This window comes from Gordonia sp. LMA167 (assembly GCF_058130025.1).
On record NZ_CM176708.1, the window covers coordinates 4,881,536 to 4,938,695 of the forward strand.

The 57,160-nt window shown below is 67.2% G+C and carries 55 protein-coding genes (1 of these 55 only partly in view); 20 read left to right on the top strand and 35 right to left on the bottom strand.

What is annotated here, in order from left to right; translation table 11 throughout:
* The 3 genes from ACVT6V_RS22185 to hrcA form a co-directional block, all read right to left on the bottom strand.
* A protein-coding gene (locus ACVT6V_RS22185) for a 16S rRNA (uracil(1498)-N(3))-methyltransferase (RefSeq protein WP_489896258.1) crosses the window boundary here: on the bottom strand, nt 1-554 show its 5' portion. It extends 199 nt beyond the left edge of the window; 554 of the gene's 753 nt are visible here — the first part of the coding sequence; the start codon lies at nt 552-554; the stop codon falls past the left edge of the window.
* Nucleotides 555-568: 14 nt separating this feature from the next.
* Entirely contained in the window at nt 569-1,732 is a 1,164-nt protein-coding gene (gene dnaJ / locus ACVT6V_RS22190; protein WP_489896259.1) for a molecular chaperone DnaJ, read from the bottom strand.
* A gap of 93 nt (nt 1,733-1,825) precedes the next feature.
* On the bottom strand, nt 1,826-2,860 hold the full coding sequence (gene hrcA, locus ACVT6V_RS22195; protein ID WP_489896260.1) for a heat-inducible transcriptional repressor HrcA: 1,035 nt from the start codon (nt 2,858-2,860) through the stop codon (nt 1,826-1,828).
* Between the two features lie 113 nt (nt 2,861-2,973).
* On the opposite strand from hrcA, the gene ACVT6V_RS22200 reads away from it, so the two are divergent.
* Nucleotides 2,974-3,468: a type II toxin-antitoxin system VapB family antitoxin gene (locus ACVT6V_RS22200; RefSeq protein WP_489896261.1), complete on the top strand. Its 495-nt coding sequence runs from the start codon at nt 2,974-2,976 to the stop codon at nt 3,466-3,468.
* Nucleotides 3,469-3,492: 24 nt separating this feature from the next.
* Here ACVT6V_RS22200 and hemW read toward each other — a convergent pair whose 3' ends face one another.
* Nucleotides 3,493-4,704, bottom strand: coding sequence for a radical SAM family heme chaperone HemW (gene hemW / locus ACVT6V_RS22205; RefSeq protein WP_489896262.1), 1,212 nt, complete (start codon nt 4,702-4,704; stop codon nt 3,493-3,495).
* A 482-nt stretch (nt 4,705-5,186) separates the two neighbouring features.
* Between hemW and ACVT6V_RS22210 the strand changes: the two genes are divergently transcribed.
* Genes ACVT6V_RS22210 through ACVT6V_RS22230 form a run of 5 tightly spaced genes read left to right on the top strand, consistent with a single transcriptional unit; the run spans nt 5,187 to nt 10,785 of the window.
* Nucleotides 5,187-7,004, top strand: coding sequence for a nitrite/sulfite reductase (locus ACVT6V_RS22210; protein WP_489896263.1), 1,818 nt, complete (start codon nt 5,187-5,189; stop codon nt 7,002-7,004).
* Complete coding sequence (locus ACVT6V_RS22215) at nt 7,001-7,750, top strand: phosphoadenylyl-sulfate reductase (RefSeq protein ID WP_489896264.1); 750 nt, start codon at nt 7,001-7,003, stop codon at nt 7,748-7,750. Before ACVT6V_RS22210 ends, ACVT6V_RS22215 begins: the two co-directional genes overlap by 4 nt.
* Nucleotides 7,732-8,685: a sulfate adenylyltransferase subunit CysD gene (cysD, locus tag ACVT6V_RS22220; protein WP_489896265.1), complete on the top strand. Its 954-nt coding sequence runs from the start codon at nt 7,732-7,734 to the stop codon at nt 8,683-8,685. Before ACVT6V_RS22215 ends, cysD begins: the two co-directional genes overlap by 19 nt.
* Complete coding sequence (locus tag ACVT6V_RS22225) at nt 8,685-10,004, top strand: sulfate adenylyltransferase subunit 1 (protein ID WP_489896266.1); 1,320 nt, start codon at nt 8,685-8,687, stop codon at nt 10,002-10,004. Before cysD ends, ACVT6V_RS22225 begins: the two co-directional genes overlap by 1 nt.
* 22 nt (nt 10,005-10,026) lie before the next feature.
* Entirely contained in the window at nt 10,027-10,785 is a 759-nt protein-coding gene (locus ACVT6V_RS22230; protein WP_489896267.1) for a sirohydrochlorin chelatase, read from the top strand.
* Here ACVT6V_RS22230 and ACVT6V_RS22235 read toward each other — a convergent pair.
* The 5 genes from ACVT6V_RS22235 to ACVT6V_RS22255 form a co-directional block, all read right to left on the bottom strand.
* Nucleotides 10,772-11,767, bottom strand: coding sequence for a sulfate/molybdate ABC transporter ATP-binding protein (locus tag ACVT6V_RS22235; RefSeq protein WP_489896268.1), 996 nt, complete (start codon nt 11,765-11,767; stop codon nt 10,772-10,774). The genes ACVT6V_RS22230 and ACVT6V_RS22235 overlap by 14 nt on opposite strands.
* Nucleotide 11,768: 1 nt before the next feature.
* Complete coding sequence (cysW, locus tag ACVT6V_RS22240; RefSeq protein WP_489896269.1) at nt 11,769-12,701, bottom strand: sulfate ABC transporter permease subunit CysW; 933 nt, start codon at nt 12,699-12,701, stop codon at nt 11,769-11,771.
* The gene (cysT, locus tag ACVT6V_RS22245) at nt 12,698-13,549 is read right to left on the bottom strand and encodes a sulfate ABC transporter permease subunit CysT (RefSeq protein ID WP_489896270.1); all 852 of its coding nucleotides are present in this window, start codon (nt 13,547-13,549) and stop codon (nt 12,698-12,700) included. Before cysT ends, cysW begins: the two co-directional genes overlap by 4 nt.
* Nucleotides 13,546-14,607, bottom strand: coding sequence for a sulfate ABC transporter substrate-binding protein (locus ACVT6V_RS22250; protein WP_489900962.1), 1,062 nt, complete (start codon nt 14,605-14,607; stop codon nt 13,546-13,548). The genes cysT and ACVT6V_RS22250 overlap by 4 nt, the downstream gene beginning before the upstream one ends.
* 296 nt (nt 14,608-14,903) lie before the next feature.
* Nucleotides 14,904-15,104, bottom strand: coding sequence for a hypothetical protein (locus tag ACVT6V_RS22255; protein ID WP_489896271.1), 201 nt, complete (start codon nt 15,102-15,104; stop codon nt 14,904-14,906).
* Nucleotides 15,105-15,232: 128 nt separating this feature from the next.
* Here ACVT6V_RS22255 and ACVT6V_RS22260 point away from each other — a divergent pair, with 128 nt between their 5' ends.
* A complete protein-coding gene (locus ACVT6V_RS22260; RefSeq protein ID WP_489896272.1) occupies nt 15,233-17,260 on the top strand; it encodes a glycoside hydrolase family 15 protein in 2,028 nt (675 codons plus the stop codon).
* Between the two features lie 121 nt (nt 17,261-17,381).
* On the opposite strand, the gene ACVT6V_RS22265 is transcribed toward ACVT6V_RS22260, so the two are convergent.
* From ACVT6V_RS22265 to lepA, 3 genes are all read right to left on the bottom strand, one after another.
* Nucleotides 17,382-18,290 (bottom strand): cation diffusion facilitator family transporter, encoded by a 909-nt coding sequence (locus ACVT6V_RS22265; RefSeq protein ID WP_489896273.1) that lies wholly within the window; start codon nt 18,288-18,290, stop codon nt 17,382-17,384.
* 132 nt (nt 18,291-18,422) lie between these two features.
* Nucleotides 18,423-20,459: a M3 family metallopeptidase gene (locus ACVT6V_RS22270; RefSeq protein WP_489896274.1), complete on the bottom strand. Its 2,037-nt coding sequence runs from the start codon at nt 20,457-20,459 to the stop codon at nt 18,423-18,425.
* Between the two features lie 4 nt (nt 20,460-20,463).
* On the bottom strand, nt 20,464-22,323 hold the full coding sequence (lepA, locus tag ACVT6V_RS22275; protein ID WP_489900964.1) for a translation elongation factor 4: 1,860 nt from the start codon (nt 22,321-22,323) through the stop codon (nt 20,464-20,466).
* Between lepA and ACVT6V_RS22280 the strand changes: the two genes are divergently transcribed.
* Genes ACVT6V_RS22280 through ACVT6V_RS22290 form a run of 3 tightly spaced genes read left to right on the top strand, consistent with a single transcriptional unit; the run spans nt 22,262 to nt 23,525 of the window.
* Nucleotides 22,262-22,402: a hypothetical protein gene (locus tag ACVT6V_RS22280; protein ID WP_489901081.1), complete on the top strand. Its 141-nt coding sequence runs from the start codon at nt 22,262-22,264 to the stop codon at nt 22,400-22,402. The two genes, lepA and ACVT6V_RS22280, sit on opposite strands and share 62 nt — an antisense overlap.
* A 41-nt stretch (nt 22,403-22,443) precedes the next feature.
* On the top strand, nt 22,444-23,109 hold the full coding sequence (locus tag ACVT6V_RS22285; RefSeq protein ID WP_489896275.1) for an alpha/beta hydrolase family protein: 666 nt from the start codon (nt 22,444-22,446) through the stop codon (nt 23,107-23,109).
* Nucleotides 23,106-23,525 (top strand): type II toxin-antitoxin system PemK/MazF family toxin, encoded by a 420-nt coding sequence (locus ACVT6V_RS22290; protein WP_489896276.1) that lies wholly within the window; start codon nt 23,106-23,108, stop codon nt 23,523-23,525. The genes ACVT6V_RS22285 and ACVT6V_RS22290 overlap by 4 nt, the downstream gene beginning before the upstream one ends.
* Before the next feature lie 231 nt (nt 23,526-23,756).
* Here ACVT6V_RS22290 and ACVT6V_RS22295 read toward each other — a convergent pair whose 3' ends face one another.
* The 4 genes from ACVT6V_RS22295 to ACVT6V_RS22310 form a co-directional block, all read right to left on the bottom strand.
* Nucleotides 23,757-24,599, bottom strand: a complete 843-nt coding sequence (locus ACVT6V_RS22295) for a transglutaminase family protein (protein WP_489896277.1) — start codon at nt 24,597-24,599, stop codon at nt 23,757-23,759.
* Nucleotides 24,596-25,573, bottom strand: a complete 978-nt coding sequence (locus ACVT6V_RS22300) for an alpha-E domain-containing protein (protein WP_489896278.1) — start codon at nt 25,571-25,573, stop codon at nt 24,596-24,598. Before ACVT6V_RS22300 ends, ACVT6V_RS22295 begins: the two co-directional genes overlap by 4 nt.
* Nucleotides 25,570-27,399 (bottom strand): circularly permuted type 2 ATP-grasp protein, encoded by a 1,830-nt coding sequence (locus tag ACVT6V_RS22305; RefSeq protein WP_489896279.1) that lies wholly within the window; start codon nt 27,397-27,399, stop codon nt 25,570-25,572. The genes ACVT6V_RS22300 and ACVT6V_RS22305 overlap by 4 nt, the downstream gene beginning before the upstream one ends.
* Nucleotides 27,400-27,466: 67 nt before the next feature.
* The gene (locus ACVT6V_RS22310; protein ID WP_489896280.1) at nt 27,467-28,597 is read right to left on the bottom strand and encodes a sulfotransferase family protein; all 1,131 of its coding nucleotides are present in this window, start codon (nt 28,595-28,597) and stop codon (nt 27,467-27,469) included.
* 187 nt (nt 28,598-28,784) lie between these two features.
* On the opposite strand from ACVT6V_RS22310, the gene rpsT reads away from it, so the two are divergent.
* Nucleotides 28,785-29,045, top strand: coding sequence for a 30S ribosomal protein S20 (gene rpsT, locus ACVT6V_RS22315; protein WP_489896281.1), 261 nt, complete (start codon nt 28,785-28,787; stop codon nt 29,043-29,045).
* Nucleotides 29,046-29,215: 170 nt separating this feature from the next.
* Here the strand turns inward: rpsT and holA are convergent, their stop codons facing one another.
* The 11 genes from holA to ACVT6V_RS22370 all read right to left on the bottom strand — a co-directional run bounded on the left by holA (nt 29,216) and on the right by ACVT6V_RS22370 (nt 39,969).
* Entirely contained in the window at nt 29,216-30,193 is a 978-nt protein-coding gene (gene holA, locus ACVT6V_RS22320) for a DNA polymerase III subunit delta (RefSeq protein WP_489896282.1), read from the bottom strand.
* Entirely contained in the window at nt 30,177-31,748 is a 1,572-nt protein-coding gene (locus ACVT6V_RS22325) for a ComEC/Rec2 family competence protein (RefSeq protein WP_489896283.1), read from the bottom strand. The genes holA and ACVT6V_RS22325 overlap by 17 nt, the downstream gene beginning before the upstream one ends.
* The gene (locus ACVT6V_RS22330) at nt 31,745-32,746 is read right to left on the bottom strand and encodes a ComEA family DNA-binding protein (protein WP_489896284.1); all 1,002 of its coding nucleotides are present in this window, start codon (nt 32,744-32,746) and stop codon (nt 31,745-31,747) included. The genes ACVT6V_RS22325 and ACVT6V_RS22330 overlap by 4 nt, the downstream gene beginning before the upstream one ends.
* A 103-nt stretch (nt 32,747-32,849) precedes the next feature.
* Nucleotides 32,850-33,698 carry a DegV family protein gene (locus tag ACVT6V_RS22335; protein ID WP_489896285.1) on the bottom strand — a complete coding sequence of 283 codons (849 nt, stop codon included), beginning with the start codon at nt 33,696-33,698 and terminating at the stop codon, nt 32,850-32,852.
* A gap of 9 nt (nt 33,699-33,707) precedes the next feature.
* Nucleotides 33,708-34,469, bottom strand: a complete 762-nt coding sequence (gene octT, locus ACVT6V_RS22340) for a diglucosylglycerate octanoyltransferase (protein ID WP_489896286.1) — start codon at nt 34,467-34,469, stop codon at nt 33,708-33,710.
* Nucleotides 34,466-35,179: a histidine phosphatase family protein gene (locus ACVT6V_RS22345; protein WP_489896287.1), complete on the bottom strand. Its 714-nt coding sequence runs from the start codon at nt 35,177-35,179 to the stop codon at nt 34,466-34,468. Before ACVT6V_RS22345 ends, octT begins: the two co-directional genes overlap by 4 nt.
* On the bottom strand, nt 35,176-35,538 hold the full coding sequence (gene rsfS / locus ACVT6V_RS22350; RefSeq protein WP_489896288.1) for a ribosome silencing factor: 363 nt from the start codon (nt 35,536-35,538) through the stop codon (nt 35,176-35,178). The genes ACVT6V_RS22345 and rsfS overlap by 4 nt, the downstream gene beginning before the upstream one ends.
* 46 nt (nt 35,539-35,584) lie before the next feature.
* Entirely contained in the window at nt 35,585-36,289 is a 705-nt protein-coding gene (nadD, locus tag ACVT6V_RS22355) for a nicotinate-nucleotide adenylyltransferase (protein WP_489896289.1), read from the bottom strand.
* Nucleotides 36,290-36,338: 49 nt separating this feature from the next.
* Nucleotides 36,339-37,769: a vWA domain-containing protein gene (locus ACVT6V_RS22360; protein WP_489896290.1), complete on the bottom strand. Its 1,431-nt coding sequence runs from the start codon at nt 37,767-37,769 to the stop codon at nt 36,339-36,341.
* Nucleotides 37,769-38,692, bottom strand: coding sequence for an AAA family ATPase (locus ACVT6V_RS22365; protein WP_489896291.1), 924 nt, complete (start codon nt 38,690-38,692; stop codon nt 37,769-37,771). The genes ACVT6V_RS22360 and ACVT6V_RS22365 overlap by 1 nt, the downstream gene beginning before the upstream one ends.
* Nucleotides 38,692-39,969 (bottom strand): glutamate-5-semialdehyde dehydrogenase, encoded by a 1,278-nt coding sequence (locus ACVT6V_RS22370; RefSeq protein WP_489896292.1) that lies wholly within the window; start codon nt 39,967-39,969, stop codon nt 38,692-38,694. The genes ACVT6V_RS22365 and ACVT6V_RS22370 overlap by 1 nt, the downstream gene beginning before the upstream one ends.
* A 112-nt stretch (nt 39,970-40,081) precedes the next feature.
* Here ACVT6V_RS22370 and ACVT6V_RS22375 point away from each other — a divergent pair, with 112 nt between their 5' ends.
* Entirely contained in the window at nt 40,082-41,431 is a 1,350-nt protein-coding gene (locus ACVT6V_RS22375) for an HNH endonuclease (protein ID WP_489896293.1), read from the top strand.
* 9 nt (nt 41,432-41,440) lie between these two features.
* Here the strand turns inward: ACVT6V_RS22375 and ACVT6V_RS22380 are convergent, their stop codons facing one another.
* Nucleotides 41,441-42,148: an HNH endonuclease family protein gene (locus ACVT6V_RS22380; RefSeq protein WP_489896294.1), complete on the bottom strand. Its 708-nt coding sequence runs from the start codon at nt 42,146-42,148 to the stop codon at nt 41,441-41,443.
* An 84-nt stretch (nt 42,149-42,232) separates the two neighbouring features.
* Between ACVT6V_RS22380 and ACVT6V_RS22385 the strand changes: the two genes are divergently transcribed.
* On the top strand, nt 42,233-42,631 hold the full coding sequence (locus tag ACVT6V_RS22385; protein WP_489896295.1) for a VOC family protein: 399 nt from the start codon (nt 42,233-42,235) through the stop codon (nt 42,629-42,631).
* A 13-nt stretch (nt 42,632-42,644) separates the two neighbouring features.
* Here ACVT6V_RS22385 and recG read toward each other — a convergent pair whose 3' ends face one another.
* On the bottom strand, nt 42,645-44,888 hold the full coding sequence (recG, locus tag ACVT6V_RS22390; RefSeq protein WP_489896296.1) for an ATP-dependent DNA helicase RecG: 2,244 nt from the start codon (nt 44,886-44,888) through the stop codon (nt 42,645-42,647).
* A gap of 8 nt (nt 44,889-44,896) precedes the next feature.
* A complete protein-coding gene (locus ACVT6V_RS22395; RefSeq protein WP_489896297.1) occupies nt 44,897-46,564 on the bottom strand; it encodes a DAK2 domain-containing protein in 1,668 nt (555 codons plus the stop codon).
* Nucleotides 46,565-46,850: 286 nt separating this feature from the next.
* Here ACVT6V_RS22395 and rpmB point away from each other — a divergent pair, with 286 nt between their 5' ends.
* Nucleotides 46,851-47,042, top strand: a complete 192-nt coding sequence (gene rpmB / locus ACVT6V_RS22400; protein WP_124706538.1) for a 50S ribosomal protein L28 — start codon at nt 46,851-46,853, stop codon at nt 47,040-47,042.
* 126 nt (nt 47,043-47,168) lie between these two features.
* A complete protein-coding gene (locus ACVT6V_RS22405; RefSeq protein ID WP_489896298.1) occupies nt 47,169-47,981 on the top strand; it encodes an enoyl-CoA hydratase/isomerase family protein in 813 nt (270 codons plus the stop codon).
* 156 nt (nt 47,982-48,137) lie between these two features.
* On the opposite strand, the gene ACVT6V_RS22410 is transcribed toward ACVT6V_RS22405, so the two are convergent.
* Genes ACVT6V_RS22410 through ACVT6V_RS22420 form a run of 3 tightly spaced genes read right to left on the bottom strand, consistent with a single transcriptional unit; the run spans nt 48,138 to nt 50,421 of the window.
* The gene (locus ACVT6V_RS22410; protein WP_489896299.1) at nt 48,138-48,848 is read right to left on the bottom strand and encodes a uracil-DNA glycosylase; all 711 of its coding nucleotides are present in this window, start codon (nt 48,846-48,848) and stop codon (nt 48,138-48,140) included.
* Nucleotides 48,845-49,366, bottom strand: a complete 522-nt coding sequence (locus ACVT6V_RS22415) for a gamma carbonic anhydrase family protein (protein WP_489896300.1) — start codon at nt 49,364-49,366, stop codon at nt 48,845-48,847. Before ACVT6V_RS22415 ends, ACVT6V_RS22410 begins: the two co-directional genes overlap by 4 nt.
* 23 nt (nt 49,367-49,389) lie before the next feature.
* Nucleotides 49,390-50,421, bottom strand: a complete 1,032-nt coding sequence (locus ACVT6V_RS22420; RefSeq protein ID WP_489896301.1) for a thiamine-phosphate kinase — start codon at nt 50,419-50,421, stop codon at nt 49,390-49,392.
* A 97-nt stretch (nt 50,422-50,518) separates the two neighbouring features.
* Here ACVT6V_RS22420 and ACVT6V_RS22425 point away from each other — a divergent pair, with 97 nt between their 5' ends.
* Both ACVT6V_RS22425 and ACVT6V_RS22430 read left to right on the top strand, forming a co-directional pair.
* The gene (locus ACVT6V_RS22425; protein ID WP_489896302.1) at nt 50,519-50,764 is read left to right on the top strand and encodes an Lrp/AsnC ligand binding domain-containing protein; all 246 of its coding nucleotides are present in this window, start codon (nt 50,519-50,521) and stop codon (nt 50,762-50,764) included.
* Between the two features lie 59 nt (nt 50,765-50,823).
* Complete coding sequence (locus ACVT6V_RS22430) at nt 50,824-51,381, top strand: DUF3515 domain-containing protein (RefSeq protein WP_489896303.1); 558 nt, start codon at nt 50,824-50,826, stop codon at nt 51,379-51,381.
* Nucleotides 51,382-51,391: 10 nt separating this feature from the next.
* Here the strand turns inward: ACVT6V_RS22430 and ACVT6V_RS22435 are convergent, their stop codons facing one another.
* Nucleotides 51,392-52,396: an NAD(P)H-dependent glycerol-3-phosphate dehydrogenase gene (locus ACVT6V_RS22435; protein WP_489896304.1), complete on the bottom strand. Its 1,005-nt coding sequence runs from the start codon at nt 52,394-52,396 to the stop codon at nt 51,392-51,394.
* 97 nt (nt 52,397-52,493) lie between these two features.
* On the opposite strand from ACVT6V_RS22435, the gene cofC reads away from it, so the two are divergent.
* Genes cofC through ACVT6V_RS22450 form a run of 3 tightly spaced genes read left to right on the top strand, consistent with a single transcriptional unit; the run spans nt 52,494 to nt 56,443 of the window.
* Nucleotides 52,494-53,294 (top strand): 2-phospho-L-lactate guanylyltransferase, encoded by an 801-nt coding sequence (cofC, locus tag ACVT6V_RS22440; RefSeq protein ID WP_489896305.1) that lies wholly within the window; start codon nt 52,494-52,496, stop codon nt 53,292-53,294.
* Between the two features lie 7 nt (nt 53,295-53,301).
* Entirely contained in the window at nt 53,302-55,485 is a 2,184-nt protein-coding gene (locus tag ACVT6V_RS22445) for an RNA degradosome polyphosphate kinase (protein ID WP_489896306.1), read from the top strand.
* Between the two features lie 37 nt (nt 55,486-55,522).
* Nucleotides 55,523-56,443 (top strand): NUDIX hydrolase, encoded by a 921-nt coding sequence (locus tag ACVT6V_RS22450; protein ID WP_489896307.1) that lies wholly within the window; start codon nt 55,523-55,525, stop codon nt 56,441-56,443.
* A 77-nt stretch (nt 56,444-56,520) separates the two neighbouring features.
* Here ACVT6V_RS22450 and ACVT6V_RS22455 read toward each other — a convergent pair whose 3' ends face one another.
* Nucleotides 56,521-57,120 (bottom strand): HU family DNA-binding protein, encoded by a 600-nt coding sequence (locus ACVT6V_RS22455; protein WP_489896308.1) that lies wholly within the window; start codon nt 57,118-57,120, stop codon nt 56,521-56,523.
* Between the last annotated feature and the right edge of the window lie 40 nt (nt 57,121-57,160).

Consider the following 57,160-nt stretch of genomic DNA (forward strand, 5'->3'; position numbering starts at 1 on the left):
TCCCGAAGCGGGATCGCGCCGTGTTCATGCAGGACGGCGACCACGCCTCCGGCCGCGATGACGTCGGCACAGCGGGCGCGCACATCGGTCGTCGAGGACAGCGGCGCGATCTCCGGAATCCAGGATCGCCGACTCTGCTTGGCCGCGGCCGACGCGGCGGCGGCCCACTTCACTCGGCCCTTGTCTGCCTTACCGGTCCACCGGGCGACGCATCGGGCGGCCTGCCAGGGCACGATCTCGTCGGCACCCGCCTCGGTCGCGAGGTCGACGGCCAACTCGGAGCGCTCCGATTTCGGCAGCGCCTGCACCACCGTGACCCGGGGGCGCGGCGGTTGTGCCTGGGCGCAGGTGTGCGCCCGGGCGATCAGGGTGTCCTTCGCGGTGATCTCACTCACCTCGCACAGTGCGGTGCAACCGCGCCCGTCACCGACGATCAGTTCCTCACCGACGGCGAGTCGGGTGACGGTCACGGCATGTCGTCCCTCGGGACCCGACAGCGTCACGTCGGAACCGGCGCGCGGCACCTCGTCGATCCAGAACAGCGGTGGACTCACGCGGGCGCCCGGTGTCAGCGTCCGGCGAAGGCGTTGCGCAGTCTCGAGAACAGTCCGCCCGTCGCCGCACCTGCCGCCGACGTCACGACCTCCGGCTGATCGTCGGAGGTCTGCCGGAAGGCACGCATGGCCTCGGCCTGCGCCGAATCGAGTTTGGTCGGCACGACCACATCGAGATGGGCATGCAGGTTTCCGCGCACCCCGGTGTTCAGGTGGGGCATCCCCTGCCCCCTCACCCGGACCACCTGGCCGGGCTGTGTGCCCGGCGCGATGGTCACCCGAGCCGTGCCGTCGAGGATCGTGTCGACGTCGATCTCGCTGCCCAGGGCGGCATCCGCGATCGGGACCCGGATGGTGCAGTGCAGGTCGTCCTTGTCGCGGACGAAGACATCGTGGGGGCGCTCGGTGACCTCCACGTACAGGTCACCGGCCGGTCCGCCACCCGGGCCGACCTCACCCTGGCCGGAGAGTCGTACGCGCATGCCGCTCTCGATCCCGGCCGGGATCTTCACGGTCATCGTGCGACGGGACCGTACCCGGCCGTCGCCGCCACACTTGCGGCACGGATCGGGGATGATCTCGCCGACACCGTGACAGGTCGGGCACTCGCGGACGGTCATGACCTGACCGAGGAACGAGCGCTGCACCGCCTGGATCTCGCCCGCACCCTTACAGGTGTCGCAGCTGACCGCCTTGGAATCGCCGTGCGCGCCCGATCCCTTGCACAGATCGCAGAGGATCGCGGTGTCGACGGTGATCTCCTTGTTGACCCCGGCGGCGCATTCCTCGAGATCGAGTTCGACGGCGACGAGAGCCGGCTCACCGGGTTGCACCCGGCTCCGCGGGCCACGGCCGGAACCGAATCCTCCACCGAAGCCGCCGCCCCCGGAACCGAAGAACGCCTCGAACACGTCGCCGAGACCCCCGCCGGCGAAGCCCCCGCCACCGAAACCACCTGCACCGGGGCCCGCGAGCGGGTCGCCGCCGGCATCGACGATGCGGCGCTTCTCGGGATCGGTCAGCACCTCGTATGCGGTGCTGACCTCCTTGAAGCGCTCCTCTTCGCCGGGGTTGACGTCGGGGTGAAGCTCGCGCGCCTTCTTGCGATATGCGCGTTTGATCTCCTGGTCGGTGGCACCTTTCGCCACTCCCAGGATTCCGTAGTAATCACGTGCCACGGTCGTCTCGGTCCTGTCGTCTCACACTTGGTCACACTGGCGCGGGGTGTCGGCGCTTCATCCGGCCCGGGCCGCACGTGGCGGCCGCACGGGTCATCGGTCGGCCAACACCTCGCCGACATACTTGGCAACGGCTGCGACAGACGCAATTGTTCCCGGGTAGTCCATGCGTGTGGGGCCCACCACGCCGACGCCGCCGAACACCGTGCCCGATGCACCGTACCCTGTCGAGACCACGGCGGTGCCACGCAGGTTCTCGGTCTGCGTCTCTTCTCCGATCTGGACTGTGACCCCGCCCATCCGTTGACTCGTGGCGAGCAGCTTGAGGACCACCACCTGTTCTTCGAGTGCGTCCAGCACGGAGTCCATGCCGCCGCCCACCGGCGTGAAGTCGGCAGCCGACCGGGCCAGATTCGACGTGCCGCCCAGGACCAGACGGTCGTCGCCCCGTTGCACGAGTGTCTCGACCAGGACGGTCGCCACGTTTATCGCCGCGTCGCGGATGTCGTGCGGGGCGTCGTTGGCCAATTCGGCCACGGCGGCCGACGCCTCCTCGAGCCGCTTGCCGTGCAGCGCCGCCGAGAACATGTCGCGGAGCCGCACATAGTCGGCCTCGGCCAGATCGTCGGCCAACGCCACCATGCGCTGTTCCACGCGACCGGTGTCGGTGATCACCACGAGCAGCAGGCGCGAGGGCGAGAGGGAGACCACCTCGAGATGGCGGACCGTGGCCGTCGACAGCACCGGGTACTGGATCACCGCGACCTGCCGGGTGAGCTGGGCGAGCAGTTTGACCGACCGCCGCAGCACGTCGTCGAGGTCGACGCCGGAGTCCAGGACGGACAGGATGGCACGACGTTCGGCCGCCGACAGCGGTTTGACCTCGCTGATCCGGTCGACGAACATCCGGTAGCCCTTGTCGGTGGGGACGCGCCCGGAACTGGTGTGTGGTTGCGCGATGTAGCCCTCGGCCTCCAACACCGCCATGTCATTGCGCACGGTGGCGCTGGAGACGCCGAGCTGATGACGGTCCACTATGGCCTTGGAACCGATGGGCTCCTGGGTGGCAACGAAATCCGTGACGATGGCACGCAAGATCTCGAATCGTCGATCGTCCGTGCTCGACATGCGACCCACCTCCCGAACGTGCACTCTGCCATACAGTAGGTGACATCCATCTTACGAACCGCACGACGATTCACGCCGAATCCGGGCGCGTCGGAATCTCAGGAAAGTGCTCGATGATCTTCAAGGGGGTACGGGAGGGCAGGCCCTATCCCGACCATGGCTTGTCCACGAAGGGGTGGGCGAAGATCCCCCCGCGCCAGTTCCGTCTCGACGAACTGATCACGGTGACCACCGTCCTGGCGCTCGACAAGCTGCTGAGCGAGGACTCCACGTTCTACGGCGACCTGTTCTCGCACGTGGTCCGTTGGCGCGGCGACCTGTATCTGGAGGACGGTCTGCACCGTGCGGTGCGCTCCGCGTTTCGCAATCGGCACATCATCCACGCGCGGATGCTCGACCTCGACGCCATGGATCTCGCATCATCGGCGGCCTCGTTGGAGGAACAACTCGACAGCGGTCGCCTGCCGTCGCCGGGTCGCGCCCCGACACCGGGCGCACACCGGGTCGGCAGGAGCACCGGTTGGACCCTGCCGCCGTCGAATCCCACACCACAGAACCCCACACCACCGAACCCCACGCCACCGAACCCCGCGCCACCGAGCTGGTGAGACCGACGGGGTCCTCGTCCCAGCTCACCCCGCGAACAGGATCTCCCGCACCACCCGATCGGCCAACAGCCGACCCGCGTCGGTCAGCACCAGTCGGGCACCCACCGAACCGATGTGCTCGAGCAGCCCGTCGTCGACGAATTGCGCGGCCCGCTGATATTCATCCGGCGTGAGTTCCTCGACGGCGAGCCCCCCGCGGCAGCGCGCGGTCAGCATCACCGACTCGACATGTCGGTCCTCGGCCGTGAGCACCTCGTGGCCACCGATCGGAAGCTGTTCGGCGGCAAGTGCATCCGCGTAACGGGCCGGATGCTTGTGATTCCACCACCGCACTCCGTTGACGTGGGAGTGGGCGCCGGGACCGATGCCCCACCAGTCGTGGCTGTGCCAGTAGGCGACGTTGTGCCGGCACCGTCCGGCATCGGTTCGCGCCCAGTTCGACACCTCATACCAGTCGAATCCGTCGGCCCGCAGCCGGTCGTCGAGGATCTGGTAGCGGTCGGCGAGTACATCGTCGTCGGGCGCGGGTAGCTCACCCCGCCGGATGCGGCGGGCCAGTGCCGTGCCGTCCTCGACGATGAGGGCATAGGCGGAGACGTGATCGACCGGGGTCGAGAGGACCGCATCGACGCTGGTGTGCAGGTCGTCGTCGGTTTCCCCCGGGGTTCCATAGATCAGGTCGAGGTTGATGTGGTCGAAGCCGGCCGCGGCGGCCTCCCGCGCGGCCGCCAGCGCGCGCCCGGGGGTGTGTGTTCGGTCGAGGGTGGCGAGGACGTGAGCAGACGCGGACTGCATTCCCAGCGAGATCCGCGTGAAGCCGGAGCGCCGCAGACCGTCGAAGAACCCGGCGGACGTGGACTCCGGGTTCGATTCGGTGGTCACCTCGGCGTCGGCGGTGAGCTCGAACCGCGACCGCACCGCATCGAGCAGCCTGGCCAGTCCGTCGGTGCCGAGCAGCGACGGCGTCCCACCGCCGACGAAGATCGTCGACACCGGTCGCACGGGATCGAGCAGACGCGCGGCCGCTTCCAGCTCGCGCTCGACCGCCGCCTGCCACGATTCCGGCGACGAGGAACTCCCCAACTCCCCCGCCGTGTAGGTGTTGAAGTCGCAATATCCACACCGCGTTGCGCAGAAAGGCACATGCAGGTACATGCCGAGCGGGGTCGCGGGGTCGACGGCGCCACATGCGACTTCGACGGCGTCGTCGACTGCCGGCTCGCTCTCGACCTTCATATCTCCATCATGCGCGTCTCGTCGACGCGCACAGCACGGGCGTCGCCACACGACAGGTTGCTCGTCGGTCCACCACCGCATCACTCGGCCATCGCACCCCCGCCACCAGACCACGGGGCAACTTCTCGATGGCCGCATCCGGAATAGACGTCCGCCCCGGCGCCTTGAGACAGACAAGCAGACCTCACAATGGGCCTTTGCCTCACCGTGAGGGAAAATAAACCCAAGTAGACGCGGCAAGGGTGATCGTGGCACTATGAACGGCGTGACTTCCCCAGGGGTGTGGCTCGCAGCTCGACGCCACATTGATTTCAAGCGCGTCTGCAGCGCATTCTGTCGTCCTTAGACGACGTGCTCCCCTGTCGTCCCCGGACGACGGTCAGGCCCTGAGAAGTTCCCGCTCTTTCCGCGGGTATGCCGCACGTTTCCAGCCCACCTTTTCGTGACTGCTGACGTGTGCGCGCGTCGGCTCAGGAGACTTCATGACGTCCACCACCGACGATCTTTCCGTGACCACTTCCGACGTGACCACTTCCGACGCGACCACTTCCGACGCGGCGGAGAACGCGCCCGCTGGGTCCGACGGTCACGCCGCCCGAGCGACGCCCGCCACTCCGCGCGGCGAACGCCCGGCCCGCAAGGCGCGTCCGACCAAGCGTCGCGCCGAAGGCCAGTGGAAGCTCGGCTATCGAGAGCCACTGAACCCCAACGAGCAGGTCAAGAAGGACGACAACCCGCTCAACGTGCGGGCCCGGATCGAGAACATCTACTCCAAGCAGGGTTTCGATTCGATCGACAAGCAGGACCTGCGTGGCCGTATGCGCTGGTGGGGGCTCTACACCCAGCGCGCCGAGGGCTACGACGGCACCTGGACCGGCGACGAGAACATCGACATCCTCGAGGACGACCACTTCATGATGCGCATCCGCTGCGATGCGGGCGCACTGAACGTGGAGCAGCTCCGCACCCTCGGCCAGATCTCGACCGAATTCGCCCGGGACACCGCCGACCTCTCCGACCGCGAGAACGTCCAGTACCACTGGATCCGCATCGAGGACGTCCCGACGATCTGGGAGCGGATCGAAGCCGTCGGCCTGAAGACCACCGAGGCCTGCGGCGACTGCCCTCGCGTGGTGCTCGGCTCTCCGCTCGCCGGAGATGCCGTGGACGAGGTGCTCGACCCGACCTCGGCGATCGACGAGATCGTGCGCCGCTACATCGGTGACCCGCAGTACTCGAACCTGCCGCGCAAGTTCAAGACAGCCATCTCCGGACTTCAGGACGTCTCCCACGAGACCAACGACGTCGCGTTCATCGGGGTGAATCATCCCGAGCACGGACCGGGTCTGGACCTCTGGGTCGGCGGCGGCCTGTCCACCAACCCGATGCTCGCGCAGCGGGTCGGCGCATGGATTCCGCTCGACGAGGTGCCCGATGTGTGGGAGGGCGTCGTCGCCATCTTCCGCGACTACGGATACCGCCGGCTGCGGGCCAAGGCACGCCTGAAGTTCCTCATCAAGGACTGGGGCATCGAGAAGTTCCGACAGGTCCTCGAAGACGAGTACCTGGGCCGCAAGCTGATCGACGGCCCGGCCCCCGAACCACTCACCCGTCCCCGCGATCACGTCGGCGTGCAGCGACTGAAGAACGGGCTGAACTCGGTCGGCTTCGCAGCCGTCGCCGGTCGCGTCTCCGGGACGATCCTCACCGCGGTCGCCGACGCCGCCGAGCGTGCCGGCTCCGACCGCATCCGCTTCACGCCGTACCAGAAGCTGGTCGTCCTCGACGTGCCGGACGACAAGGTGGAGCAGATCATCTCCGAGGTCGGTGCGCTCGGCCTGTCCGCCCGGCCGTCGAACTGGCGTCAGAACCTGATGGCCTGCAGCGGCATCGAGTTCTGCAAGCTGTCGTTCACCGAGACGCGCAAGCGTTCACAGCGGCTCGTGCCCGAGCTCGAGGAGCGCCTGGCCGACATCAATTCCGCCCTCGACCTACCGATCACCGTCAACATCAACGGTTGCCCCAACTCCTGCGCCCGGTCGCAGGTCGCCGACATCGGCTTCAAGGGTCAACTCGTCGAGGACGAGAACGGCAACCAGACCGAGGGCTTCCAGGTGCACCTCGGTGGAAGCCTGGGCCAGGACGCCGGATTCGGCCGCAAGCTGCGCCAGCACAAGGTTCTCTCCACCGAGCTCGGCGATTACATCGACCGTGTGGTGCGCAACTTCGTGGAGCAGAAGGAAGACGGAGAGCGGTTCGCACAGTGGGCCGTTCGCGCGGATGAGGAGGCACTGCGATGAGTACGCCGACAGAGACCACCACCGGTCGCCGCTTCAGCGAAGCCGAGCTCCGCGCGATCGCCGAGAAGGGCGCACGCGATCTCGGCGACGACGCGAGCCCGGCGGAGTTGCTGCGCTGGACCGCGGAGACCTTCGGCGACAACTTCGTCGTCGCCTCCAACATGCAGGACGCCGCGCTCGTCGACCTGGCCAGCAAGAACGTCGAAACCGAGTTGCTGAACGGCGAAAAGCTCAAGGTGCTCTTCCTCGACACCGGCTACCACTTCGCCGAGACGATCGGTACCCGCGACGCGGTCGAGCAGGTGTACGGCGTGGACATGGTCAACCTCACCCCGGAGCACAGCGTCGCCGAGCAGGATGCACTGTTGGGGCGCAACCTGTTCGCCAGCGATCCGGGCGAGTGCTGCCGACTGCGCAAGGTGGTTCCGCTCAAGAGCGGCTTGTCGCACTACGACGCCTGGGTCACCGGTATCCGCCGCGTCGAGGCGCCGACTCGCGCGAATGCTCCCCTCATCTCCTTCGACGAGGGCTTCGGGCTGGTGAAGATCAACCCGATCGCAGCATGGTCGGACGAGACCATGCAGGACTACATCGATTCCAACGGTGTGCTGGTCAACCCACTCGTCGACGACGGCTATCCGTCGATCGGCTGCGCGCCGTGCACTGCCAAACCCGAACCCGGATCCGATCCGCGCAGCGGCCGCTGGGCCGGCCGCGCCAAGACAGAATGTGGGCTCCACGCATGACCATCGCCGACACCTCCACCACCCCGTTCGTCGAGACAGCCGACGATTTCACCACTCTCGACGCCCTCGAGTCCGAGGCGATCCACATCTTCCGTGAGGTCGCAGGCGAGTTCGAACGTCCGGTGATCCTGTTCTCCGGCGGCAAGGACTCCACGCTGCTGCTCCATGTGGCGCTCAAGGCGTTCTGGCCGGCCCCGCTGCCCTTCTCGCTGTTGCACGTCGACACCGGGCACAACCTGCCCGAGGTCCTCGAGTTCCGCGACCAGGTGGTCGACCGGTACAACCTGCGGCTGCACGTCGCCAAGGTCGAGGACTATCTGGACGACGGGCGACTGACCGAGCGTCCCGACGGTGTGCGTAATCCGCTGCAGACCATCCCGCTGCTCGACGCGATCACCGAGAACCGCTTCGACGCCGTCTTCGGCGGTGGGCGCCGCGACGAGGAGCGTTCCCGCGCGAAGGAGCGGATCTTCTCCCTGCGCAACGCCTTCGGCCAGTGGGATCCGAAGCGCCAGCGTCCGGAGTTGTGGAACCTGTACAACGGCAAGCATGCTCCGGGCGAGCACGTCCGGGTCTTCCCGTTGTCGAACTGGACCGAGCTCGACGTGTGGCGCTACATCGCCCGTGAGCAGGTGATGCTCCCGCAGATCTACTACGCGCACCAGCGTGACGTGTTCCTGCGCGACGGCATGTGGATGACCCCCGGCCCCTGGGGCGGCCCGCGCGACGGCGAAGAGCTGCAAAACCTCTCGGTCCGCTACCGCACCGTCGGCGACGGTTCCTCCACCGGCGCCGTGCTGTCCGATGCCGCCGACAACGAAGCCGTCCTGGCCGAGGTCGCCGCCTCTCGGCTGACCGAACGTGGCGCGACCCGCGGCGACGACCGCGTCTCCGAGGCCGCCATGGAAGACCGTAAACGCGAAGGATATTTCTGATGACTGACGCTTCGATCGGGCACTCCCCCGACCTCCTGCGCATCGCCACGGCCGGAAGCGTCGACGACGGCAAGTCCACGCTCGTGGGCCGTCTTCTCTACGACACCAAGTCCGTCCTCGCCGACCAGATCGACGCCGTCACCAAGGCATCGGTCGACCGCGGCCTCGAGGGACCGGATCTGTCGCTGCTCGTCGACGGCCTGCGCGCCGAGCGGGAGCAGGGCATCACCATCGATGTGGCCTACCGCTACTTCGCCACGCCCGCACGGTCGTTCGTGCTCGCCGACACACCAGGACACGTCCAGTACACCCGCAACACCGTGTCCGGTGCATCGACGGCGCAGCTGGTGATCCTGCTGGTGGACGCACGCAACGGGGTCGTCGCACAGACGCGCCGCCACGCAGCCGTGATGGCGCTGCTCGGTGTGCCGCAACTCGTGCTCGCGGTCAACAAGATCGACCTCGTCGACGACCCGGCCACCGCGTTCTCGTCCATCTCGGCGGAATTCGCCGAGCTGACCCGGTCACTGGGGTGGTCGGCCGAGCAGGTGATCTCGATCCCGGTGTCGGCACTGCACGGCGACAACATCGCCAGCCGATCAGAGAACACTCCGTACTACGACGGTCCCGCACTCATCGAGCACCTCGAAACCGTGCCGAACGTGACCGACCCCCGCCCCGTCGGACTGCGTTTCCCGGTGCAGTACGTGATCCGCCCCCGCACCCCGGAGTTCCCCGACTATCGCGGATACGCCGGGCAGATCGCGGCCGGCCGTGTCTCGGTCGGCGACGAGGTGGTGATCCTGCCGTCCGGCACGCGCACCACCGTCAGTCAGATCGACACCGCCGACGGACAACTCGCCACCGCGCACACCGGCCGCAGCGTCACCATCCTGCTCGCCGACGACGTCGACGTGTCGCGTGGTGATCTCATCGCGAGCGCGGGCGACGCGCCGGAACCGGTGCAGCAGTTCAGCGCCACGGTCTGCTGGCTCGCCGAGAAGCCGCTGCGTCCCGGGGCCCGGCTGCTCCTCAAGCACGGCACCCGGACCACGCCGGCGATCGTCGGCGGCCTCGAGGTGCTGTTCGACGAGCAGAACCTCGCGCTCCTCGACGCACCGGACACCGTGGAGCTCAACCAGATCGGGCGGATCGCCATCCAGACGGCCGAGCCCATCGCAGCCGACGACTACCAGGTCAACCGCGAATCGGGCAGCTTCCTGCTGATCGATCCGCAGGGCGGCAACACGCTCGGCGCAGGACTCGTGGGCGACGCACTGGAGCACCTGCACCTCTCGTCGACGCCCGAACTCGTCTGACGCGATTCAGGATTCGTTCGAGGTGACCCCGACCCTGCTGCTGGTCGCGCACGGCAGTCGCGACGCGCGTTTCCCGGCGACCGCCGGGCGCGTCCGCGACGCCGTCGCGGACGCGCTGGGCGGTGTCGATGTGCGGCTTGCCTATCTCGATCTCAACGAACCACTCGTGGGTGAGGCGCTCGACGAGATCACCGGCGACTGCATCGTTGTGCCACTGCTGTTCGCCGCCGGCTATCACAGCAACGTCGATCTGCCGGCGATCATCGCCGAGCATGCGCGGCCCGGCAGGACGGTGCTGCAGACCGATGTCGTCGGGACGTTCCCGTTGGCCTCCGCGCTGGCGGAGCGCCTCTCCGAGGCGGGTGCCGACGACCGGTCCGACGATCGCGTCGGCATCATCCTGAGCGCGGTCGGCTCCTCCGACCCCGCTGCCGATCGGCATGTACGGCGACGTGCGATCGAGTTGTCCACGCTGGTCCATCGTCCGGTCGAGGTGGTGTTCGCGACCAAACTCGGCAGCCGATCGCATCGGCTACGTGCCGCGGTGCGCCGGTTGCGCGCGGCCGGCGCGGACCGGATCGCGGTGAGCCCCTACTTCCTGTCGGCGGGCCGACTCACCGATCGGTTCGAAGCGGCCCTCGACGAGCACGCGCCCGGATCACTGGTCGCGGGGCCGCTGGGCGCGCACCGCGACATCGTCGACGCCGTCTGCCATCACTACCGGCTCACGGCGACCGATGCCGAGCGCGCGGCCCGTCCGGGCCTGCTCAGGAGTCGCTGAGCGCGGCCACCTTCGTCGCGCGGGCGAAGATCGATTCGCCCGCCTGCAGATTCAGCGCGTTCGCGTCACCGCGCGTGATCTGCGCCTGGAACTCGCTGCCGGTCGCGACGGCGACCAGTTCCACCCGCGTCTCGAATCCGAGGTGGACCACCCGCTGGACCGTGGCCTTGATGACGCCGGTGTCGAGCGCCGCGTCGGCGGCCGGAAGTGCGAGCTCGGGGTTGCGTCCGATGCGGATGTCGTGCGGCCGCACCAATTCCCCGTTCAGGCGCACCGTGGATCCGAGGAATGACGCGACGAACTCGTTGGCAGGCCGGTCGTAGAGGTCATCCGGTGTGCCGACCTGTTCGATGCGTCCCTTGTTCAGCACCGCGATGCGGTCGCTGACGTCGAGCGCCTCCTGCTGGTCATGCGTCACCAGGACGGTCGTGACGTTGACGTCCTCGTGCAGGCGGCGCAGCCACTTGCGCAGATCCTCCCGGACCTTGGCGTCGAGTGCGCCGAACGGCTCGTCGAGCAGCAGCACCTGGGGATCCACGGCGAGCGCGCGGGCCAGCGCCATCCGCTGCCGCTGGCCGCCCGACAGCTGCGCCGGAAATCGCTTCTGGAACACCGTGAGTCCGACGATCTCGAGCAACTCGTCGACCTTGGCATCGATGTCGGCCTTCGACCGCTTGCGGATCTTGAGACCGAAGGCGATGTTGTCGCGCACGTTGAGATGTTTGAACGCCGCGTAATGCTGGAAGACGAAGCCGATGTCACGTTTCTGTGGCGAGGCGGCCGACACGTCGTTGCCGCTGATGATGACGGTGCCCGAGTCGAGACTGTCCAGACCCGCGATCGCCCGGAGCAGCGTCGACTTGCCCGACCCCGACGGACCCAACAGCGAGGTCAGAGATCCCGCGGGGATGTCGATCGACACGTCGTCGAGGGCCGCGAAGTCGCCGTATCGCTTGTTCGCGCCGATTACCGAGATGGACATGTCACACGCCTTCCTTGTGGTGCACGATCTGCCGGGCATCGATGGATTCGGGCCCGTGGGGTGGGGTCAGATCCGATTCGGTGTCCTGCGATTCGGTACTCACGGCGAGCGTCTCGCTCGCCGCCGCATACCGCCCCTTCGCCCGACGCTCGATCAGTGTCATCGCCACCAGGACACCGATCGCCACCATCATCAGCAACGTCGCCGCGGCGTAGGCTCCGAACTCGTTGTAGTCGTCGGTGTAGCGCGAGTTGACCAACAGTGTGAGGGTCTGGGAGATGCCCGGGAAGTTCGACGAGACCATCGTCACGGCGCCGTACTCACCGAGCGCGCGGGCGACCGTCAGGACGATTCCGTAGGTCAGACCCCATTGGATCGCCGGCAGTGTGATCCGTGAGAACGTCTGCCAGCCACTGGCTCCGAGGGTCGCCGCAGCCTGTTCCTGTTCCGTCCCGATCTCGCGGAGCACCGGTTCCACCTCGCGCACGACGAACGGCAAGGTGACGAACAGGGTGGCCAGCACCAGGCCCGGGAAACCGAAGATGACACGGAATCCCAGACTCTCCACACCGCCGAACCAGCCGCCGTGCCCCCAGAGCAGGATGAGCGCGACACCCGCCACCACCGGCGACACGGCAAAGGGTAGGTCGACGACGGCCTGCAGGAAACCCTTGCCGGGGAAGCGTCCCCGGACCAGGGCGAGGGCGGTTGCCACGCCGAAGATGACGTTGAGCGGCACCACGATCACCACGATCAGCAGGCTGAGCTGCAGGGCGGCGATCGCGGCCGGGGTGGTGATCCATTCCCAGAACTGTCCGATGCCGTGCTCGAACGAACGCCAGAAGATCAGGCCCACCGGCACCACCAGCAGGATGAAGAGGTAGACGAGCGCAACGGTCCGCAGCCCGTAGCGGGTGATCGGTGAGAGTTTCACTGGTCGCGCTCCTCTCGCACCGATTGCCGTCTGCCGACGAACCGCAGGATGAACAGGGCGACGAAGGCGATGAGCAACAACATCACCGAGATGGCCGCCGCGTTGACCGGTTCGTCGACCTCGATCTGCTGTTGGATGTACTGCGACGCCACCTGGGTGTCGCCGGGTATGTTTCCGCCGATCAGCACGACCGAACCGAACTCCCCGATGGCACGCGTGAAGGCCAGTCCGGCGCCGGTGAGGATTGCCGGGAGCAGCGCGGGCAGCACGATCTTCGTCCAGATCAGCCAGTTCCCGGCACCGAGCACGGCGGCGGCCTCCTCGACGTCGGTGTCGAGTTCGATCAGCACCGGCTGCACCTGCCGGACGACGAACGGCAGGGTCACGAACGTCAACGCGATCACCAGGGCCGGCTTGGTCGCGTTGAGCTGAATGTCGATCGGGCTGTTCGGCCCGTACAGCGAGAGCAGCACGAGGCTGGCGACGATCGTCGGCAACGCGAACGGCAGGTCGATGATCGCGTTCACAAAACCCTTGCCGCGGAAATCATCGCGCACCAGTACCCAGGCGATCAGCGTTCCGAACACGACGTTGATGAGTGCGGCGACCACCGACACGAGAACTGTGATCCACAGCGCGTCCAGTGCATTCGGGTCGGTGATCGCGGCCCAGAATCCGCTCCAGCCGTCCGTGAACGACTGCACCGTGATCGCGGCCAGGGGCAGCAGCACGATCACGCTGAGCCACAGCCACGCGACACCGACGCCGAGCGGGGACACACCGGTGAACGTCCGTGACCGGCCGAGGAATCCGCCCGGTGGGGCCGTGTCGGCCACCTGGGTACTCATTGCCGCCCTCCTGCGTTGTAGATCTCGGTGATCGCGCCCTTCGAACCGAAGAGCGCGCTGTCGACCGCCTTCCAGCCCGTCAGATCCTTGCCGTCGTTGTCGGCCGCGGTGCCCTCACCGAGCACCGCGCCCAATTCCTTGATGGTCCAGAGCTTCGCGATGTGGCCCGGGAAGAGATTCGATGTCTCGGCGATCACCTCCGGCACGACCGGCCGAAAACCCTGCTCGGCCCATAGCTTCTGCGCTTCGGGTGTGAAGAGGTACTCGACGAAGGATCGCGCCGCCGCCTTGTCCGTGGAGGTGTTGACCACCGCGACCGGGTTCTCGATCTTGAACGTCTGCGGCGGGATCAGATACTCGACCTGCTGGTCGGCGGGCGAACTCGCGTTGGCCCGATCCAGCATGATCGCCTCGTTCTCGTAGCTGATCAGCACGTCGCCCTGGCCCTGTTCGAAGGCCGTGGTGGCCTCGCGGCCGGATTTTGGCACCACCGTGACGTGGTCGCGCACCAGTTCGCTGACGTAGTCCAATCCCGCCTGCGAGTCGCGGCCACCATTGCTCTTGGCGGCGTAGGGCGCGAGAAGGTTCCATTTCGCGGAGCCGGAACTACCGGGGTTGGGGGTGACCACCTGGACGCCCGGCTTGAGCAGGTCATCCCAGTCATGGATGTGCTTCGGGTTGCCCTTGCGCACCACCAGCGCCACCACAGAACCGAACGGGGTGCTGTTGTCGGGTGCCTGCTTCTTCCAGTCCTCGTCGACCACGCCCTCTTTCACCAGACGGGTGATGTCGGGTTCCACCGAGAAGTTGACGACGTCGGCGGGAACCCGGCGGGCCACCTTGCGCGATTGGTCGCCGGACGCGCCGTAGGACTGTGAGAAGCCGATGTCATGGCCTGCCTCGGTGTCGCGGAACGCAGGGATGACGACGTCGTACCCCGGCTTGGGAACCGCGTAGGCGACCAGATTCAGGTGCCGGCTGCCGCTGGAGATGTCGGCGCCGCCGGGCTCATCGGTCGAGCCGGCACCGCACGCCGTCACACACGTGACCATCATCATGGCGATCGCCGCACCAGCCGCGGCCCGCCACCTGCACCCCATCACGAATCTCGTCACGCATCCTCCCGGCTTCGCACCCATTCCGCCCGGGCCGCGCAGTGGAGTCGTTGCCGATCTTCACTCCGTATTCACCTGGACGCATAAACGCTAGCAACGTGCTCAGGGGGTGCATGCGCACGTCAGAGCACTGATTTGGGCCCGGGCCGTCCGCCGTGCTAGCGCGTGAGCACCCAGGCGAGCAGGACGAGCAGGATCAGTGCGATGAGAGCGAGGGTCACTCTGGATCGGATCATCGGCTACAACCCCGTGCCGTCGTCGTCGGCGAAGCGGCGGCGGTCGACGAGGGCCGACACCGTATCCACCAGCACATTGAGGAGCATGGCCACGAGAACAGCGAACGGGATGACCACGACGAGTGTCACGAGCAGCTGCGGGACGAATGACAGACCCGTCAACCATTCCTCGACGCCATCCCACCAGTTGGCCAGCGATGTCATGTTCACCTCATTCCCACCCTTCACCCGAATCGGACATCGTCTCGGGTTTGACTCAGGATGAATTTAATGTCGGCCGGCCCGCTCACGGCCGAGTGGCGGCAACCGGGGCCGCTCGCAATGATATAGCCATGACTCCTCCGGAAGACGCTGCCGTCACTGCGCTACCCGTCGGCACCGTCGACGAACCCGACATGTCCGACGGGCCGCAGGACGCCACCGACGTCGACCCCGAGGCCAAGGCGTTCTCGCCCGCGACGCCGAGCCACAATGCCTTCCCGCCGATCGGTGACTACGCGTTCCTGTCCGACACCGAGACCAACTGTCTGATCGCCCGCAACGGGTCGGTGGAATGGATGTGTGTGCCGCGGCCCGATTCCCCGAGTGTGTTCGGAGCCATCCTCGACCGCACCGCCGGACACTTCCGACTGGCTCCCTATGGGGTGAACGTGCCGGTCGACCGTCGGTATCTGCCCGGCAGCCTGATGGTGGAGACCACCTGGCAGACCGACACCGGATGGATCGTGGTCCGTGATGCGCTGGTGATGGGTCCGTGGCACGACAACGAGCGACGGTCCACCACGCACCGCCGGACCCCCACCGACTGGGATGCCGAGCACATACTTTTGCGGACGGTGCGGTGTGTCTCCGGCACCGTGGAACTCTCGGTGAGTTGTGAACCTGCTTTCGACTATCACCGTGCGAACACCGCCTGGGAGTATTCGGGCCCCGCGTACGGTGAGGCGATCGCCACGGCGACCGGGACCACCACACCGGGCCCCACCCTGAAACTGACGACGGATCTGCGGCTCGGCCTCGAGGGCCGTGAGGCCCGGGCCCGGACACGACTCGTCGAGGGTGACAATCGCTTCGTGGCCCTGTCCTGGTCGCGGCAGCCTGCTCCGCAGAATTTCGAGGAGGCCGCGCAGAAGATGTGGTCGACCTCGGAATGCTGGCGACAGTGGATCAACGCGGGCACGTTCCCCGATCACCCGTGGCGCACACATCTGCAGCGCTCGGCACTCACCCTGAAGGGCCTGACCTACTCCCCCACCGGCGCGCTGCTCGCCGCGGCGACCACGTCCCTACCGGAAACCCCCGGCGGCGAACGCAACTGGGACTACCGGTATGCGTGGGTGCGCGACTCGACGTTCGCTCTCTGGGGTCTGTACACGCTGGGTCTCGACCGCGAGGCCGACGACTTCTTCTCCTTCATCGCCGACGTGTCGGGTATCACGAACTCCGAGCACCACCCGCTGCAGGTGATGTACGGCGTCGGCGGCGAACGCACCCTCGAGGAGGAAGAACTCCACCATCTGTCCGGTTACGACGGTGCCCGTCCCGTTCGTATCGGCAACGGGGCCTACAACCAGGCCCAGCACGACATCTGGGGCACCATGCTCGACTCGGTCTACCTCAACACCAAGTCGACCGAGGCAGTACCCGAAACGCTCTGGCCCGTACTCAAGGCGCAGGTCGAGGAGGCGGTGAAGAACTGGCGCAAGCCCGATCGCGGCATCTGGGAGGTTCGCGGCGAGCCGCAGCACTTCACGTCGTCGAAGGTCATGTGCTGGGTCGCACTCGATCGCGGCTCGCGTCTGGCGGCGCTGCACGGCGAGAAGTCGTATGCGAAGACCTGGGCGGGGATCGCCGACGAGATCCGGGAGGACATCCTCGAACACGGCGTCAACGTGAAGGGTGTGTTCACCCAGCGCTACGGCGACGACGCCCTCGACGCCTCGCTTCTCCTGGTCCCGCTGCTGCGATTCCTGCCGTCGGACGACTATCGGGTCCGCAACACCGTGCTCGCGATCGCCGACGAACTGACCGAGAACGGGTTGGTCCTGCGGTACCGCGTCGAGGAGACCGACGACGGACTCACCGGCGAGGAGGGCACCTTCACCATCTGCTCGTTCTGGCTGGTGTCGGCGCTGGTGGAGATCGGCGAGCTGCCGCGCGCAAAGGCCCTGTGCGAGAGGCTGTTGTCGTATTCGAGTCCGCTCAAGCTGTACGCCGAGGAGATCGACGCGAACACCGGGCAACACCTGGGGAACTTCCCGCAGGCGTTCACCCATCTCGCGCTCATCAACGCCGTCATGCACGTGATCCGGGCCGAGGAGGCCGCCAGCCACGGGACGTTCCAGCCCGCACACCACTGACCCGCGACAGAACCCCGAAATCCGCCGACAGAACCCGCAATCGCGCCGAGAGAACCCGAGATCGCGTCGACAGAACCGATCGGACTCGCACAACCCGAGATCGGGTGGCGTATCTCGACCGCTAGTCGAGCCGCCACGGTTCATACGCCCGCGGATCGTCGATCGGTTCGACGTGGATCGTGACATCGAGGTGGGTGAGTGCCGCGCGCAGGTCGGTCTCGACCTCCTCCACGACATCGTGGGCGCGCTGCACCGTCCAATCGCCGGGAACCAGCATGTGCATCTGGACGAATCGTCGATGGCCGGCCTCGCGGGTCCGGATGTCGTGGAAGTCGGCCCCGCGGTCGCGATACTCGGCCAGCGCCGCATCGATCCGGGCCCTGTCGTCGGCCGGGAGCGCCGCATCCATCATGCCGGCGGCCGAACGCCAGATCAGCCGGCCACCGACCACCAGGATGTTGATCGCCACTGCGATGGCGATGAGCGGGTCGAGCGGCAACCAGCCCGTGACCGCGACCAGCAGCACGCCGACCACGACGCCGGCGGTGGTCCACACATCGGTCATCAGGTGCTTCCCATCGGCCTCCAGTGTGAGCGACCGGTGTCGTCGTCCGGCTCGGAGCAGGATCACCGCCACCGCTCCGTTGATCGCCGTCGCGACGACCGAGATGGCGAGTCCCACTCCCACGGACTGCAATTCGGACGGGTGCAGCAGCCGGTCGATCGCAGCGAGAAGAATGGCCCCCGCGGCGACGATGATCATCGCGCCCTCGGCCACCGCCGAGAAGTACTCGGCCTTCGTATGACCGAAATTGTGTCCGGCATCGGCGGGCCGCGCGGCGACCCGCAAGGCGACGAAGGCACCGATCGCGGCGACGAGATTCACCAGGGACTCGGCGGCATCGGACAACAGTCCCACCGAACCGGTGAGCAACCAGGCGAAGGTCTTCAGAGCGATCGTGAGGATCGCCGCCCCGATACTCAGGAGCGCGAAGCGCGACAGGTCACCGCGCGTGTCGCGGGCGGTCATCGATCGATCATCGGTCCCGCACCGACCGCAGAGCCGAACGCCTCCAACGGAAAACCACCCGTCAGCGGGGTGCTGTCGGCGCATCGCCGACGTCGGCCCGCTCGAGGGCGGATTTCAGCGGCGGTCATCAGCTCACCCCAACCCGCGTCGCACCAGCAACGGCCCGATCTCCGGGTCCCGACCGATCAGTTCCCGGTGGGCCACGAGCGGATCCGCGCTGTCACCCCGTGACAGGGTGGCGTCGGCGAACCGCTGCCCGTTGCGTCGACGCAACCCGCCCTCGGCGATGAACCACTGCTCGGTCTCGGCGTCGAGGACCTCCGACCAGATGTAGGAGTAGTAGCCGGCTGAGTATCCGCCGCCGAAGATGTGGTTGAAGTACGCACTCCGGTAGCGCGGCGGGATGAGGTCGCCGACGAATCCGGCCGATCGCAACGCGTCGGCCTCGAATGCCTCGACGTCACCCACGGTGTCGTCGGCCGTGATGCGATGCCAGGCGAGATCGAGCACGGCCGCGGCGAGGTATTCGATGGTGGCGTGGGCGGTCTCGGTGTTCGCCGAGGCGCGAGCGGCATCGGCCAGTTCGGCGGGGATCATCTCGCCCGTCTCGTGGTGGCGCGCATAGTTCGACAACACCGACGGGTGCAACGCCCACATCTCGTTGACCTGTGAGGGGAACTCGACGAAGTCGCGCGGCACCGAGGTGCCCGATTGGGAGGGATAGTCCACCGCCGAGAGCAAACCGTGCAGCGCATGGCCGAACTCGTGGAACAGCGTGGTCAGCTGGTCCATCGTGAGCAGACACGGCTTGCCGTCCTCGGGCTTGGTGAGGTTGAGGACGTTCACCACGATGGGCGTCGTGGCCAGCACATTCGACTGATCGACGATGTTGTTCATCCAGGCCCCACCGCGTTTCGACGGCCGCGCGTAGTAGTCACCGAGGAACAATCCGATGCTGCGCCCGCTGTCGTTTCTCACCTCCCACACCCGGACGTCGGGGTGGTAGCCGGCCAGGTCGTGCCGGCGGGTGAACCGCAGGCCGTACAACTTCTCGGCGGCATGGAACACGCCGTGCTCCAGGACGTTGTCGAGCTCGCAGTAGTTCGCGAAATCATCAAGCGGCACAGCCGATGTCGCCCGCTTCTCGCGCTCCAGCCAATAGGTGAGGTCGGCGGGACCGATCTCCTCGTCGGCCAGCGCGGACAGCCGGGTGAGTTCCCGCCCACCGGCGCGAAGCGCGGATTCGGTCAGCTCGCCGAGCAATTCGAGGACGGCCGCGGGATCTGGCGCCGTCTCCTCGGCGATGACGTATTCGGCGTGGTCGGTGTAGCCGAGCATCCGCGCGCGTTTCGCCCGTAGCGCGACGATCTCGAGGACCAACTCGCGTGTGTCGTGCTCGTTGCCCCGGGCACATCGGTTGACCGAGGCCTCGAACACCTTCTGTCGCACATCGCGATTCGTCAGTGACCTCAGCACGGACTGGCTCGTCGGCAGTTCCAGGGTGATCAGATACCCGGTGTCGTGACCGGCGTCGGCCGCGGCACGACGGGCGGCCGCGATCTCGCCCGGCGACAACCCGTCGAGGTCGGCCGCGTCGTCGACGAGAACCGCCGAGGCGTTGGTGTCGTCGAGGATCTTCTGCGAGAACGTGGTCGTGAGATAGGCCAGCCGCGAGGAGATCTGACGCATCTGCGCCTGGTCGTCCGGACCGAGGCCGGCCCCGGCGCGGATCGATTCGCGGTATCGCTTGGCCAGGAGCCGCTGCTGCGCCTCGGTGAGGTCGAGTTCGTCCGTACGGTCGTACAGATCCACGATGCGGGCGTAGAGCCGCTCGTCCATGGCAATGGTGTTGGCGTGCTCGGTGAGCAGGGTGGACAACTTCTGGGAGATGTCGTTGCGCTGCGGATTGGTGTCCGGCCCGACGAGATTGAAGAAGACGCCGCTCGCGCGCGCGAGGTCCCGGCCCGAGAGTTCGAGCGCCTCGATCGTGTTGGCGAACGTCGCCGCACGCGGATCGGTGGCGATCACCTCGACCTCTGCCAGCTGCGCGGCCATCGCGTCGGCGAACGCCGGCAGGAAGTCGTCGTCGCTGATCGAGGCGAAATCGGGCAGGCCGTGTGGCAGCGTGCTCTGGACCAGAACCGGATTGGCGGTGCGGCTGTTGTCCAACGGTCTATTTCCCCTTCGGTTTGTCTCCCGCGGCGTCGGTGGACAGAGCGGCGACGAACGCCTCCTGCGGGACCTCGACCCGGCCGATCGTCTTCATCCGCTTCTTGCCCTCTTTCTGCTTCTCCAGCAGTTTGCGCTTACGGCTGATGTCGCCGCCATAGCATTTGGCGAGCACGTCCTTGCGGATCGCCCGGATGTTTTCGCGCGCAATGATCTTCGACCCGATCGCCGCCTGCACGGGCACCTCGAACTGTTGGCGGGGAATCAATTCCTTGAGCTTGGTGGCCATCTTGTTGCCGTAGGCGTATGCCGCCTCGCGGTGGACGATGGCGCTGAACGCGTCGACCGCCTCGCCCTGCAGCAGGATGTCCACCTTGACCAGATCGGCCTCCTGCTCGCCGGCCTCCTCGTAGTCGAGGCTGGCATACCCGCGGGTTCGGGACTTGAGGGCGTCGAAGAAGTCGAAGATGATCTCGGCCATCGGAAGGGTGTAGCGCAGCTCGACGCGTGTCTCGGACAGGTAGTCCATGCCGCCGAGTTCACCGCGGCGCGACTGACACAGCTCCATGATCGCGCCGATGAACTCGCTCGGGGCGATGACCGTGGTCTTCACCACCGGCTCGTAGATGTGGCGGGCCTTGCCGTCGGGCCAGTCCGACGGATTCGTCACGGTGTGTTCGGCGCCGTCCTCCATCACCACCCGGTAGACGACGTTGGGCGCCGTGGAGATCAGATCCAGGTTGAACTCGCGTTCTAGCCGCTCGCGGGTGATCTCCATGTGCAGCAGCCCGAGGAAGCCACAGCGGAAGCCGAAGCCCAGGGCCACCGACGTCTCGGGCTCATAGGTGAGCGCGGCGTCGTTGAGCTGGAGCTTGTCGAGGGCCTCGCGCAGCACCGGATAGTCCGATCCGTCCACCGGGTACAGACCCGAGTAGACCATCGGCCGGGGTTCGCGGTACCCGGTGAGCGCCTGCTCGGCGCCGTTGCGGGCGGTGGTGACGGTGTCACCGACCTTCGATTGCCGGACATCCTTGACACCGGTGATGAGGTAGCCCACCTCACCCACCCCGAGGCCTTTCGTCGCCTTGGGCTCCGGCGACACGATGCCCACCTCGAGCAACTCGTGGGTGGCGCCGGTGGACATCATCAGGACCTTCTCGCGCGGCACGACACGGCCGTCGACGACACGCACATAGGTGACGACACCGCGGTAGGTGTCGTACACCGAGTCGAAGATCATGGCGCGGGCGGGCGCGTCGGCATCACCCTCGGGTGCGGGTATCTGTCGGACCACCTGATCGAGCAGCGCCCCGACCCCCTCGCCGGTCTTGCCGGAGACCCGCAGAACGTCGTCGGGTTCGCATCCGATGATGTGGGCGATCTCCGCCGCGTAGCGGTCGGGGTCGGCCGCCGGGAGGTCGATCTTGTTCAGGACCGGGATGATCGTGAGGTCGTTCTCCATCGCCAGGTAGAGATTGGCGAGGGTCTGCGCCTCGATTCCCTGCGCGGCGTCGACCAGCAGAACCGCGCCCTCGCAGGCCTCGAGCGCGCGGGACACCTCATAGGTGAAGTCGACGTGGCCGGGGGTGTCGATGAGATGCATCACGTAGTCGGTGGTGACGCCGTCGGCGTCGGTGACATGCCACGGCAACCGCACGTTCTGTGCCTTGATGGTGATGCCACGTTCGCGCTCGATGTCCATCCGGTCGAGGTACTGCGCACGCATCTGTCGTTCCTCGACCACGCCCGTGAGCTGCAACATCCGATCGGCCAGGGTGGACTTTCCGTGGTCGATGTGGGCGATGATGCAGAAGTTCCGGATCCGCGCGGGGTCGGTGAAGGTGGTGTCGGCGAAGGTCGAAATCGAACTGCTCCTTGCAAACGTGCATGGCGATGTCGTACGGCCGTTCGACCGCAACTCCCCACCAGTTTCTCATGTCTGACCGTGGTGTCGTCGCCCACGCTCGCCGCTACCGTGTGTGGCATGACCTCGACGACCCCGGAAACGACGTCATACGACTCCGACGGCGTGATCGCCGAGGTGTCCCGGCCATCGGGCGCAAGCATCGGTGTGGCGGTCCTCGCCCACGGCGCGGGCGGCAATCGGCACGCGGTGATCCTGCGTGCCGTCGCCGACGAACTCTGCTCGCGCGGGCTGGTGGTGGCCCGCATCGACCTGCCCTACCGCCAGCGACGCCCGAAGGGCCCGCCGAGCCCGTCCACCGCCGCGGCCGACCGGGCCGGCATCGAAGCCGCCTGTGCTCTCTTCCGGAACGAGTCCGGCGGACCTCTCATCGTCGGTGGACACTCCTACGGTGGTCGGCAGGCGTCGATGACGGTAGCCGAGAAGCCCGAACTGGCCGACGGCCTGCTGCTGACGTCGTATCCGTTGCACCCGCCGGGCAAGCCCGACCGGTTGCGGACCGAGCATCTCCCGGCGATCGGTGTGCCGACGGTGATCGTGCACGGCAGCACCGACCCGTTCGCGACCACCGACGAACTCACGGCGGCGGTCGCGCTGATCCCGGCACCCACCCGGGTCGTCGAGATGGAGAAGGTCGGCCACAACCTGAACCCGGACCGCAAGCCGACCGCGGCACTGACCGCGGACGCGGTCATGGAGCTGTTCTTCGGGCCGGCCGCGTCGTGACCACCATCGGCCCGGGACACCCGACCCACCGGTATGCCCGACAGATCGTCTACGCCCCCGACCTCGACGGCGCCGCCGATCCCGGTGAGATCGTCTGGACCTGGGTCGTGTTCGAGGATGATGCGGCCAGGGGCAAGGACCGGCCAGTTCTGGTGGTCGGCCGCGATGTGGACGACACCGACAGGTCCCACCTGTTGGGGCTCATGCTCTCCAGCAAGGACTGGCACCGCGACGACCCGGATTGGATCTCGCTGGGCACCGGTGTCTGGGACGCATGGCGCCGCGAGAGCTTCGTCCGGCTCGACCGCGTCCTGATGGTGGCCGAGCACGGTATCCGGCGCGAGGGCGCGATCCTCGACGTCGACCGGTTCGAGATCGTGGCGACGCGGTTACGGACCGACTTCGGGTGGCGGTGATCTCGATACGGCTCCTCGCTGCCGCTCGTCCCCTACTCGATCAGCGAGGGGTGGGGTGCCGTCGGCGCCGCGATCGACCAGGGAGCTACTCGATCAGCGAGGCAAGGCGGCATCCCCTGGCCAGGCCGGGTGGCATCACCTACTCGGTCAGCGAGGGGTGGGGTGCCGTCGGCGCCGCGATCGACCAGAGAGCTGCTCACCCGAGCGGCCGCCACGGCGCCGACCGCGTCGTCACGCCAGCCGCGTGATCTCCACCACCACATCGAGATCTGTTGCGCCACCACCTGTGTAGATGCCCTTGAGCGGTGACACATCCGCGTAGTCACGTCCGACGCCGACCGAGACGTGTTGCTCGGTGATCGGGGTGTCGTTGGTGGGGTCGTACCCCCACCAACCGCCGGTCCAGGCCTCGATCCAGGCGTGGCTCTGGCCCTCGACGGTCTTGTCGATCGCAGCATTCGGTTTCGGATGCAGATAGCCGGAGACATACCGTGCCGGGATCCCCAGACTGCGCAACATCAGCAGAGTCAGGTGCGCGTAGTCCTGGCACACACCCTTGCGCTCGTTCCAGGCGTCGACGGCGGTGGTGTGCACGCCTGTCGTCCCCGGCACGTACTCCATCTCCTCGTGTACGTATCGGCACACCGCCTCGACGGCCGCCTCGGGTTCGAGTCCCTTCGCCAACCGGTTTGCCGCCGAGGCGAGTTGGCGGTTCTTGCACACATAGGTGGTGTAGGAGAGCATCTCGTCGTAGCGGTCGTGCACATAGTCACTGCGCATCTCGTCCCATGTGCGCTGCTCATCGGGCCGTCCGCCGGCCTCGGTCTCGACGACCGACATTCCCGACACCTCGAGTTCTTCATGCGGCGCATGAAGGTCGAACGCGGTGACCGCGGTTCCCCAGTAGTCGGTGTATCGGTAGGACCTCGTCGCCGGGACGGTCTCCACCCGGTTGACGATGACGTTCTGCCGAGTGTCACTGCGCGGAGTGAGCCGGGCCTCGTTGTACGACGACGTCACCGCACTCTTGTAGGCGAATCCGGTGGAATGGACGACGCGTAGACGCCAGCTCACAGCTCACTCTCCTCGATCACATGGTCCTCACTGACCCGGGCATCCGCCCATGACACATAGGGCGCCACGTGGAAGTACTGGCCGGTGACGGCCTCGTTGACCTCTCGACAGGTGTCCTGGAGGTCGATCAGCCGATCCTGCAGGTCATCGAGCAGTTTGCCCGGCTCGAGGAACTCCAACGAGCTCCGGGCCCGACCGAGGAGCAGCAGCGGCTCAGCCTGGGCACCGACGCGACTCGGCCTTTTCTCGAGCTCGATCAGATTGTTCTCCGCCACGCTCAGCGCGTGGAAGACCGACCTCGGGAACAACCGGTCGAGCAGCATGAACTCGACGATGTTCTCCGCGTTGAGGACGCCGCGGTAGGTACGCAGGAAGGTGTCCTGCGCACCGGCGGACACCAGAACGCTGACCCAGGCCGGCGACGTCACCCGGTCGCCCGCACGGGACAGCAACATCCGGATGGTCATGTCGACACGCTCCACCGATCGCCCGAGCAGCAGGTAGCGATACCCGTCGTCGTGACTGAGGGTTGCATCGGCGAGCCCGGCGAACATCGCCGCACGGTTCTTCACATACGAGAGGAACTCGTGCGGTCCGAGTCGGCGTGCCCGCCGCTCGGCATCGCTCAAACCGTTGTAGGTGGTGTTGAGGCACTCCCACATCTCGCTCGAGGTGACCTCGCGTGCGCCGCGGGCGTTCTCGCGTGCCGCATGGATGAGGTCGACGATGGAACCGACAGAATTCTTGTCGTAGGCGACGCGTTCGGTCAGCGACCACACGTCGAGTTCGAGGTCATCGTCGGGTGCTTCGAGGCCCAGCACCTGGATCACCAGCCGCGCCTGTCGATCGACGTCGACGGTCGCGTCCTCGAGCAGCTGATGGATCGCCACGTCGAGAATGCGTGCCATGTCGTCGGCCCGCTCGACGTAGCGGCCGATCCAATAGAGCGATTCGGCGTTGCGCGCCAGCGTCATTGCTGCTCACCTCGCATGTCTGGGCCATGTCCCTGTTGCTGTTGGCCCTGCTGCTGTTGCTGGGACTGCGTGTGCAACGGGTCCGGGGCGCTCTCCGCCGGCCGGGCCGCGGCCACGCCGCTCGCGTTGACCACCTTCGCACCCGAGAGTTCCCGTTCCTCCGACGACCGGGAAGATGCGAGCACCCAGGTGTCCTTGGAGCCGCCGCCCTGACTCGAGTTCACCACCAGCGAACCCTCGGGTAGCGCGACGCGGGTGAGGCCGCCGGGCAACACCCAGACCGACTCGCCGTCGTTGACGGCGAACGGTCGGAGGTCGACGTGCCGCGGCCGCACCTCGCCGTCGATCTTCGTGGGCACCGTGGACAGTTGCACCACGGGCTGGGCGATCCAACCGCGAGGATCGTTGCGCACCTTGCGCGCGAGTGTGTCGAGCTCCGCCTTGGTGGCGTCCGGGCCGAACACGATGCCGTATCCGCCGGAACCCTCGACGGGTTTGACGACGAGTTCGTCGATGCGGTCGAGCACCTCTTCGCACTCGTCGTCCAGCCAACACCGCAGCGTGTCGACGTTCATCAGCGACGGCTTCTCCCCGAGGTAGTACTCGATGATCTCCGGCACGTAGGTGTAGATCAGTTTGTCGTCACCGACCCCGTTGCCGACCGCGCTCGAGATGACCACGTTGCCGGCCCGCGCGGCATTCAGCAGACCGGCGACGCCGAGCATCGAGTCGGGCCGGAACTGCATCGGATCGAGGAAGTCGTCGTCGATGCGGCGATAGATGACGTCGACGCGTTGCTCCCCTTCGGTGGTGCGCATGTAGACGATGTTGTCTCGGCAGAACAGGTCGCGCCCCTCGACGAGCTCGACGCCCATCAGCCGGGCGAGCAGCGAGTGCTCGAAGTACGCCGAGTTCGCCACACCCGGTGTGAGCACGACGATGTTCGGGTCCGCCTCGTTGAACGCAGCCGACGCACGCAGGGCCCGAAGCAAGTGACTCGGGTAGTCGCCCACCGCCCGGACCCGGTGTGACGAGAACAGGTCGGGGAAGACACGTGCCATCGTGCGGCGGTTCTCCATCACGTAGGAGACACCCGACGGAGACCTCAGATTGTCCTCGAGCACCCGGAAGTCGCCGTTCTCGTCCCGGATGAGGTCGATCCCGGCGACATGGATACGGACTCCGTTGGGCGGCCGGATGTTTGCCGCCTGCCGGTGAAAATGCTCACACGAATGGACCAGCCGCTTGGGCAGCACGCCGTCGCGCAGGATCTCCTGCTCACCGTAGATGTCGTCCAGAAAGAGTTCGAGAGCCTGCACGCGCTGGGTGATGCCGGCCTCGAGCTTGCTCCATTCACCGGCCGAAATCACCCGCGGCACAACGTCGAGGGGGAACGGACGCTCCTTGCCCGACAGCGAGAACGTCACGCCCTGGTCGATGAAGGCGCGACCGAGCGCGTCCACCCGCACATCCAGATCGGCACGGTCGTACTCCGACATCGCCTTGTAGATTCCGCGGTACGGGGTCCGGACATCGCCGTCGGCGTCGAACATCTCGTCGAAAGCCTGGCCATACGGACCTTGGCCATACCCGGCGAAGATGGTGTTGTCGATCGCTTTCGGTTCCCGGACAACGGTCTTGGCACGTTTCGCCGGAGCGGCGGTGTCCCTCGATCGCGATCTGCTACCCGATTGGGATCGTGTGCCGTCGCCGCGGCCCCCGGCCGCCTTACCGCTCTTCGCCGTTCCGGTCGCGTTCGACTTGGCGGTCGCGGCCTTTGTTGCTGTTCGCTTGTTGGACGCTGAGGTCGTCGACGCGGGACTCATAACCTGACATGGTGCTACAAAAAGCTGGATTCGGCATGACGGTTGGGTATGCGCCCTGTCATCGGCCTCAGATCGACCGGCGCAATCCCAGCACTCGTCGCCGGGCGCGCCGGACGACATTCATCCCACGGGTCCGCCAGCGCGGCGATGCGCTGTTGATGGGCGCGACCTTCACCATCTCCGCCATCGTCTCGACCGCGACATCGAGCACATGCTGCATGGTCGGCGGCTCGGCGTCGGCCCCCGCGGAGGTACTGACCGCGAGATCCTCGAGGTCGCCGGTCACCGGGTATCCCTGCGATCGAACCGCCGCGACCATGTCCTGGGCCGTTTGTGCCACCCAGACGCGCTGATCCGAGCTCAGCCCCAGCGGCACGCCCCGGGCCTCTTTCAGGATCTGAATCACCTGTCCCTTGACGACTCCGTCATACCTGCGCCATTCGATGTCGGATGGTTGCAGGTGATGGTTGAGCAATCGCAGGTACTCCGCCTGGGCCGCCGGCAGTGAGGAGTTCAGCGTGGGTACATCCAGGGTGAGCGGGGCGGGGTCGACGTCGAGCACCCGGAGGAATCTGTCCCAGATCGAGTCGCCCGGCACGTCGCGCTGTTTGGGCACCGTCACCACATGCACCCGCTCCGGCCCCACCGCCGCAGCCCAGTCGCCGAGGATGCGGACATAGTCCTGGAACTCCCAGAACGGCTCCTCGATGCCGTCGGTCGGCGCGACGAACCCGGCGACGGCGGGCCCGTGGGCGCGGACCGAGGCGAGGAACTCGCCGAAGTCGGCGCGACGTTGGTTCTTGATGTTCTCCTGCCACACCGACGGCAACTGCCGGGCCAGATCGCGGACGGTGGCGATGACGTGAACCTCGTCGGCGAACGCCAGATCCTTGATCAGCGTGTCGATGTGCCGGGGTGTGGCCGTCGCGTACAGCTCGTGCGACAGCAACGACGTGCCGGGCCACGCCTTCATCTGCGCGACCAGCTTGGGCCAGACGTCGGCGAAATCCGGGTTCACCCAGTCCAGGTAGCGTTCCGGCTGCAGGTGCGCCGCGGCATGGAAGTGGTCGGTCATCCGGTTGCCCGGATAGAGCAGGCCGGACGACTGTAATGCCAGGTCACGGTTACGCCAGAGGCGGTCCTGGAGGTGTGTCGTTCCGGTTTTGGGTAGGCCGATGTGTATGAAGACGACTGACATGATGTTCGACAGCCTAGTGTGAGGTGGCGCAGCGATTTGGGTCGCATCGTCAGCTGCTGGTAAAGTCGTTCGCTGTTGCAGCGTCGACGTGAACACGTGCGAAACGACCGTCCGACCTGCTCAGGCGCGAGCCGCTCGCGACCTGTCCAGAACGAGCAAGAACCTACAGATCAAGAGGAATACACGCGTGGCCAACATCAAGTCGCAGATCAAGCGCATCGGTACCAACGAAGCACGTCGTCAGCGCAACCAGTCGGTGAAGTCGTCGCTGCGGACCGCCATCCGGAGCTTCCGCGAAGCCGCTGAGGCCGGCGACAAGGACAAGGCCACCGAACTGGCTCGTTCCGCCGGGCAGCAGCTCGACAAGGCCGCCTCCAAGGGCGTTATCCACGCCAACCAGGCCGCCAACAAGAAGTCGGCCATGGCGTTGGCCGTCAACAAGCTCTGACCCTTCGTCGGTCGAAGCACAGATCCTTCTCGACTCACCCCGGTGACATCCACGCTGTCACCGGGGTGAGCTGCGCTGTGTCGACGCGGCTCCTGCCGGTCTGAGCGTGCGGGACTCCCCGTGACCGACCGGGCCGCCGTGACCGCCCAGCCGGACGGCGACGGAAGTTCTCAGCCGCGTCGATCGCGTGTCGGACGTAGATCGGCCACTGTCGCCACCGCGTTCTCCAGGCTGAAGTCGGCGTCGGCGGCCTGCCCTTTCACGTCACCGTTGAGTTTCGCCACCACGATGACCGCGGACGCGATGGACGCCGAATCCCACGCACGGGCCTGCGCCTGCAGCTTCTTCACCCGCCGCGGTGGCATGCCGAGTTCGGAGGCCGCCGCGTATTGATCCATCGATCCCATCGCGCGCACTCGCGCGATCCCGTGCACCGCCTCTGCCAGCGCATCGGCGAGCAGCACCCGAGGCACGCCGTGGTGCTCGGCCCAGGCCAACGATTCCAGAGCGCCGGACCGGTCACCGGTCACCGCCTTGTCCGCGACCTCGAACCCGGTCACTTCCGGGCGACCCTGGTAGTAGAGGCGGACGGCATCGACGGTCACCTTGCCGCCGGTGTCGGCGACGAGTTGGCTGCAGGCGGCGGCCAACTCGCGTAGCTCTGATCCCACGCCCTCGACCACGTGCTCGACCACATCGTTGCTGACCCGGGCGCCGAGCAGACGGAACTCCTTGCGCACGAAGTCCATACGTTCTGACGGCCATTTGGGAGCGGCGCAGTCGTGTTCGACGGCGCCGGACTTCTTGAGCGCGGGTACCAACGACTTCGCACGGCCTCCGCCGGTGTGCACGACCATCAGGGTGATCCCGTCCGGCAGCGCTCCCGCCGCCGACGCGATCAGCGCGGCCGGCTCTTTGCCCGCATCCGCGGCCGACTCGACCACGACGACGCGGTCCTCGGCGAACAGCGACGGACTGAGCAGTTCGGCCAACTCGTGTTCGGTGACGTCGCCGGCGCGAACCCGGGTGACCGGGACGTCGCTGTTCGTGGCGGCCGACTGTTCGGCGACCACGGCCGTGATCACCCGCCCCGTCAGGAAGTCGTCGTCCCCGAGCAGCAGGTGCAGGCGTTCAGTCACGGCGACCATCGTGCCAGATGGAACCGACAGACATCCGGCCGCCACGACGGGCGGCCCGCCACAGCCGCGGAGCATGCACGACTGTCACGACGCTCAGCATGGTCACCGCGGCGACCACGGCCGCGCCCGTGACGCCCGAGGGCACCGGCACCGTCGCCCACGACTGCCCGCCGAGCATCCGGGCGCAGGTCAACATCCACCACAGTTCGGGTCCGAGCGCCCGGATCATGAGTTCGGCACAACTCGACCCGATCCCCTGCCGGGCTCCGATCGCCCCGACGACCGCTGCAGTGGTTCCGACGATGCCGATCAGTGCCACCACCGGCACCACCAGGACATTGGCCACGATGCCGGCGACACTGAACCGACCACTCATCAACGCGATGATCGGCGCAGTGACCAACTGCGCCGCCAGCGCCATCGCGACGAGTTCGGCGAGACCGGACGGAATCCGTCTACCGCGCAACCAGTCTCGTAGGGTCGACGACCACAGCACCAGACCGACGGTGGCCAGCACGGAGAGCGCGAAGCCGGGCGCGAGGGCCATGTCGGGCCAGCACAGCAGACCGATGATCGTCGCGGCACCCAACGCCGGCAGCGCCTGTGCTCGCCTCGATCTGACCAACGCGAGCAGACCGACCATCCCCATCATCGCCGCACGCAGCACACTCGGTGACGGCCGCACCAGGATGACGAATGCGACCACGATCAATGCCCCCGCGAGCGCGGTGACCCGCGGCGATGCCCCGAGCATGCGTACCGCCATGACCGCGGCGCCACAGACGATCGAGAAATTGCTTCCCGACACGGCGACGAGATGCGACAAACCTGCGGCCCGGAAGTCGTTGCGTACTTCCGCATCGAGCGCGCTGGTATCGCCGAGAACCAGGCCGGGTAGCAACCCGGCGGCCTCCGGGCCGAGTGCCCGCGCCGAGACCTCCTGCAGCCGTTGCCGTATCGCCACTGCCAGTCGCTGATGCGGAGGCGGACGACCGGTCAGGCGTGGAGCCGACACCGCGGCCAGCCGACCGACGATCAGTTCTCCACGGCGGGGCGGGCCGACCCGCACGGTCGCCGAGAATCGCTGCCCGGGAACGAGTTCGGACCACGTGTCGGCCGCGGCGGTCAGCTCGGCCCGCATCGCGATCGCACGGCGCCCGTCCACGACGTCGATGTCGGCGGCCATACGGACTCGCCCGGTCCTGGCCGGGCCCACCGAGACCGGATCGTCCCGGATGACCCCGGCCACTCGGACCTTGCCGTCCACCTGCGACAGCGGGTGTTCGGCCCTGGCCTCCACTCGCAGGGCGATTCCGCCGGCGGTCATCGCGGCCATTCCGCTTGCCACCACGACGACGGACACCGCCGACCAGGACACCCGACCCGACCGCACCGCGGTTGTGCAGGCGAGGCATCCGCCCACGCCGGTGACAGCCAGCGGCCAGCCGATCCAGGACGGGCCGAGGAGGACGACGAGGCTGACAGCCCACGTGGTCACAGCCGGTCCCACCAGCCGGTAATCGCCGGTGGGGAACATCCCATCCAACAACGTCCCGCGACTCACACCGTGACCTGATCGCGCAGCCGGGCCAGGCGGGCCGGACCGATCCCGTCGACCTCACCGAGTTGTTCGACCGAGGTGAATCGCCCGTGCGCGTCACGCCACGCGAGGATCGCCTTCGCCGTCACCGGACCGACCCCGGGTAGAGCATCGAGCTGCTCCTCGGTAGCGGTGTTCAGATCGACCTTGCCCGCCGTGCCACCGCCGGGGGCGGCCGATGTCGGATCGGTCCCGATTCCTCCTGACGTCGGCGACCCGGAACTGCCGGATGCGCCCACCACGGCGCTGCGCAGCGCCATCCGTCCACCGTCACCGACGTAACCCACCAAGATCTGATCACCGTCGTGCAGACGTTGGGCGAGGTTGAGCGAGAGCAGGTCAGCACCCTTCCGGGCCCCGCCGGCCCGGGCCAGTGCATCGGCGACGCGCGCCGAACCGGCGAGTCGTACGAGACCGGGACGATGCACCAGACCGACGACGCTGACGACGAGTTCGGCGGACTCGGACGGGGGCGCGGCCGTGCTGATGCCGGATTCGGCCGTGGCGGTAGGGCCGGCCTGGGCCCCGAATGCGACCGGCGTCGCGGTCTGGGAGTCCTGTCGCAGCAACGAGATGCCGGCCACCACGCAGGCGATGACGCCGACCAGGATGAGCGCGATCGCCGCGGGCGGTGCGACCAGGAATCGTCGCCGCGGTTGATCGTCCTCGTCCTCGTCGGGGTCGTGTTCGCCGAACCTGTCCCCCACGCTCATCCGCGCCCGGTCGGTGATCTGATCGTCCGCCTGGTGCTCATCGTGCACCGATGGGTTCAGCCAGGTGGGAACGGCCGTCACACCCCACGGACTCGTGGCGGCGGAGGCCGGTTGCCCGTCTCGTTCGGAGTCCGGCCGCCCCTCGAGTGGTTCGGGATGGGCTGTCGGGGTGGCCAACCGGTCCAGCGCGGTCCGCCTGCGACCGAGGTCGACGCCGGCTCCGTCACGACGAGGCGCTGAGGTGCTCATGCCCGTCGAGCGTATGGACCGCGGGGCCCGATTCGGCCGTCGCCCGAGATCCCGCCGACTTCTGTGGATCGATTCGCGGTTGTGGACGCCGGTGCCGCGTCGGTCAGACCTCGATCGGATCGAGATGGGTCGCGAGCGTGATCCCGATGGCGCCCGAACCGACATGGCAGCCGAGGACCGGACCCAGATCCACGATCATCTCCGACGTCACCACGCGGAGCCGATCCGTCAACTGCCCGGCGAGCTCGCGAGCCAGCTCGGGCGACCCACTGTGCTGTACCCCGAGGGTGACCGGTCGCCCGTCGGCGGATTCGACCGCCGCGTCGACCATCTTGGTGAGCGCTTTGGAGAAGGTGCGATGCCGTTCCTTGAGTGTCAGCATGCCGTCGACCATGTGCAGGATCGGTTTGATCGACAACGCCGAGCCGAGCATCTTGCTCGCCGCGCTGATCCGGCCGCTCTGCCGCAGGTTCTCGAGGTCGTGGACACACACCATGGACTCGATCGTCGACGCCTGGCGAATGGCCGATTCGTAGACACGATCCCGGTCGGCGCCCGCGGTCGCCGCCTGCGCCGCACCGATCGCGGTGAAACCGACGGCGAGCCCGACCGAACGCGAATCCACGATGCGTACCTGCCCGGAGAATTCCTCGGCGGCCAGACGACCCGCTCCCCACGTGCCCGACAGCCGCCGCGACATGTGGACCGCCACCACGCCATCTCCGTCGCTGGCCTCCAGCGCCTCGGCATACGCGGTTCTCAACTCGTGCGGATTGGCCCCGGAGGTGGTCACACCCGGGGTCGAGACGATATCGGCCGGGATGTCGTCGACGCCCTCGAGGTAGTCCTTGCCGTCCAGGGCGAGATGCAACGGAACCTGCCGGATGCCGTAGTGATCGGCGACTGCGGCCGGCAGCCGCGACGATGAGTCGGTGACGACGACGACTGGCACGCGTCTACGTTAGCGGGTCGGCTCGACGTCGGCGGGACGCCCATCACCCGCTGCGCGCGGACGCCGATCGAGCACTCGTCGGACCGCGGGCACGACCTCGTCGGCGATGCGCCGGTGGCAGTCGAATCCCCAGTGGATACCGTCCGGGTTCATCTCGTACTCCGCCGCGCCGAAGGCGTCCCGAGTCGCCGGATAGAAGTCGACGGTGGGCACGCCGTGGACATGTGCCCACCGCAGCATCGCCGCGGTGGTCGGGATCCGCCCGCTGTGCACGTGACCGTAGTAGGGGCTGCGGTGCGTGGGCGGGAGGCACAGTAGGACGGGCAGGTCGGGCCGCAGCTGGGTCAGCGCGTCGTGGATCTTGTCGAGGTACTCGACGGTGATGTGCGGTGGCAGTGCGACGGGCCATCCGACTTTGGACAGCCGGGGCTGCAGCCATTGATAGCCGTCTCGGACGACCTGCCGGACCCGATTGGGTCGCACATAGCGGATCTGCTCGCGCACGGCCGTCGGCAGCGGTGACGGGAGGCTGTCCATCCCGCCGAACGCCAGTATCACGACCTCCGCAGACGGTACCGCGGCCCAGATGTTGGGGTCCTGCGTCAACGCCCACCAGACATCTCGGCTCGTCCACCCGATCCGCCCGAACAGTGCGACCTCGCGCTCGCAGTCCTCACCCACGAGATTCGGCCAGATGCGCGCGTCGTCGGCGGGCAACCCGCCGGTCGGACCGTAGTAGGCCAGCGAATCCGACAGGACGAGCAGACTCACTGCACGCCCGCGTCCGCGCTCTCGGCCGACGCGTTCCAGACATCCAGCCGCCACCGGGGCGGGCTGCCGGGCACACCGTGTCCCGACAACTGCACCCAGCTCGTGTTCGCGAGTCCGCCGAACACCGGCCAGGACGTCTCCGGAAGGCCGAGCAACGCTGCGGTCATGGCCGCGATGACACCGCCGTGGGCGACGAGAACCACGGGCGCCTCGGGCAGGTCACCGCTGCCCCAGTCATCGAGATCGGCCACGAGTTCGTCGACGAGCGGCACGGCACGGCGGGCGACGTCGATGCGGCTCTCTCCGTTCGGCGGCGACCATGAGGCGTCGTCGCGCCAGATCCGACGTGCGCCCGGCATGGCCTCATCGACCTCGATGTGAGTCATGCCCTGCCAGTCGCCGAGATGGGTCTCGCGCAGCCGTACGTCGGTGGTGATGGGGAGCCCGGCGCGCCGCGCCAAAGCGTCCGCGGTGTCGCGCGCTCGGGTGAGGTCCGACGCGACGATCCGCATCGGCGCACGATCTGCGAGTGCCACCGCGGCGGCCTCGGCCTGCCGCACCCCCAACGCAGACAGCTCGGTGTCGAGCTGCCCTTGCATCCGGCTGGCGGCGTTGTACTCGGTTTGACCGTGGCGCAACAAGATCAGCCGCCGGACAACCGGCGTGAGGCGCTCGACCGAGGTGTCGTGATCGTCGGGACCGCCGCTCACGAAAGGCCGTCCACGTCGATGACCGGACAGTCCTTCCAGAGACTCTCCAAAGCATAGAAGTGCCGCTCATCGGTGTGCTGGATGTGCACCACGATGTCGGCGTAGTCGATCAGCGCCCAGCGCCCCTCCCGGGTGCCCTCACGGCGGACCGGCTTGCGCCCGGCTTCCCGCAGCTTGTCCTCCACCTCGTCGACGATCGCGGTCACCTGCCGCTCGTTGTCCGCCGACGCGATCACGAAGATGTCGGTGATGACGAGCTGTTCGGAGACGTCGATGACCGTGACGTCGTGCGCGAGTTTGTCGGCGGCGGCGTGCGCCGCGACCGTGGCCATCTCCAGCGCTTCGGCTGAGGCAGTCACAGGTGTCCTTCCATAGTGGGGTCGCGGCTGTCGCCGCGCGGGGTGCTCACGGTGCGGAGACCCCCGGCGAGGATGCCTTCGGTGCACGGTACAGCTTGCGTTTGGCGATGTATTGGACGACGCCGTCGGGTACCAGGTACCAGACCGGGCGGCCTCGTGCCGCGCGGGCGCGACACTCGGTCGACGAGATGGCCAGGGCCGGGATCTCGAGCATCTGCAGTGTGTCGTCGGGCAATGCCTCGAGGTGGTGGGCCAGGTGCTTGGCGTGCAATTCGTAGCCGGGCCGGCTGACACCGATGAAATGCGCCAGTTCGAACAGCTCCTCCCAGTCCTGCCACGACAGGATGGACTCGAGTGCGTCGGCGCCGGTGATGAAGTAGAGCTCGGCCTCCGGGTGCATGGCGCGCAGGTCGCGCAGCGTGTCCACCGTGTAGGTGTCACCCTCGCGCTCGATGTCCACCCGGCTCACCGTGAACCGAGGGTTGGACGCGGTGGCGATGACCGTCATGAGATAGCGGTCCTCCGCCGGACTCACCGGCCGGTTCGCATCCACCTCGCTCTCGGCCGCCGGATCGGCGAGTTTCTGCCAGGGGCGACCCGTCGGGACGAAGATGACCTCGTCGAGAGAGAAGCGGTGCCCCACCTCGCTGGCCGCCACCAGATGCCCGTTGTGGATCGGGTCGAACGTACCGCCCATGATGCCGATGCGACGTGCGCGCGGCTGCGAAGTCGGCGGGCGGTCGGTGGCCATGACGTGTGAGTTTACGCGGTCGGCCGCAGTTGTCCGCGCGAGGAGTCGGTCACACGGGGAGCAGGTCCGCGATGGCGCGGCCGAGTTGAGTGGCGTTCCGGCACTCGAACATCTCGATGATCTCCGCGTACTCGACGGCCGCGGAGTCGCCGGTCCCCCAGTTCGCCCTGGCCTCCGGGTTGAGCCAGTACGCATGGCGGGCACGCTCGGTGAGCTCGGCCAGCGCGCGCAGGCGCGGGTCGTGATAGTTGTTGCGGGCGTCGCCGAGGATCAGCAACGCCCCGCGGTGGGTCAATGATTCGCCGTACTCGTCGACGAATCCTTTGAGCATGTTGCCGTAGTCGGAATGTCCGTCGCGGGTGCTGATCCGTGCCGTGGTGATCATCCGGTGCATGTTCGTCCCGAAGTCCTCGTCGTCGGCGCCGGTGTCGAAGAAGTCGGTCACCTCGTCCACGGTGTCCACGAAAGCGAACGCGCGAACCTTCGAGAACTGTTGCCGCAGAGCGTATACGAGCCGCAACGTGAATTGCGAGAAGCCGGCGACCGAGCCGGACACGTCGCAGATGATGGTCAGTTCCGGACGGCCGGGCCTCGGTCTGCGGTGGCTGAGTTCGATGGGCACCCCGCCGGTCGACATGGACGCCCGCAGGGTCTTTCGCACATCCACGGCCCCGCGATGCGCACGGCGGCGCCGGATCTCGAGCTTCGAGGCCAGCAACCGGGCCAAGGGCTGGATGGTACGTCGGATCTCGGCGAGGTCTTTCGCGCCGGCGGACAGGAAGTTGATGTTCTCCGGCAGCTGCGGGATCGCGTAGTCGGCGACACGGTCCCGGCCCTTCGCGCCGGCCATACGACGTTGGGTCTCCGCCTCGATCGCGGCCCGGAGATCGGCCGAGCGCGCCCGGGCGGCGCGGCGGTACATCGGCTCGGTTCCCGGCCGGTCGCCGAGCCCGCCCTCATCGTCGCCACCCCCGGCCATGGCTGCGGCGATCTTGGCGATCAACGTCTGCGGGTTCACTTGGGACAGAGCCTGATACGCCGAGAACGCCTCACCGCGAGTGGATTCGTAGCGCCCGAGCTGATCGACGATGAGGGAGACCATCTGTGCGAGTCGGCCGTCGGCGTCGGCGGTTTCGTCGGCCAGCAGGTCGGCGATCATGTCCCGCACGGCGTCGACGTCGATCTCCCCGTCGGGTGTGCGCGGCAACTCGGTCGCGGTGGTCCGCGCCCCGGTCCCCAGTGGGAACCACAGGTCGAAGACGGTGTCGAAGACCTTGCGATGCATGTGATCGCTGATCAGGGTGGTGGCCAGACCTTCCCGCAGACTGCGCCGATCGATGAGGTCGAGCACCTCCACGGCCTGAGCGGCATCGATGAGCGACGACGGTCCGACGACGATTCCGCGGGCACGCAATTCGTCGACGAACCCGGTCAGATGCGCGATCAGCGGCACCTCGTCGGCATCGGGCGCGGTGGACATCAGCCCAACTTGAGTTCTTTGAGCGCCGTCTTCAGGTCTGGGCGATGCTTGAGGACCACACCGAGCGTGCGGGCGATGAGCCCGTCGTCGAGCTTGCCGGATGTGTCGCCGCCCGATTCTCCGGCGCCCAACGCGAGCAACGTGTTTGCCCAGTCGATGGTCTCGGCGACCGACGGCTTCTTACGGATGTCGAGCGTTCGCAGCACCCCGATCACCCGGACCAGTTCGGCGGCGAGGGCATCGGACAGTCCCGGCACCCGCGACGCGAGGATCTCGCGTTCGCGCGCGGCGTCGGGGAAGTCGATGTAGAGGTACAGACAGCGACGCTTCAGCGCCTCGGACAGGTCGCGAGTCGCGTTCGACGTCAGCAGCACCACCGGTCGTCGGGCGGCGGCGACCGTCCCCATCTCCGGGATGGTGACGGCGAAGTCGCTGAGTACCTCGAGCAGCAACCCCTCCATGTCGACGTCGGCCTTGTCCACCTCGTCGATGAGCAAGACCGTCGGCTCGGATCGGGAGATCGCCTTGAGCAATGGTCGCGGCAACAGGAACTCGTCGGAGAAGATGTCGGTCTTCGCCTCGTCCCAGTCGCGGTTTCCGGTGGCCTGGATGTGCAGGATCTGCTTGGCGTGGTTCCACTCGTAGAGTGCGCGCGCCTCGTCGATCCCCTCGTAGCACTGCAACCGGATCAGCTCGGCATCGGTCGCCTGCGAGATCGCACGTGCCAGTTCGGTTTTGCCCACACCTGCGGGGCCTTCGACGAGCAACGGCTTGCCCAGCCGATCGGCGAGGTAGGTCGACGTGGCCGTGGCGTCGTCGGCGAGATAGCCGGTGGCTCGCAGGCGCGAGACCACATCGGCGACATCGGAAAAGGACGGAACGGTCGTCGGCCCGCCGCCCGCGGCGGTCGTCGCGTCAGCCATCACGCCGGCCGGATGTGGCCGTCGCCCCAGACGATCCACTTGGTCGAGGTGAGTTCGGGAAGCCCCATCGGTCCACGGGCGTGCAGCTTCTGCGTGGAGATGCCGATCTCGGCACCGAAGCCGAACTGCTCGCCGTCGGTGAAGGCAGTCGACGCATTGACCATCACGGCGGCCGCGTCGACCCGGGACGTGAACTCCCGCGCTGCGGCGAGATCGGTCGTGACGATCGCCTCGGTGTGGCCGGTTCCGTACATGTCGATGTGAGCGACGGCGGCGTCGAGGTCGTCGACGACCTTCATCGCGATGTCCATCGACAGATACTCCTCGGCCCAATCCTGTTCGGTGGCCGGCTCCATGTCGGGTTCGTCGCCGTGGATGACGACGCCCTGCGATCGCAGCGCCTGGCTGATCTTCCCCATCGCATCGGCGGCGACCGCCTTGTCGATGAGCACGGTCTCGGCGGTGTTGCACACGCTGGGACGACGGGTCTTGGAGTTGAGGATGATGCGGGTCGCGACGTCGATGTCGGCGAGCGCATGCACGTAGACGTGGCAGTTGCCGGTGCCGGTCTCGATGGTCGGCACCGTCGCATTGGCCACCACGGCATTGATCAGGCCGGCACCACCGCGCGGGATCACCACGTCCACGAGGCCACGAGCCCGGATCAGGGCCGTGACACTGGAACGGTCCTCGCTGGGCAGCAGGGCCACCGCGTCGGCGTTGATGTTCTTCTCGCGCAGCACGTCACGCAGGATGCGGACCAGCTCGGCGTTGGAGTCGGCGGCCGACGACGATCCGCGGAGCAGGACGGCATTGCCCGACTTGAACGCGATGCCGAAAGCGTCGACGGTCACATTCGGCCGGGCTTCGTACACCATGCCGACAACGCCGAGCGGAACACGCACCTGCCGCAGCTCGAGTCCGTTCGGCAGCGTCTTGCCTGCCACGACGACACCGATCGGATCCGGCAGGACGGCCACCTGACGCAGCCCGTCGGCGATACCGGTCACCCGATCGGGGGTGAGGCGCAGCCGGTCGATCAGGTTGGCCTCCGTGCCGTCTGCCTCGGCCCGCGCGATGTCGGTGGCATTGGCCGCGAGCACGGACTCGCTGTTCGCCTCGATGGCCTCCGCGGCCGCGAGCAGCAGCTCGTTCTTCGCGGCGGTCGTCAGACCGCCGAGCGCGCGAGACGCGACCTTGGCAGCCTTGGCCAGACCCGTGACGACCTGTTCGACGTCGGTCGCCACCACGGCCGGTTCGGCGGTGGGTGCACTCATGAAATCCTCGACTTCGCCTGCGAAATTATGTCGTCCACCAGAGTAGCGGGGCGGCAGGCACCACCCCAACGCCGCCTGTTGCCCGGGTCACCACGGCCTGATACACTCGAACATGAGTTCGATAACCGATCTGATGAGCTCACCGGGGGGAACCATGGACTCGACCGACGATCTGCGATCACTCGTCGTGAAGCTTGCCGACCTGCCCTGCGGCACGTCGGAATCCGATTCGATGCAGCGCTTGACGATCCTCGAAGAGGTCAAATCCGCGTGCGCGGCAGCACAGGTCCGCGAGACCGCCCGTGTCGAGGAACTGCGGGCCACCGATGAAGAGATGCGCAACGTGCCCCTCCGACGGCGCGGTCGCGGGCTGTCCGCCGAGATCGGCATCGCGCGCAAGGTGTCGCCCCGTCGCGGCGGCCAGTTCCGTGGCTTCGCGCGGGCGCTCGCCCACGAGATGCCCCACACTCATGCGGCCCTCACCTCCGGACGGCTCACCGAATGGCGCGCGACGATCCTGGTCCGCGAGACCGCCTACCTCACACGCGAGACCCGGACCGAGATCGACCGCCGGATGTGCGCGAGCCCGTCGACGCTCGAGGGTGTGAGCGACAAGGAACTCGACGCATCCGTCAAGAAGCTCGCCTACGAGCTCGATCCGCACGCCGTGGTGGCCCGCTCGTCCGCGGCGACGAAAGATCGCCGGGTCGGCGTGCGGCCGGCACCGGATCTGATGACGAAACTGTCGGCGCTGCTGCCCCTGACCCAAGGTGTCGCGGTCTATGCCTCTCTCAAGGCGCACGCCGACTCGATTCTCGGCGCCGACGACCGGACGCATGCACAGATCATGGCCGACACACTGGTCGAACGGGTGACCGGTCAGGCGAACGCCGCGGCGGTTCCGGTCGCTGTCGATGTCGTGATCCCGGAGCGCACTCTGCTCACCGACAGTGACGAGGCGGCCGAGATACCCGGATTCGGGCCGATTCCCGGTCACCTGGCCCGGCGGATGATCGCGGACGGAACCGCAGACGACGCGGAGACCGTCTCGACCATCCGACGTCTGTATGCGCGGCCGCGCGATGGGACCCTCGTGTCGATGGACGCCCGATCGCGCGGCTTTCCCAAGGCACTGGCACATTTCGTCGCGAGACGCGATCGGCGATGTCGGACGCCGTACTGTGGCGGAACGGTCGCCGAGATCGATCATGCACGGCCACATCGACACGGTGGACCGACATCCGCCTCCAACGGGGACGGTTTGTGCCGTGCACACAATCTGGCGAAGGAGGCCGGCGGCTGGCGCTTCACCGTGATCAAGGCGGCTGGAGGCCACACCGTCGAGATCAGTACGCCCACCGGCGGTGTCCTCATCTCCGCCGCTCCCCCGGCCGTCGGATTTCGAGCACCGACGGTCAGCATTGTCGAGACCCGATTGCATGCGCTGGTGAACGCCGCGTAGTTCCGCCGTTCAACACCGGCCCAACACTCGCGACAGAACGTCGCGCGACGCGGCGTCGAGGTCGAGATTATAGGCGGCCGTCACCGCCACGAATTGGATCGCGTACTGGCAGTGGAACGCCCGGTTGGGCGGCATCCATTGTGCCGGGCCCTGATCGGACTTCGTCAGGTTCGATGCCGCATCGACGGCCACGAGATTCGCGGGATCATTGGCGAGGTTCATGCGGGTCGTCGGTGGCCACGACCATGCACCCATGTCCCACGCGTACGAGAGTGGAACGATGTGATCGATCTGGACTGCGCCTGCGCGACGATCCCTGCGGAAGACGAGGAAGTCGCCGGTGTACGGACTACGGAACTCGCCGGAGATCACCGCCCGGGGGCACGACGCGATCGCCGCCCGGCGCGTGTCAGTGAGGTCACGGCCGAGCACATCGTTTCTCGTGTCACACCCGTTGCCACCGCCCGCCACCGCGACGGCGTCGGTCCACGGGGAACCGAACGCCTCGCGCCGATAGTCCGATCTCGATGGTCGTTGTGCGACAACGGAGATACGCGAGAGGAGTGCAGTGGCGCGGTGAGCCTGGGCGGTCAGCGCCGGGTTCGACGGCTCAGGGCCCGACGACACCGTGCCGACCGCCACGACGACCGCGGTGCCCACGCACCCCATCAGGATCAGCCACCACCGCCACGGCCACTGCGGTGCAGCTCGATTCATTGCGGACACTCGTTGTCCGGGATCGGCCATAGCGTCGTCGGTGACCGTCGATCTGGCCGCACCGCCTCAACCGAAGGAAGACCCGTGAACCTCGTCTCGATCCGCATCATCACCGACTCACTGCCGCGTCTCGTGGAGTTCTACGAGCACGTCACCGCTTCCTCGGCGCGGTGGGCGACCACCGAATTCGCCGAGATCCTCACCCCTTCCGGAACCCTCGCGCTGGCAAGCGAACGGACGGTGGCGATGTTCGCCGACGGCTGTGCCGTCCCGAGGGCCAATCGGTCGGTGATCATCGAGTTCCGGGTCGGCGATGTCGATGCCGAGTATCAGCGGTTGGCGGGGAGACTCGACGAGGTCGTCCAGGAACCGACGACGATGCCGTGGGGTAACCGCTCGCTGCTTTTCCGCGATCCCGACGGCAATCTGATCAATCTGTTCACCCCGGTCACCGCGGATGCCCTGGATCGACAGACGATCTGACCCGCCGCAGAGGTCACGACTTGTCCAGGTATTTGACCTTGTTGGGTACCAGGATCGCGTCGACGAGGTCGGCGAGGGGACGATGCTCGGCCAGCGGCAGATCCGCGACCACGATCTCCTCGGCGAACTCGCGTGCGTCCGCGATGACGTCGGCATCGTCCAGCAGGGACAGGAACCGCAGCGATGAGGTGCCGCCGGACTGCAGCGATCCGAGGACATCACCCTCCCTCCGCTGCTCCAGATCGACCCGAGCGAGTTCGAATCCATCATTGGACGCTTCGACCGCCCGCAACCGTTCCATCGCCTGCGAAATCGGCGGCGCCGAACTCATCAGCAGGCACAATCCGGGATGTTGACCACGGCCTACGCGACCACGCAGCTGGTGTAGCTGGCTCACCCCGAATCGTTCGGCGTCGACGATCACCATCATCGTGGCGTTCGGGACGTCGACACCGACCTCGATCACCGTCGTCGACACCACCAGGTCGATCTCGCCGCGACCGAACGCGTCCATCACGGCGTTCTTGTCGTCGGCGGGGAGCCGCCCGTGCAGCATCTCGATCCGGAATCCACCGAGGGGTCCCGCAAGCAGCTCTGCGTACTGATCGAGCACCGATGTGCTCTTCTGCGCCGGCCCCTCGTTCGCACTCGCACGTTTCGACTTCTTGTCGTCGGGGTCATCGCCGATCCGGGAGCAGACCACGTAGACCTGTCGACCGGCGCCGATCTCCTCCGCAGCACGCGCCCACACACGATCGACCCAGGCTGCGTTGCCCATCGGCACCACCGAGGTGCTGATCGGCTGTCGGCCGCGGGGCAGCTCGGTGAGGACCGACGTCTCCAGGTCACCGAACACGGTCATCGCGACGGTCCGTGGAATCGGTGTCGCCGTCATGACCAGGAAGTGCGGCATGAGGCCGTCTTTTCCTCGGGCCCGCAGTACATCTCGTTGCTCGACACCGAATCGGTGCTGTTCGTCGACGACGACCATGCCGAGGTCGAAGAAGGTCACGTTCTCCTCGAGGAGCGCGTGGGTGCCGATCACGATGCCCGCGGTACCGGTGACGACATCGAGAAGGGTCTGCCGCTTTCCGGCGGTCTTCATCGACCCCGTCAGCAGCACCACCTTCGTGGCGCCCTCGGCCGCGGACAGTTCACCCGCCTCGGACAGATCTCCCAGCATCGTCCGCATCGTCCGATAGTGCTGCGCGGCAAGCACTTCAGTAGGCGCGAGGATCGCGCACTGATGCCCGTTGTCGACCACGCGCAACATGGCCAGAAGGCTGACCAGGGTCTTACCGGACCCCACCTCACCCTGGAGAAGTCGGCTCATCGGCACGTCGCGGCCGAGTTCGTCCGCGATCTCGGCGACCACCGCCTGCTGTCCGTCGGTCAGGGTGAACGGCAGACGCGCCATCAGCCGGTCCTCCAGCCCACCGTCGACATGCGGGCAGATCGGCGCGTGCTCGGTTCGGCCCGCCACCCGCCGCTGGGCGAGGACGGTCTGGATGGCCAGCGCCTCGTCGAACTTCAGCCGGGCTCGCGCCGTGTCGATGTCGTCTTCGGTGTCCGGCAGGTGGATGCGGTGCAATGCGTCGTCGGTGGAGATCAGCTCGCGAGCGGAGCGTTGCTCGGGCGTCAGTGCGTCCGGGATCACCTCGTCGGCGGCGTCGAGGGCAGCCAGTACCCGGCGTACGGCACCCCAGATGTTCCAGGTCTGGATCTCCTTGGTGGACGGGTAGATCGGAACGATCGGGCGGTCCAGCCCCGCCTCGTCGACCCCGCCGGTGATCTCCGCCTCCACCGAGTACATCTCCGTCAGCATCGCCGATCCGACGACGCGGTCGACCTCGGGGTCGCCGTCGGGGAGCACCGCCCATTCCGGATGCGACAGCTGCACCTTGCCCTGAAAGGTCTTGACCTTCCCGGCCATCATGACGCGCGCGCCCGGCTTGAGGCGTTGCTGGATGAACCTGGCGTTGAAGAAGTTGGCCTCGTAGGAGTGGTTGCCGTCGGTCACGGTCACCTTGAGGAACTGACCGTGGCGCTTGCGCATCTGGATCATCCGTGCCGCGGTGATCCGGCCGACGATCGTCGCCCACTCGTCATCGACAGGTAGCTCGTCGTTGGACAGCTGACCTTGCCGGACATAGCGCCGCGGCGCATAGCGCAGCAGTTCGCCCACCGTCGCGACTCCGATGGATTCCAGCCGTGCGACGAGTTTCGGGTCGAGGACCACGTCGAGGCCGTCCGCCATCCGGAGCACTACTCGACTCCCACCTGCAGCAGCTGATCGGATTGGCCGGTCCGATACATCGCGAGCTCGACGCCGGCATAACTGCGACGCATCTGCTGACTCAGGGCCTCGAGCGCGGCGTCGTCGACGCCGGCCCCGGCCATCACGGTCACCAGTTCGCCACCGGTGGCCAGCATCAGGTCGACCAGTGCGGTGGCCGCGCCGGTCTGGTCCGGCGCGATGACCAGGACGTCGGAACCGATCAGCCCCAGTACGTCGCCGACCTCGCAGGTACCGGCCAGCGTCATGATCCGACTCGGGGCACGCACCAGCGATCCCCACCTGGTGCCGGCCGCGGCTTCGGCCATCGCATAGGTGTCCGGGTCCGGCGCCTCGCCCGGATCATGGACGGCCAGCGCCGAAAGACATTGCACCATCGACGATGTCGGCAGAAACACCACCGACCGCTGGGTCGAACGCGTGGCGGCGGTGACCGAGACGAGGTCCTGCGCGGACAGTTTGCCGTTCGCCATCACGACGACATGGGCGCTGTCGGTGGCACGGATCGCCTCGGTCAACGCCTCCGGCGTCAGCCCGTCGTCGGCGGACAGGACCGCGGCGCCGGCCTCGGCGAACAACTCTGCCGCACCGGCACCGGTCACCACGGCGACCACGGCACGTTTGTTCCGGGGTGGCGGTTCGGTGGTGTCGACCTGGGCGCGGATCGCGTCGAGCGCGAAACAACTGATCCGGATGTCGGAGAGCGGTCCGCGCACCACGCCTGCCTCGACCGCCTTGCCCGGATCGCTGGTGTGGACGTGAACCGAGAACCGTTCGCCGCCGGCGGAGCTGTCACCGACGATCACCACCGAGTCCCCGATCTCGTTCAACGTCTCGCGCAGCGATCCGATCTGCTCCCCCGCCGCACCGTCCAGCAGATACATGACCTCGAAGTCCATGTCGCTGCCACCCGAGCAGGTGTCGTTCTCCTGGTGCCCCGGCCGCCCGCCGCCGATGAGAATGCCCCGGTAGCGGCGACGTCGTTGGGCGACCCCGGTCAGCACCGCCACCATCGCATCGGCGAGGGCGAGGAACCCCCGACCACCCGCGTCGACCACGCCGGCGTCGGCGAGTTCCGGCAGCTGTTCCGGAGTTCGTTCGAGCGCCTCCGCACAGTCGTCGGCGACCGCCCTGGCCAGGTCCCCGGCGGACTCGGTGACGTGGGCGGCAGCCGTCTCCGCGGCAATTCGGATGACGGTGAGCACGGTGCCCTCACGTGGCTCACTCACCGCGCGGACCGCGGCCAGCGACCCCAGCCGCAGGCCCGCCGCCCACAGCTGATTGAACGTCATGTGCGATTCGTCGGACATCAGCTCCGCCGCGTCCGATATACCGACCAACAGTTGCGACAGGATGATGCCGGAGTTGCCACGCGCCTGGGCCACCGCGCCATCGGCCATCGTCCGCGCGACCGTCCCGACGCCCGCGTCGTCCGGAAGGGTGTCGATCGCATCCATCGCGGCCTGCATGGTGAACAACATGTTGCTGCCCGTGTCGGAGTCGGGGATCGGGAAGACGTTCAGGTCGTTGATCTCGCCGCGCAGACTCTCGAGCCCGTCGACGGCGGCATGCGCCCAGTCCCGCAGGAGCTGCGGGTTCATCATCTTGATGAGACCGCCGTCGAACGCCGACTCCATGAAACCCCTCTACCGTGGACAATGGCGCAGGCCGGCGAAACCCTGAGCAGGCCGGCGCAGGCTGATCGCCAGTTGCGTTCGAGGTTACCCGGGCCATCGGACGGCACCGAGCCGACCGCCGCACGCCCACGAGAACGCCATGCTCTGTGGACCGATTTGGTCGGTCAGGACCGGTCCGGCTATTCTTGCAGGGTTGCCTTGCAGCTGTGCCCGTCGGTGCATCGTCACCGATCGCGGAACTGCGGGCAGAACACGACCACTTTCATCAACACAAGGGAGTTCGACGATGGCTGCCGTTTGCGATATCTGCGGCAAGGGACCGGGCTTCGGCAAGTCGGTTTCGCACTCGCACCGGCGCACGAACCGCCGGTGGAACCCGAACATTCAGTCGGTGCGCGTCGAGGTCGCGCCGGGGAACCGCAAGCGCAAGAACGTGTGCACCTCCTGCCTGAAGGCCGGTAAGACCGCGCGCGTCTGATCGTCGACGCGGCAGTTGCCGCTCACTGATCGACCGATCCTCACACGGAGCCCGATCTCCCGGACCGAGCAATCGCTCGCCCCGGGAGATCGGGTCTTTGTGCGTTCCGGCTAGAGTCTGCAGACCATGACCGCACAGCCTGACACCGAGCCGACCACAGCCCTCGTCACCGAGGACGGCGGCGTCCTGACGATCGCCGTCTCCACCGCCGCCGCGGGCACCTCGCTCGCGGATGACGCACTGACCGAGGGCGCGGCCGCGCTGCGCGAGGTCGCGCGTGGCGAGCGCCAGGTGGGAGCGATCCTTCTCGTGGGCCACGGCGCCAACTTCTGCGCCGGCGGAAACGTCCGGGCCTTCGCCTCGGCCGACCATCGCCCGACCTATCTGCGCGGTCTCGCCGACAACTTCCACGCGTTCGTCACGGCCCTCCACGAAGCCGATCGGCCGGTCGTCGCTGCGGTGAAGGGCTGGGCCGCCGGCGCCGGAATGAGCATCGTCCTGCACGCCGACGTCGCGATCGGCGGCACGTCGACCAAGATGCGTCCGGCGTACCGGGGCATCGGTCTCTCGCCGGACGGCGGGATGACCTGGACGCTTCCTCGCGTCGTCGGTGCCGCACGCGCACGGCACATCATCCTCACCGACCAGGTCATCGGCGCCGAGCAGGCCCTCGCCTTGGGCATTCTGGCCGATGTCGTCGACGACGGTGAGGTCGAGTCCGCGGCTCGGTCGGCCGCCGAGAAGATCGCCTCGGGCCCGTGGCAGTCCGACGCGGCGACACGCTCGTTGCTGTCGCAGTCGGCGACCGTCTCACTGAGCGAGCAACTCCGTGCGGAGGCCCAATCGATCTCCGTACTCTCCGCGTCACCTGAGGGCATCGAGGGTGTCGACGCGTTCGTCGGCAAGCGCAAGCCGGACTTCGGGTCTGTTCGCCGATAGCCGGCGCCACCCTTCGTGACGGCCCTCCGCAAGCTCCGGGCCTCCTCAGGGACCGGAAGATGACTCCGCCGACCAAACCCTCCACACACGCGAACACCCCCACGGCCCCTGAGGAGAGAGCTTGCGAGCGTCACGAAGGGCCCAGGTCCGCCCTGGCTAGCCGGGCAGACGCCAGTCGACCGGGTCGCCGCCGAGTTCCTCGAGGGCCTCGTTGGCCCGGCTGAACGGTCGCGAGCCGAAGAATCCGCGACTGGCCGACAGCGGGGACGGATGGGCGGACTCGATCACCGGGACCTCCGGCAACCACTGCTTGAGTCCACCGGCGTCGCGACCCCACAGGATGGCGACGAGGGGCTCCGAATCGCGGGCGACGAGAGCCTTGATCGCGCATTCGGTGACCTGCTCCCAGCCCTTTCCTCGATGCGACGCCGGTTCACCGGGCGACACGGTGAGAACCCTGTTGAGCAGCAGGACACCGGAGTTGGCCCATGGGGTGAGGTCGCCGTTGGCGGGCATCGGGAAACCCAGGTCGTCGCAGTACTCGCGGTAGATGTTCGCCAGCGATCGAGGGATCGGTGAGACCTCCGGAGCCACCGAGAAACTCAGACCCACCGCGTGCCCGGGGGTGGGGTACGGGTCCTGGCCGACAATCAGCACGCGGACGTCGTCGAACGGGTGGGTGAACGCGCGCAGGACATTCTTGCCGGCCGGGAGGTAACCGCGGCCGGCGGCGTTCTCCTCGCGCAGGAACTGCCCCATCGAGGCGATGACCGGCTCGACCGGCGCCAGCGCCTGCGCCCAACCCGGATCGATCAGGTCCGCCACCGGTTTCGGTGACGGCGCCGCGCCGGCGTCCGGTGTGCTCACCCGATCCTCCGCAGCGCTTCTCGGAAGTACTTTCCGTTCTGGAAGTACATCTCGACGTTGAGGTCCACATGTCCTTCCGGGACCTCGTAGCCTTCGCGGACCTTGGCCGGCACCCCGAGCGCCATCCGACGTTCCGGCACGGTGAACTTGAACGGCACAACCGCGCCCGCGCCGACGATCGCGCCGGTGCCGATCGTCGACCCGTTGAGCACCACCGACCCGGATGCGATCAGACAGTGATCCCCGATCGTCGCGCCTTCGATGTGCGCGTTGTGACCGACGACGCATTCCTCCCCGATCACCGTGGCATCGATCGGGGTGCAATGGATGATCGTCCCGTCCTGGATGTTGGTCCGACGACCGATGGAGATCGTGCCGGAGTCCCCACGCAGGACTGCACCCGGCCACACCGAGACCCCGTCGGCGAGTGTCACATCGCCGATAACCGTGGCATCCGGGTGAATGTAGACGTCGTCACCGATCTTGGGTTCGCGGTCGCCGAGCGCATAGATAGCCATGCACCGAATCTAGGGCATGTCGTTCAGGAGCCGAACGACTGCCAGCCTCGTCGACTCCCGATCGGCCGACCGTCCACGAGCACCCCGGTCCCGTCGTGGACGTCCCCGATGCGTGTCCAGCCGGGCGGTATCGCCGCGGGCGGGAATGCCGCCAGCAGCTCGTGATCCTCCCCACCGGCGACGGTCCACTCGTCCAGATCCACCCCGAGCTGCGATGCCGCAGAACGCATGTCCGGCTCGACCGGGATGAGATGGCTCGCCACCTCGACCCGAACCCGCGACGCCGCCGCCATCGTGATCAACTCCTCGACGAGACCGTCGGAGATGTCGGTCATGGCGTGCGCACCGGCACGTGCCGCGGCCGGGCCCTGCCCGAGGTCGGGTTGCGGCAGCCGATGCGCGTCGACGAGCCTCGGGTACCGTTCGACCAATTCGGCCGTGCCCCGCCGTTCGGCGTCGAGTAGCAGTGCGAACCCGGCGGCACTGGCCCCCAGTGTGTGTCCGGTCACCGCCAGGACATCGCCGGGCCGCGCTCCGCTGACGACGATCGGGGTAGCGCCATCGAGTGCGCCCATCGTGGTGACCGTCAGCACCACCTGTTCGGCGGCCACCAGGTCACCGCCCAGTACACGTCCACCGAGGCGGTGTGTCGCCTCCACGATCCCCGCGTTGAGATCGAGGACGGTGGCGACCGTGGTATCCGTCGGACACGCGAGCGACACCACCACACCGGTGATCCGGCCGCCCATCGCGGCGATGTCGGCCGCGCTCTGCACCACCGCTCGTGCGCCGATGGTGTGCGCATCCGACCAGTCGAAGCGGAAATGCCGTCCCTGCACGGCGGTGTCCGTGCTGACGACCGTCGGCCCGGCCGTGTCGATCACCGCGGCATCGTCGCCCGAGCCGATCACGATGTCGTGCATGTGCTCTACCGGCCCGTCGAGGGGATCGATCGTCGCCGCAGCGCGCGTCAGTTCGGCGATGAGACGGCGCTCCCCGACCTCGCTCACCGTGCGTGCCCGATCGACCGGTTCCCCGGCATTTCCGACGGTCACGACATCTCCTCGATTTCCCTGAGTCGCGCTTGGATGGGGTTGTCAGCGACAATACTGTCACCGGGTCTACAGCCGGACTCCGGGCGCTGACGAGAGGATGGGCGTGGTTCAGGCATACATACTGATCCAGACCGAGGTCGGACGGGCCGCGTTGGCAGCGGCGACGATCGCGGAGATCTCCGGTGTCGCCACGTCCGAAGAGGTCAGTGGACCCTACGACGTCATCGTCCGTGTCGACGCCGCCGATGCGTCGCATCTCAACGAGAACGTCGTCCCCCAGATCCAGAAGGTGGACGGGATCACCCGGACACTCACCTGCCCGGTGGTGCAGACCCCGCACTGAGAGACTCCGCACCGAGCGGGGTCCGATCAGCCCGAAAACGGACCACTAGGGTGTTTGTCGTGAGCGACGACGAACACCACGATGGTTCACCTGCGGACGTGGACTCGCGGTATGGCACCGGCCCCCGTCTGAGCCCGGCTCTGATCGCGACACTGGTTGCCATCCCGGCCATGGTGATCGTCGGCTTCATCGTCTTCGCGGCCCTTCGCCCGGAGGAGACGACGCCGATCGAGTCATATGCGGCAGGTGAATCCGCGTCACCGGACTGTGCGAAGCTCATCGCCGCGCTGCCGCAGTCGTTCGAGGGTTTCGGCGACAAGCAGGTGGACGGCAGCACCGTGAGATGGCCGGCGGACGGCGATGGCGATGCGGTCACCCTGCGGTGCGGCATCTCCCGGCCGAGTGAACTCTCCCCGACGAGCAATCTCCAGGTGATCAACCCGGTGCAGTGGTTCATCACCGACACGGTCGAGGGCTCCGGACAGGCGTACGTGTGCGTCGATCACCGACCGTATGTGGCGATCTGGGTCCCGGCCAACGCCGGCAACGGTCCCATCACCGACGTCTCGGCCGTGATCGAGAAGACGCTGCCGCGCGGTCCGCTCGACTTCGGTTGACCACGAGCTGTCAGTCGTAGATCTCCGGCTTGGGCCGGCGGCCGAGCAGAGAGCTGACGGCATCGCTCACCGACATACCGGAATGACACACTCCGTGCACCGCTTCGGTGAGTGGCATCTCGACGTCGAACTTGTCGGCCAATGCCCGGACGGACGTACAGGATTTGACGCCCTCGGCCACCTGGCCGTGGGTGGCCTCCTGCGCCTGCGCCATCGTGGCACCCTCACCGAGACGGGCGCCGAACGTCCGGTTGCGCGACAGCGGCGACGAACAGGTCGCCACCAGATCACCCACCCCGGCCAGGCCCGCCATCGTCTCGATCTGTGCTCCCACCGCCACACCGAGTCGGATCGTCTCGGCGAGACCGCGAGTGATGATCGTCGCCAAGGTGTTCTGGCCGAATCCCACACCGCTCGCCATCCCGCACGCGAGGGCGATGACGTTCTTCACCGCTCCACCGATCTCGCACCCGATCACGTCGGTGTTGGTGTAGGGCCGGAAGTATCCGGTGGCGAACGCGTGCTGCAATTCGACCGCCCGCTGCTCGTCGGGGCAGGCGATCACCGTGGCCGCGGGCTGCCCCTCGGCGATCTCACGCGCGAGGTTGGGCCCCGTCAGCACGGCCACCCGATCGGGAGACGCACCCGACACCTCCGCGATGACCTCACTCATCCGGAGCAGGGTGCTGGTCTCCACCCCCTTCGCCAGCGACACGAACGTCGCATCGGCGGCCACGTGTGGCGTCCAGTCGGTGAGATTGGCCCGCAACGACTGGGACGGGACCGCGCACACCACGACGTCGGCTCCCGAGATCGCCTCTGAAACTGAGCTCGTCGCGGCGAGCTCTGTGGGCAGGGTGATGCCCGGCAGGTAGTCGGCATTGGTGTGATCGGTGTTGATCCGTTCGGCCAGATCCGGCCGACGGGCCCAGATCGTCGTGTCGGTACCCGCGTCGACCAGTACCTTCCCGATCGCGGTCCCCCAGGAGCCCGCACCCATCACCACCGCACGCACGTCAACTCCTTCGCCAACCGCTCCTAGCCCCTTCACCCTAGTGCCTCGGCGGGTGCCACCACACCGAGGTGACGGATCTCCCCCGGCGGATCGCAGGGTGCGTCGCGGCGCCGCCCGGCGGGTCGGCATCATGGTCGGTATGGAGTCGACATCGTTCACCGGCCCGGGCGGCACCCGCCCCGGTGATGTCGCTGCGGTCCTCGCGGTGAAACGCCTCGACGAGGCGAAGTCGCGACTCGCGGCAACCCGTGGGCCCGGGCGCGACGTCCTGCACCGCGCACTCGTCCTCGGCATGATGTTGGACACGATCGAGGCCGTTCGCGGCGCGGGCGTCGACGATGTCATGGTGATCAGCCCCGACGACGACGTCCTGCGGACCGCCCGTGCGGCCGGGACGGTCGGCGTCCGGGAGGCGATCGATCAGTTCTCGACCGGCGCGGACCGGCTGAATCTGGCCTTCACGCACGCCACCGGGATCGTGCGCAACCGATGGCCGCACGCGCGAACCGTACTGCTCGTACAGGCCGACCTGCCCGCCGCGACCGCCCGGAGCCTGCGTGCTGTGCTCAACACCTCTGTCGGACTTCGGCAGGCATTGCTCGCCGACCGCGACGGCACCGGGACCACCATGCTGGTACGTGACGTCGACATCACCGAGCCGCCGCGGTTCGGCCCGGATTCGGCTGCGGCCCACCGATTGGCCGGGGCCGTCGAACTCGATCCGTCCCACGAACGCTGGCCCGACCTGCGGACCGACGTCGACACCGCTGCCGACCTGGACGCGGCGCGCTCACTGGGTCTCGGCCATCACACGGATGCCGCGCTGCGCGGACATCCATCGGCATCCGGCCTGTCGCCGCAGACCGAACACCTCCGGGTCACCCCCGATGCGTCATGATTGAAGGGTGAGCCCTGCCGACGACATCGCAACCCAGCCGGTCACAGCCATCCCCGGCGCACCGCCGGCGGCGACGCTGCTGCCCGACGAGTCAGCCGACCTGCCCGACGACCGCTATCTCAATCGTGAACTGAGCTGGCTGGACTTCAATTCCCGTGTCCTCGCGCTCGCAGAGGACACGTCGATGCCCCTACTCGAGCGCGCGAAGTTCCTGGCAATCTTCGCCTCCAACCTGGACGAGTTCTTCATGGTGCGCGTCGCCGGCCTGAAACGTCGCGACGAGACCGGACTCTCGGTGCGATCGGCCGACGGCCTGTCCCCGCGCGAACAGTTGCGGCGGATCGCCGCACGAACCCAGACCATCGCCGACCGGCACGCCCGTGTGTTCCTCGATTCGGTCAACCCTGCTCTGGCCGAGAACGACATCCACATCGTCACCTGGGCCGAACTGTCGGAAGAACAGAAGGCACGTCTCGTCGACTATTTCCACGAGGACGTGTTCCCGGTGCTGACGCCACTGGCCGTCGATCCTGCGCACCCGTTCCCGTACATCAGCGGTCTGTCGCTGAATCTGGCGGTGACCGTCAAGGACGCAGCCGAAGGCGGCGAGCACTTCGCCCGGGTCAAGGTGCCCGACAACGTGAATCGGTTCGTACCGGTCGACGATCTGATGCGTCGGTCGGATGCGTCCAAGAAAGACGAACGTCGGACGACACTCCTCCCGCTCGAGACGTTGATCGCAGCGAACCTCGAGCATCTCTTCCCGGGCATGGAAATCGTTGAGCATCACGCCTTCCGGATCACCCGTAACGCGGACTTCGAGGTCGAGGAGGATCGCGACGAGGACCTGCTGCAGGCGCTCGAACGCGAACTCGCCCGCCGCCGCTTCGGCTCGCCGGTGCGCCTCGAGGTCGCCGACGACATGACCGAACACATGCTCGAACTCCTCCTGCGGGAGCTCGACGTGAACCCCCACGACGTCATCCAGGTACCCGGACTACTCGATCTGTCATGCCTTTTCGAGGTGAACGGACTCGATCGGCCACAGCTCAAGGACCGCCCGTTCGTCCCGGCCACCCACCCGGCCTTCGGCGAGCGCGAGACACCCAAGAGCGTGTTCTCCACGCTGCGGGAGGGTGACGTGCTCGTCCACCATCCCTATGACTCGTTCTCCACCAGCGTGCAGCGGTTCATCGAACAGGCGGCGGCGGACCCGCAGGTACTGGCGATCAAGCAGACGCTGTATCGCACCTCCGGCGATTCACCGATCGTCAACGCCCTCATCGACGCTGCCGAGGCCGGCAAGCAGGTCGTCGCGCTCGTGGAGATCAAGGCCCGCTTCGACGAGCAGGCGAACATCAAGTGGGCCAGGCAGCTCGAGCAGGCGGGCGTACACGTCGTCTACGGCCTCGTCGGACTGAAGACCCACTGCAAGACATGTCTGGTGGTGCGTCGGGAGGGATCCGCGATCCGGCGCTACTGCCACATCGGCACCGGCAACTACAACCCCAAGACCGCACGGCTCTACGAGGACGTGGGCCTGTTCACCGCGGCCCCCGACATCGGCGCGGACCTGACGGACCTGTTCAACACGCTCACCGGGTATTCACGCAAACAGGAATACCGCAACATCCTGGTGGCGCCACACGGAATCCGGTCCGGGATCATCGACCGCGTCAACATCGAGATCGACCGCTTCCTCCACGGCGACACCCGGGCACGCATCCAGCTCAAGGCCAACGCGCTCGTGGATGAGCAGGTGATCGATGCGCTGTATCGGGCGTCGCAGAGCGGTGTTCCGGTCGAGATCGTCGTGCGTGGAATCTGCGCACTCCGACCGGGAATGGACGGGGTCAGCGACAACATCGTCGTCCGATCGATCCTGGGTCAGTTCCTCGAACATTCGCGAGTCCTCTATTTCGGCGCCCAGGACGAGTATTGGATCGGCAGCGCCGACATGATGCACCGCAACCTCGATCGCCGGGTCGAGGTGATGGTCCAGGTGCGCGACGCGCGCCTCACCAAGGAGCTCGAGGACGTGTTCGCCTCGGCACTCGATCCGCGGACCCGCTGCTGGATCCTGCAATCCGACGGCAGCTGGTCGGCGTCGCCGGCCGAGGGAGAAGAGGTCCGCGATCATCAGCGGCAGATGATCCGACGCAATCGCCGGCGACCGGACCCGAGCTCGTAAACCTTCTGGCAACCTCCGACCCTTAGGATTCGCTTCGATGTCGAAGACAACGAAGACGGTATGGGCCGCCGGTGGCGTCCTCTGGCGCCCGACCCTCGACGGCGATGTCGAGGTCGGCGTCGTCCACCGGCCCGGGTACGACGACTGGACGCTGCCCAAGGGCAAGATCGACAACGGGGAGACGCTGGTCTCCACGGCCGTTCGGGAGATCCACGAGGAGACCGGCCACCGAACACGCCTCGGCCGACACCTGCTCGACGTCGGCTATGACCTTCCCAGCGGTCATCGCAAGCGTGTGCGTTATTGGTCGGCGCGATCTCTGGGAGGCGACTTCACCCCGAATCACGAGGTGGACGAACTCCGGTGGCTCGACATCCCTTCGGCTGCCACGAAACTGAGCTATCGCCTCGACCGCAGGATACTGAAGGAATTCCAGCGGCTACCGGCCGACGCACACACGATGCTGCTGGTGCGTCACGCTCGCGCCGGACAACGGTCCCGATACAAGGGCGACGACAGATTGCGCCCCTTGGACCGATTGGGCCGTCAGCAGGCTCGAGAACTCGCCAAGCTCCTCTCGAGTTTCGGAGCCGAACGCTTGCACAGCGCCGATCGCGTGCGGTGCGAGCAGACCCTCGCACCGGCGGCCGACAGCCTGGGGGTGGGTATCGTGCCCGAACCTGACTTGTCGGAGGAGGCGTACCGGAAGGACCCCGACGCCGCCCACCAGCGCGTCCGCGACATCGCGGCCGACACCTCGGCGATCCATGCCGTGTGCAGCCAGGGCAAGGTCATCCCGCCGTTGATGCGGTGGTGGGCCGATCTCGACGGGATCGCGCTGCCCGCCAAACGCAATCGGAAGGGCAGTGTCTGGGTGCTCTCGACCGTGCAGGGCCGCCTGGTCGCCGCCGACCACATCGACAGCCCGTTGCCGCACACCGACTACGAGGACGTCTGAGAGACCACCCCCGGATACACGTCGACCCCCGACGGGGGAAGTACGTCGGGGGTCGAGTCGGCTGGAACCGCGGGCACTCAGCGCCGGGTGGTCGCCTTCTTGGCCGCGGTCTTCTTGGCCGGAGCCTTCTTGGCCGCGGTCTTCTTGGCCGGTGCCGCCTTCTTGGCCGGAGCCTTCTTGGCCGCGGTCTTCTTGGCCGGTGCCGCCTTCTTGGCCGGAGCCTTCTTGGCCGCGGTCTTCTTGGCCGGTGCCGCCTTCTTGGCCGGAGCCTTCTTGGCCGCGGTCTTCTTGGCGGGAGCCGCCTTCTTGGCCGGAGCCTTCTTCGCTGCGGTCTTCTTGGCCGGAGCCGCGGCGGTACCGCTTCCCCGCTTCACCGCCGGACCGCTGGCGGACAACTTCTGCTTGCCCGCCACCACGGCCTTGAACTGGGCGCCGGGACGGAAGGCGGGAACCGAAGTGGCGCGCACCTTCACGGTCTCGCCGGTCCGCGGGTTGCGAGCGACTCGAGGAGCGCGCTTGCGCTTCTCGAACACACCGAAGCCGGTGATGGTGACGCTCTCACCCTTGTTGACGGCACGCACAATCGTGTCGACGACGAGCTCGACAGCGGCTGTCGCAGTCTTGCGATCCGCATCGAGCTTCTTGGTCAGCTCATCAATGAGCTCTGCTTTGTTCATTGAAACCTCCGCAAGCTGTTCTGACCCATCTGTAGGCCAG

Excerpts from the sequence above, each read along its gene's own strand:
- hrcA (WP_489896260.1), bottom strand. The coding sequence starts at position 2,860 with ATGTCGAGCACGGACGATCGACGATTCGAGATCTTGCGTGCCATCGTC.
- ACVT6V_RS22200 (WP_489896261.1), top strand. The coding sequence starts at position 2,974 with ATGATCTTCAAGGGGGTACGGGAGGGCAGGCCCTATCCCGACCATGGC.
- hemW (WP_489896262.1), bottom strand. The coding sequence starts at position 4,704 with ATGAAGGTCGAGAGCGAGCCGGCAGTCGACGACGCCGTCGAAGTCGCA.
- ACVT6V_RS22210 (WP_489896263.1), top strand. The coding sequence starts at position 5,187 with ATGACGTCCACCACCGACGATCTTTCCGTGACCACTTCCGACGTGACC.
- ACVT6V_RS22215 (WP_489896264.1), top strand. The coding sequence starts at position 7,001 with ATGAGTACGCCGACAGAGACCACCACCGGTCGCCGCTTCAGCGAAGCC.
- cysD (WP_489896265.1), top strand. The coding sequence starts at position 7,732 with ATGTGGGCTCCACGCATGACCATCGCCGACACCTCCACCACCCCGTTC.
- ACVT6V_RS22225 (WP_489896266.1), top strand. The coding sequence starts at position 8,685 with ATGACTGACGCTTCGATCGGGCACTCCCCCGACCTCCTGCGCATCGCC.
- ACVT6V_RS22235 (WP_489896268.1), bottom strand. The coding sequence starts at position 11,767 with ATGTCCATCTCGGTAATCGGCGCGAACAAGCGATACGGCGACTTCGCG.
- cysT (WP_489896270.1), bottom strand. The coding sequence starts at position 13,549 with ATGAGTACCCAGGTGGCCGACACGGCCCCACCGGGCGGATTCCTCGGC.
- ACVT6V_RS22250 (WP_489900962.1), bottom strand. The coding sequence starts at position 14,607 with ATGATGATGGTCACGTGTGTGACGGCGTGCGGTGCCGGCTCGACCGAT.
- ACVT6V_RS22255 (WP_489896271.1), bottom strand. The coding sequence starts at position 15,104 with ATGACATCGCTGGCCAACTGGTGGGATGGCGTCGAGGAATGGTTGACG.
- ACVT6V_RS22260 (WP_489896272.1), top strand. The coding sequence starts at position 15,233 with ATGACTCCTCCGGAAGACGCTGCCGTCACTGCGCTACCCGTCGGCACC.
- ACVT6V_RS22265 (WP_489896273.1), bottom strand. The coding sequence starts at position 18,290 with ATGACCGCCCGCGACACGCGCGGTGACCTGTCGCGCTTCGCGCTCCTG.
- ACVT6V_RS22280 (WP_489901081.1), top strand. The coding sequence starts at position 22,262 with ATGATGCAGAAGTTCCGGATCCGCGCGGGGTCGGTGAAGGTGGTGTCG.
- ACVT6V_RS22285 (WP_489896275.1), top strand. The coding sequence starts at position 22,444 with ATGACCTCGACGACCCCGGAAACGACGTCATACGACTCCGACGGCGTG.
- ACVT6V_RS22300 (WP_489896278.1), bottom strand. The coding sequence starts at position 25,573 with ATGACGCTGGCGCGCAACGCCGAATCGCTCTATTGGATCGGCCGCTAC.
- ACVT6V_RS22305 (WP_489896279.1), bottom strand. The coding sequence starts at position 27,399 with ATGAGTCCCGCGTCGACGACCTCAGCGTCCAACAAGCGAACAGCAACA.
- ACVT6V_RS22310 (WP_489896280.1), bottom strand. The coding sequence starts at position 28,597 with ATGTCAGTCGTCTTCATACACATCGGCCTACCCAAAACCGGAACGACA.
- holA (WP_489896282.1), bottom strand. The coding sequence starts at position 30,193 with ATGGTCGCCGTGACTGAACGCCTGCACCTGCTGCTCGGGGACGACGAC.
- ACVT6V_RS22330 (WP_489896284.1), bottom strand. The coding sequence starts at position 32,746 with ATGAGCACCTCAGCGCCTCGTCGTGACGGAGCCGGCGTCGACCTCGGT.
- nadD (WP_489896289.1), bottom strand. The coding sequence starts at position 36,289 with ATGGCCACCGACCGCCCGCCGACTTCGCAGCCGCGCGCACGTCGCATC.
- ACVT6V_RS22360 (WP_489896290.1), bottom strand. The coding sequence starts at position 37,769 with ATGTCCACCGCGCCCGATGCCGACGAGGTGCCGCTGATCGCGCATCTG.
- ACVT6V_RS22365 (WP_489896291.1), bottom strand. The coding sequence starts at position 38,692 with ATGGCTGACGCGACGACCGCCGCGGGCGGCGGGCCGACGACCGTTCCG.
- ACVT6V_RS22370 (WP_489896292.1), bottom strand. The coding sequence starts at position 39,969 with ATGAGTGCACCCACCGCCGAACCGGCCGTGGTGGCGACCGACGTCGAA.
- ACVT6V_RS22375 (WP_489896293.1), top strand. The coding sequence starts at position 40,082 with ATGAGTTCGATAACCGATCTGATGAGCTCACCGGGGGGAACCATGGAC.
- ACVT6V_RS22380 (WP_489896294.1), bottom strand. The coding sequence starts at position 42,148 with ATGAATCGAGCTGCACCGCAGTGGCCGTGGCGGTGGTGGCTGATCCTG.
- recG (WP_489896296.1), bottom strand. The coding sequence starts at position 44,888 with ATGGCGGACGGCCTCGACGTGGTCCTCGACCCGAAACTCGTCGCACGG.
- ACVT6V_RS22395 (WP_489896297.1), bottom strand. The coding sequence starts at position 46,564 with ATGGAGTCGGCGTTCGACGGCGGTCTCATCAAGATGATGAACCCGCAG.
- rpmB (WP_124706538.1), top strand. The coding sequence starts at position 46,851 with ATGGCTGCCGTTTGCGATATCTGCGGCAAGGGACCGGGCTTCGGCAAG.
- ACVT6V_RS22405 (WP_489896298.1), top strand. The coding sequence starts at position 47,169 with ATGACCGCACAGCCTGACACCGAGCCGACCACAGCCCTCGTCACCGAG.
- ACVT6V_RS22415 (WP_489896300.1), bottom strand. The coding sequence starts at position 49,366 with ATGGCTATCTATGCGCTCGGCGACCGCGAACCCAAGATCGGTGACGAC.
- ACVT6V_RS22425 (WP_489896302.1), top strand. The coding sequence starts at position 50,519 with ATGGGCGTGGTTCAGGCATACATACTGATCCAGACCGAGGTCGGACGG.
- ACVT6V_RS22450 (WP_489896307.1), top strand. The coding sequence starts at position 55,523 with ATGTCGAAGACAACGAAGACGGTATGGGCCGCCGGTGGCGTCCTCTGG.
- ACVT6V_RS22455 (WP_489896308.1), bottom strand. The coding sequence starts at position 57,120 with ATGAACAAAGCAGAGCTCATTGATGAGCTGACCAAGAAGCTCGATGCG.